The 56,816-nt window shown below is 39.9% G+C and carries 46 protein-coding genes and 1 pseudogene; 23 read left to right on the top strand and 24 right to left on the bottom strand.

Annotated features, from left to right (window positions below; all coding sequences use genetic code 11):
- Positions 1-847: 847 nt before the first annotated feature.
- The 6 genes from BUB91_RS06360 to BUB91_RS06335 are packed head-to-tail and all read right to left on the bottom strand — an operon-like array spanning position 848 to position 5,941.
- Positions 848-2,455, bottom strand: coding sequence for a family 43 glycosylhydrolase (locus BUB91_RS06360; protein ID WP_073098389.1), 1,608 nt, complete (start codon positions 2,453-2,455; stop codon positions 848-850).
- Positions 2,456-2,508: 53 nt separating this feature from the next.
- Positions 2,509-3,342 (bottom strand): sulfurtransferase, encoded by an 834-nt coding sequence (locus tag BUB91_RS06355; RefSeq protein WP_073098386.1) that lies wholly within the window; start codon positions 3,340-3,342, stop codon positions 2,509-2,511.
- Between the two features lie 12 nt (positions 3,343-3,354).
- Positions 3,355-3,801, bottom strand: coding sequence for a hypothetical protein (locus BUB91_RS06350; RefSeq protein WP_128759318.1), 447 nt, complete (start codon positions 3,799-3,801; stop codon positions 3,355-3,357).
- Positions 3,802-3,824: 23 nt separating this feature from the next.
- Positions 3,825-5,222: an alpha/beta hydrolase family protein gene (locus tag BUB91_RS06345; RefSeq protein ID WP_073098382.1), complete on the bottom strand. Its 1,398-nt coding sequence runs from the start codon at positions 5,220-5,222 to the stop codon at positions 3,825-3,827.
- 13 nt (positions 5,223-5,235) lie between these two features.
- On the bottom strand, positions 5,236-5,523 hold the full coding sequence (locus BUB91_RS06340; protein ID WP_073098380.1) for a hypothetical protein: 288 nt from the start codon (positions 5,521-5,523) through the stop codon (positions 5,236-5,238).
- Between the two features lie 40 nt (positions 5,524-5,563).
- Entirely contained in the window at positions 5,564-5,941 is a 378-nt protein-coding gene (locus BUB91_RS06335; RefSeq protein ID WP_073098378.1) for a hypothetical protein, read from the bottom strand.
- 112 nt (positions 5,942-6,053) lie between these two features.
- Between BUB91_RS06335 and BUB91_RS06330 the strand changes: the two genes are divergently transcribed.
- The gene (locus BUB91_RS06330; RefSeq protein ID WP_073098375.1) at positions 6,054-6,848 is read left to right on the top strand and encodes a HipA family kinase; all 795 of its coding nucleotides are present in this window, start codon (positions 6,054-6,056) and stop codon (positions 6,846-6,848) included.
- Positions 6,826-7,209 carry a DUF3037 domain-containing protein gene (locus BUB91_RS06325; RefSeq protein ID WP_073098374.1) on the top strand — a complete coding sequence of 128 codons (384 nt, stop codon included), beginning with the start codon at positions 6,826-6,828 and terminating at the stop codon, positions 7,207-7,209. Before BUB91_RS06330 ends, BUB91_RS06325 begins: the two co-directional genes overlap by 23 nt.
- Positions 7,210-7,882: 673 nt before the next feature.
- On the opposite strand, the gene BUB91_RS06320 is transcribed toward BUB91_RS06325, so the two are convergent.
- Positions 7,883-9,073, bottom strand: a complete 1,191-nt coding sequence (locus BUB91_RS06320; protein ID WP_073098371.1) for an esterase — start codon at positions 9,071-9,073, stop codon at positions 7,883-7,885.
- Positions 9,074-9,759: 686 nt separating this feature from the next.
- Entirely contained in the window at positions 9,760-10,584 is an 825-nt protein-coding gene (gene ygiD, locus BUB91_RS06315; RefSeq protein WP_073098368.1) for a 4,5-DOPA-extradiol-dioxygenase, read from the bottom strand.
- A 139-nt stretch (positions 10,585-10,723) separates the two neighbouring features.
- Here ygiD and BUB91_RS06310 point away from each other — a divergent pair, with 139 nt between their 5' ends.
- Entirely contained in the window at positions 10,724-11,140 is a 417-nt protein-coding gene (locus tag BUB91_RS06310; RefSeq protein ID WP_073098366.1) for a cupin domain-containing protein, read from the top strand.
- A 102-nt stretch (positions 11,141-11,242) separates the two neighbouring features.
- Here BUB91_RS06310 and BUB91_RS06305 read toward each other — a convergent pair whose 3' ends face one another.
- The 11 genes from BUB91_RS06305 to BUB91_RS20950 all read right to left on the bottom strand — a co-directional run bounded on the left by BUB91_RS06305 (position 11,243) and on the right by BUB91_RS20950 (position 24,771).
- Positions 11,243-13,465 (bottom strand): TonB-dependent receptor, encoded by a 2,223-nt coding sequence (locus tag BUB91_RS06305; protein ID WP_073098364.1) that lies wholly within the window; start codon positions 13,463-13,465, stop codon positions 11,243-11,245.
- A 150-nt stretch (positions 13,466-13,615) separates the two neighbouring features.
- Positions 13,616-14,044, bottom strand: coding sequence for a hypothetical protein (locus BUB91_RS06300; RefSeq protein ID WP_073098362.1), 429 nt, complete (start codon positions 14,042-14,044; stop codon positions 13,616-13,618).
- A 62-nt stretch (positions 14,045-14,106) separates the two neighbouring features.
- On the bottom strand, positions 14,107-14,472 hold the full coding sequence (locus tag BUB91_RS06295; protein WP_073098360.1) for a VOC family protein: 366 nt from the start codon (positions 14,470-14,472) through the stop codon (positions 14,107-14,109).
- 26 nt (positions 14,473-14,498) lie between these two features.
- Complete coding sequence (locus BUB91_RS06290; RefSeq protein ID WP_073098358.1) at positions 14,499-15,170, bottom strand: VOC family protein; 672 nt, start codon at positions 15,168-15,170, stop codon at positions 14,499-14,501.
- Between the two features lie 98 nt (positions 15,171-15,268).
- Positions 15,269-16,192 carry a glycerophosphodiester phosphodiesterase family protein gene (locus tag BUB91_RS06285; protein ID WP_083557862.1) on the bottom strand — a complete coding sequence of 308 codons (924 nt, stop codon included), beginning with the start codon at positions 16,190-16,192 and terminating at the stop codon, positions 15,269-15,271.
- A 112-nt stretch (positions 16,193-16,304) separates the two neighbouring features.
- A complete protein-coding gene (locus BUB91_RS06280; RefSeq protein WP_073098356.1) occupies positions 16,305-17,867 on the bottom strand; it encodes a calcineurin-like phosphoesterase C-terminal domain-containing protein in 1,563 nt (520 codons plus the stop codon).
- A gap of 12 nt (positions 17,868-17,879) precedes the next feature.
- Entirely contained in the window at positions 17,880-19,322 is a 1,443-nt protein-coding gene (locus BUB91_RS06275) for a SusD/RagB family nutrient-binding outer membrane lipoprotein (protein WP_073098354.1), read from the bottom strand.
- Positions 19,323-19,331: 9 nt separating this feature from the next.
- Positions 19,332-22,775 (bottom strand): SusC/RagA family TonB-linked outer membrane protein, encoded by a 3,444-nt coding sequence (locus tag BUB91_RS06270; RefSeq protein WP_073098353.1) that lies wholly within the window; start codon positions 22,773-22,775, stop codon positions 19,332-19,334.
- An 87-nt stretch (positions 22,776-22,862) separates the two neighbouring features.
- On the bottom strand, positions 22,863-23,786 hold the full coding sequence (locus BUB91_RS06265) for a FecR family protein (protein WP_073098351.1): 924 nt from the start codon (positions 23,784-23,786) through the stop codon (positions 22,863-22,865).
- A 100-nt stretch (positions 23,787-23,886) separates the two neighbouring features.
- Positions 23,887-24,465 (bottom strand): RNA polymerase sigma-70 factor, encoded by a 579-nt coding sequence (locus BUB91_RS06260; RefSeq protein ID WP_073098590.1) that lies wholly within the window; start codon positions 24,463-24,465, stop codon positions 23,887-23,889.
- 141 nt (positions 24,466-24,606) lie between these two features.
- The gene (locus tag BUB91_RS20950) at positions 24,607-24,771 is read right to left on the bottom strand and encodes a hypothetical protein (protein ID WP_175551002.1); all 165 of its coding nucleotides are present in this window, start codon (positions 24,769-24,771) and stop codon (positions 24,607-24,609) included.
- 420 nt (positions 24,772-25,191) lie between these two features.
- Between BUB91_RS20950 and BUB91_RS06250 the strand changes: the two genes are divergently transcribed.
- The 11 genes from BUB91_RS06250 to BUB91_RS06200 all read left to right on the top strand — a co-directional run bounded on the left by BUB91_RS06250 (position 25,192) and on the right by BUB91_RS06200 (position 43,466).
- On the top strand, positions 25,192-26,412 hold the full coding sequence (locus tag BUB91_RS06250) for an MFS transporter (protein WP_073098349.1): 1,221 nt from the start codon (positions 25,192-25,194) through the stop codon (positions 26,410-26,412).
- A 246-nt stretch (positions 26,413-26,658) separates the two neighbouring features.
- Positions 26,659-29,319: a helix-turn-helix and ligand-binding sensor domain-containing protein gene (locus BUB91_RS06245; protein WP_128759317.1), complete on the top strand. Its 2,661-nt coding sequence runs from the start codon at positions 26,659-26,661 to the stop codon at positions 29,317-29,319.
- 226 nt (positions 29,320-29,545) lie between these two features.
- Positions 29,546-32,653 carry a SusC/RagA family TonB-linked outer membrane protein gene (locus BUB91_RS06240; protein ID WP_073098345.1) on the top strand — a complete coding sequence of 1,036 codons (3,108 nt, stop codon included), beginning with the start codon at positions 29,546-29,548 and terminating at the stop codon, positions 32,651-32,653.
- An 11-nt stretch (positions 32,654-32,664) separates the two neighbouring features.
- On the top strand, positions 32,665-34,089 hold the full coding sequence (locus BUB91_RS06235; protein WP_073098343.1) for a RagB/SusD family nutrient uptake outer membrane protein: 1,425 nt from the start codon (positions 32,665-32,667) through the stop codon (positions 34,087-34,089).
- Positions 34,090-34,130: 41 nt separating this feature from the next.
- Entirely contained in the window at positions 34,131-35,504 is a 1,374-nt protein-coding gene (locus BUB91_RS06230) for a glucoamylase family protein (RefSeq protein ID WP_073098341.1), read from the top strand.
- A 25-nt stretch (positions 35,505-35,529) separates the two neighbouring features.
- Entirely contained in the window at positions 35,530-36,897 is a 1,368-nt protein-coding gene (locus BUB91_RS06225) for a glucoamylase family protein (protein WP_241652577.1), read from the top strand.
- A gap of 6 nt (positions 36,898-36,903) precedes the next feature.
- The gene (locus BUB91_RS06220) at positions 36,904-37,683 is read left to right on the top strand and encodes a carboxylesterase family protein (RefSeq protein ID WP_073098337.1); all 780 of its coding nucleotides are present in this window, start codon (positions 36,904-36,906) and stop codon (positions 37,681-37,683) included.
- Between the two features lie 18 nt (positions 37,684-37,701).
- Positions 37,702-39,978 carry a beta-glucosidase BglX gene (bglX, locus tag BUB91_RS06215; RefSeq protein ID WP_073098335.1) on the top strand — a complete coding sequence of 759 codons (2,277 nt, stop codon included), beginning with the start codon at positions 37,702-37,704 and terminating at the stop codon, positions 39,976-39,978.
- Positions 39,979-39,990: 12 nt separating this feature from the next.
- Positions 39,991-40,896, top strand: a complete 906-nt coding sequence (locus tag BUB91_RS06210) for an alpha/beta hydrolase (RefSeq protein WP_073098333.1) — start codon at positions 39,991-39,993, stop codon at positions 40,894-40,896.
- 4 nt (positions 40,897-40,900) lie between these two features.
- The gene (locus BUB91_RS06205) at positions 40,901-42,547 is read left to right on the top strand and encodes a sulfatase family protein (RefSeq protein WP_073098589.1); all 1,647 of its coding nucleotides are present in this window, start codon (positions 40,901-40,903) and stop codon (positions 42,545-42,547) included.
- Between the two features lie 79 nt (positions 42,548-42,626).
- Positions 42,627-43,466 (top strand): endonuclease/exonuclease/phosphatase family protein, encoded by an 840-nt coding sequence (locus BUB91_RS06200; protein ID WP_073098331.1) that lies wholly within the window; start codon positions 42,627-42,629, stop codon positions 43,464-43,466.
- Positions 43,467-43,810: 344 nt separating this feature from the next.
- On the opposite strand, the gene BUB91_RS06190 is transcribed toward BUB91_RS06200, so the two are convergent.
- Positions 43,811-44,422 (bottom strand): DEAD/DEAH box helicase, encoded by a 612-nt coding sequence (locus tag BUB91_RS06190; RefSeq protein ID WP_073098327.1) that lies wholly within the window; start codon positions 44,420-44,422, stop codon positions 43,811-43,813.
- Positions 44,423-44,586: 164 nt separating this feature from the next.
- Between BUB91_RS06190 and BUB91_RS06185 the strand changes: the two genes are divergently transcribed.
- Positions 44,587-46,959, top strand: a complete 2,373-nt coding sequence (locus BUB91_RS06185) for a S9 family peptidase (RefSeq protein ID WP_073098325.1) — start codon at positions 44,587-44,589, stop codon at positions 46,957-46,959.
- A 36-nt stretch (positions 46,960-46,995) separates the two neighbouring features.
- Here the strand turns inward: BUB91_RS06185 and BUB91_RS06180 are convergent, their stop codons facing one another.
- From BUB91_RS06180 to mgrA, 3 genes are all read right to left on the bottom strand, one after another.
- Positions 46,996-47,757, bottom strand: a complete 762-nt coding sequence (locus BUB91_RS06180) for a DUF1206 domain-containing protein (protein WP_073098323.1) — start codon at positions 47,755-47,757, stop codon at positions 46,996-46,998.
- 223 nt (positions 47,758-47,980) lie between these two features.
- Positions 47,981-48,856, bottom strand: a complete 876-nt coding sequence (locus tag BUB91_RS06175) for a phosphatase PAP2 family protein (RefSeq protein WP_073098321.1) — start codon at positions 48,854-48,856, stop codon at positions 47,981-47,983.
- A 117-nt stretch (positions 48,857-48,973) separates the two neighbouring features.
- Complete coding sequence (gene mgrA / locus BUB91_RS06170; RefSeq protein WP_073098319.1) at positions 48,974-49,975, bottom strand: L-glyceraldehyde 3-phosphate reductase; 1,002 nt, start codon at positions 49,973-49,975, stop codon at positions 48,974-48,976.
- A gap of 265 nt (positions 49,976-50,240) precedes the next feature.
- Here mgrA and BUB91_RS21545 point away from each other — a divergent pair, with 265 nt between their 5' ends.
- The 7 genes and pseudogenes from BUB91_RS21545 (at position 50,241) to BUB91_RS06145 (ending at position 55,557) form a co-directional block, all read left to right on the top strand.
- On the top strand, positions 50,241-50,375 hold the full coding sequence (locus BUB91_RS21545) for a hypothetical protein (RefSeq protein ID WP_317041331.1): 135 nt from the start codon (positions 50,241-50,243) through the stop codon (positions 50,373-50,375).
- 12 nt (positions 50,376-50,387) lie between these two features.
- A pseudogene (locus BUB91_RS21540) lies at positions 50,388-50,549 on the top strand (carboxypeptidase regulatory-like domain-containing protein); the annotation flags it as partial.
- Between the two features lie 78 nt (positions 50,550-50,627).
- Positions 50,628-52,667 (top strand): TonB-dependent siderophore receptor, encoded by a 2,040-nt coding sequence (locus tag BUB91_RS06165; RefSeq protein WP_317041335.1) that lies wholly within the window; start codon positions 50,628-50,630, stop codon positions 52,665-52,667.
- 10 nt (positions 52,668-52,677) lie between these two features.
- Positions 52,678-53,397, top strand: coding sequence for a DUF4198 domain-containing protein (locus BUB91_RS06160; RefSeq protein WP_073098318.1), 720 nt, complete (start codon positions 52,678-52,680; stop codon positions 53,395-53,397).
- Between the two features lie 3 nt (positions 53,398-53,400).
- Positions 53,401-53,682, top strand: coding sequence for a DUF3325 family protein (locus BUB91_RS06155; protein ID WP_073098316.1), 282 nt, complete (start codon positions 53,401-53,403; stop codon positions 53,680-53,682).
- A gap of 3 nt (positions 53,683-53,685) precedes the next feature.
- Positions 53,686-53,988 (top strand): hypothetical protein, encoded by a 303-nt coding sequence (locus tag BUB91_RS06150; RefSeq protein ID WP_073098314.1) that lies wholly within the window; start codon positions 53,686-53,688, stop codon positions 53,986-53,988.
- Positions 53,989-53,991: 3 nt separating this feature from the next.
- Positions 53,992-55,557 carry a PepSY-associated TM helix domain-containing protein gene (locus tag BUB91_RS06145; protein WP_073098312.1) on the top strand — a complete coding sequence of 522 codons (1,566 nt, stop codon included), beginning with the start codon at positions 53,992-53,994 and terminating at the stop codon, positions 55,555-55,557.
- Here the strand turns inward: BUB91_RS06145 and BUB91_RS06140 are convergent.
- On the bottom strand, positions 55,547-56,383 hold the full coding sequence (locus BUB91_RS06140; protein ID WP_073098310.1) for a DUF6252 domain-containing protein: 837 nt from the start codon (positions 56,381-56,383) through the stop codon (positions 55,547-55,549). The two genes, BUB91_RS06145 and BUB91_RS06140, sit on opposite strands and share 11 nt — an antisense overlap.
- 131 nt (positions 56,384-56,514) lie before the next feature.
- Here BUB91_RS06140 and BUB91_RS06135 point away from each other — a divergent pair.
- A partial coding sequence (locus tag BUB91_RS06135) for a DUF4372 domain-containing protein (protein WP_139250531.1) occupies positions 56,515-56,816 on the top strand: 302 nt, incomplete at its 3' end.

Genomic DNA, 56,816 nt, shown 5'->3' with positions numbered 1-56,816 from the left:
CATGTTCTGTTCATTTTTTCCATCGATGAAAAAACGAACCAAAAAAATCTAGGCTTATTTTTACATCTTTGAAAACTACGCAAACGCCTTTGCCTGCGGATAGCAAACCGCTGCGCTTGTGCATTCCTCTCGTTGCACTCGTCGGATGCAAGCTCCACTGCCACCGCTGCGGCTTTTGCTTGTTTTACTACAGATCTAAAAAGTAGGCCGTTTTACCATTATATTGAAAATTCTCGTACCCAAAGGTTCAAATGAAATCGAAATTCCCTCGTTTCAAAATAGCTTCAGGAATTTTTAACGGGATGCTGTCGTTATACTGACCAAAAGGGAACCGAACCCTTTGGGTATGAATATCATTTAAATGCTTATTAATACTTGAATAACGACCTACAAGAAGGTATCGTAGGGCAAGCGCGTTAAAGAATAGTCCTGTGGACTATTCTAGCGAATGAGCCAGCTTGCCGCGTGGGGCTTTTTTAATCAAAAACTATGCAGTGGAGCAAACGAAAAATTTAGATACCGTCTTGTGAGCCTTGATTTTTTTGGTTTCCAGCCGCATCAACTCGCTCAAAGACATGCTTTGCCGTATCAAGGCAAAAAAACAGGAACACAAATAGAAACGATACTTTTTATATCACGTTCTGTTCTTTCATCCCAAAGTCAGTAAACTACTTCAGGGCAAGCCTGTCTACCGACAAAGGCAGGCCCGCAAGGCATTCGTTAAAAACAAACCTAAGGTAGCTATCAGGACGGGGTATTAAAGTCTTTGGCGGTGCCAATAACAACCTCATTTTATGATTTAGAGCTATCCTGCTTGCAAGAAGCCTATTTAGTCTCTGACGACAACTCACTCCCTCACCAAACTAACCTCATCAATCTGAGCACTTGCTCCGCCGGCACCTTTAGCAGTAAAACCTAGGGTGACGCTTCCGCCTTTTATGTTGATTTCTGGAATCTGAATAGACCTCCAGGTAGCAGAAGGCTCCGCAAAAGAATGGTCTACTGTGGTTGCTCCGCTTTTGGCAAACAAGGTAAGCTCTTCAAAACCTTCGGTATTTTTCACTTTTGCAGTAAGGGTATAAATTCCGTCCGGTAAAGAGACATAGGGTGTTGAGCTAACTTCCTGCGTAATGTGACGCTCAAAGGCAGTTTTATCACTGATATTCAAACTCTTTTCACCCACTACCTCCTTACGGTCTGCTGTAGTATTGAAATAATTCAATACCGGCGAATCAGGATCTGTAGTGGAGATGGTATTTCCTTTTAGGATTTCGGTATGCCAACCCAATAATTGTTCCTGCACGGGTTTGTTGTTGCTGGGAATGTAACGGCGGTCAGCTTCAAAACTGCCATTCATCACATAATTATTGGTCTCGGCAACGCTCCATTTTCCGGTAGCTTCATCCAGATTCCAGGCGCTTAAGCTATTAAAATAAGGCGTATCGCCATCAAAAGATAGAGGTACCCACTGGTTGTACCCGAGTCCGTTGCCGGCAAACTCTGCCCAGCGGTCTCCACAAAACAACACGGTTTCTTGTTCACTTCCCGGAATGGTATAGAAAAAACCGGTTTGCGATACATGCGCATAATCCTGCTCGCTACCCGGCATAATCTGCATATCATTTACCGGTTTATACGGACCGTAAATAGAATCAGAAACGAGATAATATGCAAACGAACCGTCCCAACCGTAAATGTTAGAGGCAGCCATATAATACTTGTCTTGATACTTGAACATACAGTTTCCCTCGCGGCTGGCCCCTTTAAAGATTTGAACACAATCCAGCAGATCAACCTTACCATCTCGCATCCCTATTTCTGAAAGGTAGATTTTATTACGACCGCGCCCGTAGGAATAGACGAGGTAGCTTTTCCCCGTGTCCGGGTCCGTAAATACCGTTTGATCTCCGGTATTGGGTGTCCCAATACGTTCTGTCATATCAATACGTCTATGGACTTTAAAATCCCCCACCGGTGAGTTTGCTAAGGCAATCATGACATTATTGCCGTGCTGAATAAGCAGCGCATACTGCTTAGTCTCCTCCAGATAAGCGACTCCCATACGCCCCAACCAGGTAGGGCGCTCTTCATAATTCACAGCTTCTTTGGTGAGGACGTGCTTTTCAAATTTCCAGTTGACCAAATCGGTGGAAGTATAACAGGTTACGCCCTCAAAATGATTGCGTTCATACGTGACCGAAGGATCATCCCTATAGTTTTCGGCTTCTTTGTAATGCACCCCGTACCAGTAATATTTTAGCTTTCCGCTTTGCGGATCTTTAAACTGAAAGATACCCCCACCCTGTGAATAGATGGGTTGACCATTGACGGTATTCCAAAAAGAGTCGTTTGTAATTGTGGTGCTTTGAGCATACGCGGACTGCATCAAGCTAAAAAGAAAAATAAGAACCCAGAATGTGGAAAGCTTACAGCGGAAGTATAAATGCTTTTTCATAAGATTGATTATTGCTACAAATTAGGAGATTAGGACAATATGCTTATCCTGCTCTACCCTGCTTTAAGCGTCAGGTTTTGCAGTTCGGCCCATTCGGTCCACGAACCGTCATACACCCGTTTGCTCGATTTACCGGCACGTATTGCAGCTAGCATCACAATACACGCGGTCAAACCCGAACCACAACTGAACACCAAATTCTCGGTATCTGTGGTTTGTTTAAAAAGTTCCTGAAGTACTTCTTTGCTTTTGAATTTTCCATCAACCAAAACCGTTTCATAGGGGATATTGATCGAATTGGGAATACTGCCACTTTTGAGGTGTTTACGAGGTTCGGGAGTGGTTCCGTTAAATCGACCTGCAGAACGGGCATCGACTACCGTAAAGCTTTTGTCTAATGTGTTTGCAAGCACCTCCTCATAAGTCGCTAGCAATTCCGGATTGTACTTTGCTTTAAAATCACCCACTTCCCAATGCTTAATGTGTTCAGAAGCTACTGCAAAACCTTGTTGTTTCCATTCGGGTAAACCTCCATCAAGCACGGCGCTGTTTTGGTGTCCCATACACTGAAAAAGCCACCACACCCGTGGACTCGAATACACACCCATTGCATCAAAAATCACAAGCATAGAATCGGCATCAATACCCAGTTTCCGGACTTCTTCTTCAAATACTGCAGGGACAGGTAACGTATTGGGAAATGCACTTGAAGCATCTGAAAACACCTGCTTCAGGTCAAAATACCGTGCATTGGGTATGGTTTCCGATGAACCAGCTGCGGATTTACCGGTTGCGGTTTGTGCGAGACTGGCGTCTAAAATGATCAGATTTTCATCATCTAAATGTGCGTGAAGCCACGCTGCGGAAACGATCTCTTTTACCTCCATTTCAAACAGATTTTATTGCGCTCTGCTGTAGCTTAAAAAATTACCCCGAGGCAAAAACAGCAGCTTCAAGCTATCTTCGTTAAGAATATCTATCGCATAGGTAAGCGTCTCGTCCCCTTGGGTTAAAATCAGATAGTACGTATCTGGATTTGAAGCTTGGTCGTTGGGTAGTTGGTTTGCAATTGTAATGGTATAGGTATCTGTCCCGGTATCCACGCCTTCATATCCCATAAACAATTGGTCATCGGTTATTTTTAAGTAAGAAGCACTGTCTTCATCGCTATTCCATGTGCCTTGTAATACCGCAAGTTTTGCATCTTCTTCTGATTCAAAAACCGGTTCTTCTAAAACAGCAGGAGTGGTATTTACCTCTTGCTCTTCTGTATCAGCATTTGCTGCTTTTTCCCTGGAGGGCTTACAGGAAATGATTAAAAGCATCAGTAAAAGTAGGTGTCTCATAGATTGATTGTTAAAAGTTGGTATTAATTTGTTTTTTGCAAAATCCACTCAGTTACCTCTTTCAAGACCAAAGGCGAAAAGGTTTGTTCGATTTGACCGTATTCCCCGGGATTTCCGGTTTCGCTTTCCTGAAACAGGTGATTGAGATTGGGAAATTCTTTAACCGTAACATCAGTATTGCCCCCGGCTTCTAGTGCTTGTTGAATAGCCGGAAGGTTTTGTTGAGGTGCTACCTGTAGATCTTTTGCGCCGTTGAGGGCTAAAACGGGGCAGGTAACCTGCTTTAAACTAGTAACCGGATCGTATTTGATAAAATATTCCATCCACGGGTTTACAATCTGATCAACTTGTTTGTTTACATAGGCCTCTGTGGTCATCCCCTGCGGAATTTGTGCAGCTTCTCCCTCTTTTTTAACGACTTCTAGAGCGTATGCTTTTATATCTTGTCGAAGTTGAGTTGTACTTGAAGACTTCACCACCAGATCAAACAATTTTGAATTAACCGCTTGAGAGTTTGCTATTTCTTCCTCTGAAACACCCGATGCTTGTGCAATTAATTTTTGCTGAAGCAACAGCAATTTATCACCACGCACTCCGGTTCCTGCGAGCAGTACAATAAAAGCAACATCTCTTGAATCTGCCGCAACCATAGGCGCTATGATTCCACCTTCACTATGCCCTATTAAACCTATTTGTTCCGTGTTGATTTCGCTACGGGTTCTTAAATAGGTCATTGCTGCTTCCACATCTGTAGCAAAATCAGCAGAAGTTGCTGTCGCAAAATTTCCTTTAGACTCACCCACTCCCCGATCGTCATAGCGTAATACGGCAATTCCATGGCGGGTCAGGTAATCGGCAATTACCAGAAAAGGCTTGTGCCCCATCAATTCTTCATCCCGATTTTGAGGTCCGCTGCCACTGATTAATATAACCGCCGGGAAATTCCCATCACCCTCAGGTAAGGTGAGCGTTCCTGCCAGATCAATGGCTGCTTTTTCATTATGAAAAGTTACATTTTCTCTAGTATACGGAAACGGCGCTTTAGGCTCTTGCGGACGCTTAAGCGGTTCTTTTTTTAATGCTTCCCGCCCCAAATCAAGTGGAAAACTGTTTCCCATTTGTGTAAACGTTCCGGTGATGTGTTCGTCAGCCAAAACGCCTTTATATGTTGCTCCTAAATTTTTAAGCTCCAGTTTTAAGGTATCGCTAATAAAGTGCGTTGTCGTAACCGGAATCCCAAAAGCTTTTTGATCAGGACTATCCATTGTACCCTTATAACCGGTATCGCTTTCTTTAAAATGAAAAACCAAGGGCAACTCTATGCCCTGGACTTTTAAAGCGCCAAACCAATCACCTGTGATATCCTGAGCAGACAGCATACACGAACTGATACCGATGAATACAACGAGTAGTTTTTTCATGGGGTCGTTTTTATTATTTTATTTGTTTAACTCTGGTTGTTAGCTTAAAGCTAGTATATGTAATAAGGATCGCTACTGTTCCAAATACCCAAAATGCCAGCATAATACCTAAAGCAGGCATTCCGCAATTTATTCCATCCGGTCTTGGCTCTGGAAAAAACAATTGAGGAAAGACATAGAAATGACCTATTAAAAATAATACTGTAATGATAAATCCCGGTATTTTAGTATGACTTTTTGCATTAAAAAAATACAGTGCATATTGCAAGATGGAAACTCCAAAAATGAAAAGTAAAATCATAGGACTATTTTAGCTATCAGTATCAAATTCTGAGCCTTACTCAACCCCACATCTGATTAAAAGCATTTACACGACGGCGTTCTTCTTGATGAAGAATACCATAAACCAATCCCGGCATCACCAGAAGACTGCAGGCGCAATAAGCTAAATAGTGGTTTCGTATGTTTTCTAAGACAAAATATCCCAAGTATAAACTACCCAAAGTTCCCACACAAAAAATAATACCTGCTATCCATTGCGGAGTTTTAGAATATTTTGCTTTTAATTCATTTACATCAAGTTGTTGTTCTCTACCACAACTCTTACAGGTACAGCTTATCAATTTGCCTTTAAGCATAACTAATTCTATACGGGTTTCTGCTTTGGTTTTATACCAAAGTTCTGCTTTACAATGTTTACAGGACGCATAGACTTTCATATTCTTTTATAAATAAGTCGCATTCACTCAAATATACACAGCGTAGCATTACTAGCTTTAAAAGATGTGATAATAAGCGAAAACCTTATTTTTACCACACTTAATACAAGCTATGCAAACACCTCCAGAATTGCGTCACGTAAACGTCACCCGCTATATCACACCCTTGCGGGAAGGCGGTTCGTTACCCGCTGTTGCCGATGCGGACGACGGCTTTAAATATGTTGTGAAATTTAAAGGCGCCGGTCACGGACCTAAAGCATTAATAGCCGAATTGTTGGGTTGTGAGATCGGTCGGATTCTGGGATTTAGAGTGCCTGAAGTGGTGTATGCGCATCTGGATGAGGCCTTTGGTCGTACCGAAGGCGATGAGGAAATTCAGGATCTGTTGAAGTTTTCTCAAGGGCTGAATATTGGCTTGCATTTTTTATCGGGTGCTATCAATTTTGATCCGGTGGTGACTACGGTTGAAGCGCAACTGGCTTCTGAAATCGTTTGGTTTGATGCGTTTATGACCAATATTGACCGCACCTTTCGCAATACCAATATGCTGATGTGGCACCGGGAGTTGTGGCTTATTGATCACGGGGCAACCTTATATTTTCACCACAGTTTTACCAACTGGGAGAAAAGTGCTGCAACCCCTTTTGCGATGATTAAAGATCACGTATTGCTTCCGCAGGCTTCTGAATTGACCGCAGCAAACACCAAACTGAAAGCACTACTCACCGATGAAGTTTTACAAAGCATTGTAAACCTCATCCCTAACGAATGGCTGGACTGGGAAGGCTATGACGAACGTGTAGACGAACTGCGAGAAGTCTATTTTCAGTTTTTAAAAACCCGACTGACCTATTCTGATTTATTCACCAAAACCGCTCAAGATGCACGACAAACACTTGTATGAATACGCGGTAATCCGCATTGTGCCTCAGGTAGAGCGCGAGGAGTTTTTTAATGTAGGTGTGGTGGTCTATTGCAAACGCCCGCGTTTTATTGGGATGCAGTATCAACTAGACCCTAAAAAGTTGGCCGCTTTTTGTCCGGAGTTGGATGTGCAACAGGTACAAAAAAACCTAGACGCCTTTAAAGCGATTTGTGCGGGTGACAAACACGGCGGACCCATAGCAAAACTGGAAGCTGCAGAACGTTTTAGATGGTTAACCGCTACCCGAAGTTCGGTGATACAAACTTCAAAGACCCATCCGGGTTTTAGCGAGGATCTGGAAATGACTTTAGAAAAGTTGTTTGAGGATTTGGTGCTTTGAGGATTCACGATTTAAAATACCTATAGGAAACTGATGACTTTATTACTAAGTACTCTTTTTTCTTCAGTATAGCGACAGCGAGATTAATAAAAGAGACTCCCAACTACTAGCCGTGTTTCTATTCTTTTGCCTTGATGCCAAAGAACCAAAAAATCAAGGCTTATTTTTAGATCCTTGAAAACTACACAAATCCCTTATCCTGCGGATGGCAAACCGCTGCGCCTGTGCATTCCTCTCGTCACACTCGTCGGATGCAAGCTCCACTGCCCAGCGCTGCGGCTTTTGCTTGTTTTACTACAGATCTAAAAAGTAGGCCGTTTTGAAAATCAGAACTAAGAATAGTATTCTTTAGGCTTCTTTTGCCTCAGTATAGCAATAAGTACCCGTTAAAAATTTTCGAAGCCTTGGAGAAAATTTAGGGAACTTGTTGTGGTTTTACCTGATAAGGTAAAAATACCTAAGAAAAAGCGTCGTTTCTTTTGGTTCGTTTTCTTTAGACGAGGCAAATCGACGTTAGGAGATTCACGAGCTCCCGTGAAATAGAAATCACGCGAGTAAAGAAAATGAACAAACATGATTTAGAAGTTCAAATTACAAAAATTGACTTTAGGAGATTTGCATTGTTCACCTTTCGACTGCATTCAGTATGGGTTATGACCTAAAAAAAGAATTTCTATTGAAACAAAAGCGGTACAAACTCACTTAAATACACGCGCCAGTTCCTCCAAATGTGTCCGCCATCAGACTCTGTATATTCATAAGGCATCCCTATTTTATCTAATAATTCGCGGTATTCAGTATTGGCTTCGTATAGAAAATCGCTTTCCCCAATAGCGATCCAGTAGAGCTTATAGCCGTTATCTTTCTGAGCTTTTAGCGTTTCTTCAAAATCAGCATACACGCCTTTATCGCTTTTATCTTCTCGAGGCATGATCGCCGCAGAAAAGAGTCCGACATAGTCAAAGGTATCGGGATAAAAACGCGAGATGTGCATACTGTGATACCCACCCATGGAGAGTCCGGCAATGGCGCGATTTTCTTTATTAGCTTTTACGCGATAATTTGTCTCTACAAAATCAACAATATCCATAAACTGGGCTTCGTATTTCCCGTTCATCGTTTCCGGTGTCATAAACTGCGGGGTGTAATATCCGTCACTTCCGGCTCCCGGTGCAGCATCCTGACCTACATTTCCATTAGGCATTACTACGAGCATCGGCGCTGCTTTTTCTTCAGCAATTAAATTATCAAGAATCTGAGCCGCACGCCCCAAAGATAACCAAGCTTCTTCGTCTCCACCCGCTCCGTGCAGCAAGTATAATACAGGATATTCTTTATCAGATTGCTCATAACCCGGTGGGGTATATATGGAAAGCTTTCGGTCAAAACCCAAATCTTGAGCATCATACCAGCGGCTGGCTACCGTACCATGCGGCACATCCTGTACCCGGTATAAATCAGCTTGCTCGCCGGGAACAATAAAAATATTGGTCACCGAAACCACATCCCGTATCAAAAACGGATTGGCAGGATCTGTAGTTTTAAATCCGTCAACGATAAACGCATAAGTGTACAATTCGGGGTTTAATGCTTTTGTCGTAAACGACCAGATTCCGTCTTCATTTTTTATAAGATTTACTTTCCCCGGACCGTCAACTTTGCCCATTGGGGTTTCTACTTTAATCGTTGGCAGAAAATCTCCGGTTACCTGAACGCTGTCGGCTTGGGGCGCTGCCAGACGAAAAGTGACGGTTTTATCGGCATGGACTTGAGGCGAACTTACTTTGCCTCCGCTGAACAAAGCCTCTTGTGCCTGTGTGAGGCTTGTGATGCACAGAAGAGCAAAGACTATATAGTTTTTCATAAACGTTTAAAATGGATTATCTCTCAAATTTAGCCATTCAAAAGTATTCCTCATTGCCTTTTCTTTCAAAACAATGTTAAGAGTACTCCTTTATAGGGATTGTTTTAGGAGCGGAGTTGTTATATTCATAAATCTCTTAGCCTCGTTTGAATAATCATACTTATCATTAATGCTCCTAAATTTTTAACGAAGCCTTCTTGCTATACTGAAGAAAAAGAAATCAAACCCTTCGAATATAAGTACTATTTTTTAAGAACTATAGTCACCTTAATGGTAGGGGGAGGTCACACACGCAAAGCACCTCCCTTCTCTATTGGAAGAAAGGTTGGGAATGAGGGATAGTACATGATAATACTAAAGGATATAATTTCTCCCGATGGTCGAAATAACGTGTTATATAAAATGTCTAATAGAATAGCAGCAATGGCCTATCATAAGGTTCTCGTAAAATTTACAGGGAGCGAAACGTCGCAGGCGGTTCTGTTTGAGGGCGATGGGCCGCCCGAGTTAAGCGCATGCAGTGCAGCGAGCATAATTTAAAGAAGCTTATGTAAGTCTAGATTTTCCTGCTCGGCTGTATAGACGGGTTGGTTCGTTTTTTCATCGATGGAAATCACAGATTCACGAAGTCCCGTAAAATAACTGACTCCTGAGTAAAAAATGAACTGAAAGCTTGATATCCTACACTAAGCAATCTTAAGCGAAGTCATAGAAAGCGAACCACCTACAGGTTCGTCGTTAAACAGCTGTACCTCATCATGATCATCTTGTAATGCCAAAGCATAGAGCAAGGGCAGGTAGTGCTCGGGTGTTGGGATCGAAAGATCAAAAGCGGTGCCTTGTTTTTTAAAGTCAATTAAGGTCTGATGGTCGTGGGTTAAAATCGCAGTGTTCATTTTTTCACGAGCTTCAAGTGCCCAATCGTATGCAAACGGAGCATTCAATTTATCCCAGGCCACACGACGCAGGTTATGGATCATATTACCGCTCCCCACAATCAGTACGCCTTTGTTGCGTAAGGCTGCCAGTTCTTTTGCCAAATCATAATGGTATTGTGCCGGTTTTGTATAATCAATACTCATTTGCACCACAGGCACATTGGCCTCAGGATACATATGCCTGATCACACTCCATGAACCGTGATCCAACCCCCATTTATCGTCCAGATGAACAGCTGTACCGGTTACTAATTTTTGGGTTTCTAAAGCCAGTTCCGGACTACCCGGTGCGGGATATTGCACATCAAACAACGCCTGCGGGAAGCCGCCAAAATCGTGTATGGTTTGTGGATGATTCATCGCGGTAATACAAGTTCCGCTGGTTTCCCAGTGTGCCGAAATACAGAGAATCGCCTGAGGGGTTACCAACTCTTGTCCCAGTCTCCTGAATTCGTTTACAAATTCATTCTCCTCTATCGCATTCATAGGACTCCCGTGCCCTAAGAACAAGACCGGCATTTTGTTTGTGTTGGGAAGGTTTTTATTCCACTTTTCAAGATCTTTTAATTGCATACCTCAGCTTGTGAATTGGATTAGAATACCCATTTTTAGACGCAGTGAAAGCTAAAACCTGTCTAGATAAAGCAGAACTATATCACTTACAGGTAAACTTGAAGATATTTACTAACTTATCTCCCTAAAAATGAAAATCATGCGCTACGTTCTAGTTACTTTTTTGTTGTTAATAACACTGATCACAACAGCACAAACAACACCTGCTGATAAAACCTATTCTTTTGAAGCCTGTGTCACCAGCTTTGACTCGGCAAAAGTAGACAGCACTAAAGTGGGCTACCAGTTCTGGTTTGCCGATAAGAATTTTACAGATGGAAGAACGATCAAGATGAGTGTCGTAGAACCCGGCAAGTCTACGCACGCTCCACACCAACATCCACAAGACGAGTTCTTTTTTGTTTTAGAAGGAACAGCTCAATTTTATCTGGATGGTAAGACTGTAGAAGTTGGCCCGTATACCAGTCTGTATTGTCCTTCAAACAGTATGCACGGTATTAGTAATGCAGGAGACACTCCGTTGAAATATCTGGTTATGCAAAAGTATGAACAGTAAAACTTCAGAAGAACTTAGTATATTCAATCTTAATTATCAACTAAAAAAGGCTGCTTGCAGAACACAAACAGCCTTTTAGATATGCTACTCTTTAAGAAGGAACTAAAATCTATACGTGATCTTTCCTCTCAGGTAAAAAGGTGTCCCCGGGGTAAAATGAATTTCTTCAACCGGCGCCGGTTCGTTGAACAAGCGGGTTTCGGTAGCGAACTGCGTTTCGTTCCATGCGGTGTCAAACAGGTTCTCTACAATCACACCTAGCGTCCAATTCTTTAAGGTATAATTCACATTAAAATCAGTTACCAAATAACCTTCCGCAGTAATTGAATTGTCTTCATTAGCCGCACGGTCTCCCAACCATCTGTAGCTCAACGAACCTGAAAATCCCTTTAAATTCTCTACACTCAAACCACCTGCTGAAGTAAACTTAGGCGCTAGTGGAATATAATCTTCTCCGTCAGCTTCTTCGGTACTTCTGGCATGCGTAAAATTGGCATCTCCGTACAGATATAACCAGTTTAGCAACTGATACCGCGCGCCCACTTCAACACCCATTCTTTTGGTCTTTCCGCTAGGTTCTACAATACCGGCATCACCCACATATACAAATTCCTGATCCAGGAAAAGCGTCCATACCGTTGCATTTAAAGCCAGACGATCTATGGGTTTTACAATAGTTCCCAAATCTACACTATAGGCTGCCGGTAAAATTTCTTCTCCCCCGTTTGCCACCACCACACGCGTATCATTAGAATGAAAACCTATACCGGTTTTCAACGAAAGCTGCCAGTTTTGTGCAGGTGAAAAAATCGTATTGAATTTAGGACTGAAAGCCACTTTAGACTCGCTCTTATTATCGTAAGCCTCCGTAAGCTTGTTGTAATAATCAAACTTGAAGTAATCTAAGCGTACAGCCGGATTGAAGATAAACTTCCCGGTCTTGAATTCAGTATTCAAAAAAGCAAATGCATTGAGTTCGTCTACATCTCCAAGCGCAATACGCTCTAATGTCGTCTGGCGGTTGAGCGTGTGCGACAAGCTCATATCATCTACATTGTCGTATCTAAAACCTACTCCCGCCTGATAATCTAAGCTGCTTGATCCCAATGTTACATGCTTACGCTCATACACACTCTGCAAACCTGCAATAAAACGATCTTCTTGCTGCTTGATCTGATCTCCGTTAACCGGATCGTCTAAGAAAAACGTAAAGTTAGAATACAGTTCAAAATCGTACTTAGACACAAAAGCATTGGTTTTTAAAACCCCATGATTCTCCAGATTCTTCAAGTGATTCAAGTTGATATTCGTACGGCTGGTTTGTCCGCCTTCTGTATCATCTATAGCACCAAATCTACCAATCAATCCTTGATCAACGGCACGCTGTGGAATCTGCCCCGAAGCATCCCACTTGCTCTGAAAATGCGAAGCGGTCCATGTGATCTTATCTTTATTGGGATTGGTATAGGTATATTTTCCTAAAACATTGAAGCGGTTGAAGTTTTGTGGACTGTCAAACGGTCCATCGGTCAGGTACATTTCTGAAGCCAGATAAGCCGTGTGATTTTGCGCATCAACCAAATTGAATAATCCCGTTAAACGCGAGGTATTAAACTGTCCCGCTTCCACCGAAATACTGCTTGCATCCAGATGTTCTTTCAAGCGTAAGTCTACATAACCTGCGGTATTAAAGTTCCCCTTATCTGCATAATAAGCCCCTTTTCCGAAGTCAATATTCTCTATCGTTTCCGGAATTACAAAATGTAGATCAGCATAGCCTTGCCCATGCGCGTGCGATACCATATTCACCGGCATCCCATCAACACTGATGGCAACATCCGTACCGTGATCTACGTCAAAGCCGCGCAAAAAGATTTGTTCTGCTTTACCTCCACCAGCGTGTTGCCCGATAAATAAGCCCGGTACTTTACGCAAGATCTCTTGTGATGATTTAACCGGATTCAGTTTAAGATCTACCGCAACCACCGTACTCAAGGTATTTACTTCAGCAGTAAGTACTACCTGATCTAGTGAGGTGCTTGCTTCTTCTAATTCTACGGTTAAGGTTTTTGCAAGTAAGGCTTGATCAACTACCAAATAATGGGTTTTGAAGCCTAAACGGGAAATCACCAGTGAATCTTGAAGCCGTGGCGCCGGAAGCACAAAAGCTCCGTTAGCATCGGTGTGGGTGTGACTTCCTTTTGATAGGTTGTAAATATTGACATTCTGAAGGGCGTGCTTGTCAATATCTGTAATGGTTCCTGTTAAATCCTGAGCGTTTACAGACGCACAGCACAGCAGTAATAGTATAAAAATGTATTTCATAAAAGTGTATAAGAATATTAAATAAAGGTGCTGCTCATCCCTTGATATTAAAAAGGTTTAACGCTGATAAGCAGATTAAAAAACAGCACGCAACAGGTCACTTTTACCAATAGCAAAAGCGAACTACTAAAAAATTAAATAAAGATATTCTTAAACCTCAGGAGGAGGCACAGGGTCTCTCAGGGCAAATTGCCGGTGGAATTGCATTCTTAAATCATAAGAAGTTTTAGTGGTTATCTGATGCGTAACTATGTCTTCTGAAAAGCGATCAACCTGAAGATGCTTATCCATTTTAAATGGCTTAGGGTGTGGTTTCTCATTTTTGAGATCGTCTTCAAAAGGTTCTAACACCTGCTTGATGTATTCTAACGTACGGTGATCGTGACCGGCTTCAGCTCGTAGTTCTTCTGCAGCTATAAAATGGTGATCGTGTGCTTTTGCGGCGATATGATTCCATTCGTGATCCAATTCATGAGCCCATTGCAATGCGGCTTGTTGCACAGGAGCCATTATGTAAATCAATGCCAAAGCAGCGATAAAACCTGCTACCAGAATTGATTTAATACGGGTGAGCTTCATGAAGGTGTTCTTGTAAGCAACAAAGCTAAGGACAGCTTTTAAAATAGTTTAAGGTTTTTATACTATTTTTTAAAACTGCCTATGTGCCATAAAATCCCCGACGGGTCATGTACAAAAAACTCTGATCCCCAGTCGTTATAAACTAGTTCTGACACCCGAACACCTGCATATTTTTGAGGCAGCTCTAGACTTTTGATATGTGCTAAATGTGTTTCAAGATCCTCTACCTCGAGAAACAACATCGTATTATCTACCCAGTCTTTGACATAGGCATCTTGAAGATAAAAGCCAAAATCTCCCAGTTTAAACAAAGCTATTTTAGGCGGAAGCAAGACTTCTTCAAAACCCATATCCCGATAAAAAGACCTGGACAAGTCAAAGTCTTTTGCCCCAATGAACGGGCGGATGGATTTAAGGTTGTGTTGCATTTATAAATTTAGTTTAGTTGTTGCGGCTATATACGTTCGGCTTTTAAAACTTCATTTTTATATTCAATTCTAAATGTTGCCCTTTCAACCTTTGCGAGTAAGCTAAAATCTGATGAATACGCTTTATCCTGAGTAGGAAACCAATTTTTGAGGTTTTTGTCAATACATATAATCAGGCCATTTTCGGTTCCTATCGCACAAAAGCGTTCAAAATTCCCGTCATAAACCTCCATATTTGTAATCTTATTGAGCAGTTCAAATTCCTTTTTAATATTAGTTGTAGGTAAACCTATTTCTGATAGCTCTAGCAACAAGTTTTGGTCAAATACTTCATCTGCGTCATTCTTCAGATTATTGCGGGCAATAAACTCGACAATATTTTGATCTGCATCGTAAAAATAAATAGCCTTTGCGTTCCAGTTCTTAAACTCCTGAATGCTGTTACTATCATTTTTGAGAATATCAACCCGTTCTTTAAGCCAGCTAAGGGCTTCTTTTTCTTTATTTGCAGGAATAGTAATCGCAAAGTGATACGGTGTGGCTGCATCGCGATATTCGAATTTTAAAACAGATTTTCCTACTTTAAAAGAAACTGCATTGCCGGATTCTGCTATAATTTCTAGCCTCAAAATTTCCGTATAAAAGAGCTTTTGATCGGTAAGATTTGCGGTATGTATTTTCAGTTCTTCCAGCTGCACGGAGAGTTTAATTTAAACGCAAGATGTAAACCTGCCTATTATTTATTGCAAGTTATTTTTTTATAAAATACTCGGCTTTAAAAATGGATTGAACCCGCTTAGTGCTCTAACTTCTCAATCACCCGCTCCGGATAATCGGTGATGATGCCATCAACCTTTAGTTTGATAACCGCCTCTATATCTTCTGGATTATTCACCGTCCACGGAATGATTTGCAGTCCGTCTTTTCTAATTCTGGAAACCTCAGTTGAATCGAGTAATTTATAATACGGACTGTAAATCTCTGGTTTAAATGTGAGGTTCTTTTTATTTTCAGCATAGGTGTTTTCACCTACTAAATACGCCAGTTCAATGTCTGAATACTTCTGATGCATCACCTCTAAAATTGCTGGATCAAAGGACTGCACATTGACATGCTCTTGCATATTCTTGTCTTGTATTATCTGCATCACCAGATCTACAAATGCTTCAGGCTTCGGTTGAAAGATATCGTACTCCTCTTCTACTGACTTGATCTCGATGTTGAATTTCACCGGCTTTAAGACTTCCTTATTTATAGTTGCTGCAACCGTATCAAAAACCTCACTTAATAAAGGTTTATACGTCTTCATCTTCTGTTGCTCCGGAAAGCGTACATTCCCCTTAGAACCTCCGTCAAATTGTTTGATTTCGGCGTAGTTCATTTTGTACAAATTGTACTTCTTTTCTTCTTCGTTAGGAATAGAATCACCTTCAGGAGTCAGCATATACAAAGGCAACATGTAGGGTTCGTGACTTACCACGACTTGCTTATCTTTTGAAATCACCACATCCAGTTCTAACACGTCTACTCCTTTACGCAACGCCCCTAAAAACGCCGGTATCGAATTTTCAGGCAGATTGCCGCGTTCCCCGCGATGCCCTTGGACTTGAATAGTTACTTGTTCTTCTTTAACTGGCATAGGCTCTTTTTCTTCTGTTTTTGATTTGCAAGCATTAAGTGTAAATACTGCTATTGCTAATCCTAAAAGTACGTTTTTCATAAGCTCTAATTTAATGGATAGTCATGTTTTAATGTGAATACTTTATAAAAAAAGGACCCACCCGAGATTATTGATGAAGGTGGGCAGGCCCTCGAAACAAGCATTCTTAATACTATTCTAAACGGTATTTTGTTGAACCGGTATGCGTTTTACCATACTGATCAGTCGCGCGTATTTCTACCGTATGGCTTCCTTTTTTTAATTTAGCAGGAATGCTTCCACGCCATAAATGAGTACTTACAACAGGATTGCTCGAGCGTCTCCCCGGCATTAATTCTTCGGTCGTATCCCACTCATAAACCATAAGTTCGTAAGAAGGATCTTGTTCCTGAACATATTGCATGGGTTTCCACTCCCCATTATCTATTCGATACTCAACCGTATCGCCTTCCCGCCCCATAAAGAAGTTCGCATAAATACCTGCCTTTGTATTTCTGCCCTGAGCCACAACTTTAGGTGCAAAAACCTCCATTTGGAAATCGTTGGGTTTACCCGCTACTTTATAATCTACTTCATAACTATTACCTTTAAAATGAATAAACGCGTAGCCCTTAGGTGTACCGTCACGCATCGTAGAAACCGGAATACCACTTTCATTCAATTTACCGGAATACCAGTCTCCTGATGTTGTACCTACATTATACTCGTGATGGGGCTTGTCGCCTAACCAGCCCTCATCTTTACCGAAAAAGTCCTGACGTTGAATGTGTGTATGCGCAGATAAAGACAGTGTATTTTCAAAAGGCTGAAGTGCTTTAAACAAGCGCTCCCGGTCTGCATCTCTAAAAGGGTCTCCTTCCGGCTCGCTTAACGGAATATGAAAAGCCAAAACAATAAGATGATCCTTGGGAACCAATTTTAAATCGTTTTCTACAAAACGCAACTGATCATCGCGAAAACCGCCCCAATAGCCTTTACCGTCACGCGGATCCGGATACAAAATATCATCTAAAACAATCACATGAACTTTACCGTAATTGAATGCATAATTAGCCGGGCCAAAATGAGCCTCATAGGTTTCATCAGAGAATGCATCGCTCTCGGCATCAAAGTTCATATCGTGATTCCCCATCAGGTTAAACCACGGTAAGCCTACATCAGCTATTGCATCAATATACGGATTAAAAAGGTCTAAATCATTACCCACGAGATCGCCAAGACTCAATCCAAAAGCAACATCTTGAATACCTGCTACCTCAGCTACTACACCTTTAGCAAAAAAATCTACTTCCTCCTGCGTATAGGGTTGCGGATCTCCAAAAATCAAAGCAGTAAATTCTTCAGCTTCTGTTGAAGATAGCAATGCAAAGTCTACAGATTTTGGAAGTTTTCCGGTAGGTGAGATACCTTTAAATTTTGATTCCGGGGATCCTTCAGGTCTGTAACTGTAATAAAATTGTGGTAAGTTTTTATCATTTACCGGAAGCTTATATCCTGAAGGCTTAATAACAGCGAGTGTTTGACCATCAACAAGTGGAAGTTTGTAATTTCCTTTACTATCGGTAAGCACCACATCTTCTCCATTAGTTATGGCGACCTGAGCAATACCTTTTTCATTACGGTCTTTTTTTCCGTTTGCATTCGCATCTTCAAAAACAATCCCTTTCGCCTGCTCTTGAGCACTTAGACTCATCGTAAGCATACAACCCAAAGCAGCTACTTTTAAATTTCTCATCTTAAATTAGGTTTAATTCAATTCGTTATCCCACCAGACTTTGGTGTTGATATTATCTGGGCCTCCCAGTAAATCTAATGCTTGTTTATAATTTGCCTGATTGCTTATTTGAACATCTGACGGATAGAAAAAACGAGAAGGCATACGTGCATCATTAAGCATGGCCTCTGTACGAGGTAATTCTGGTAAACCCGTTCTGCGATACTCAAACCACTGCTGATAGTCTACAAAATAAAGCGCATAATATTTTTGCAATAGAATTTGCGCTAAGCTCCCATCATAGGCAGCCGCAGCGTTTTCAAAATAATCTGGTGTAATCTCTGCTTCAAGCTGCTCTATTGCTGCAGTTACACCTGCTTCATAATGCTGTTTTGCATCACTTATAAAACCGCGCTGGGCCATTTCTGCTTTAATAAATTCTACCTCAGCATACGTAAGTAAAAAAATCTGCATTGGGTTTTCTACCTGCTGGCGGTTTAAAGAGCTTGCATTGTATTCAAACTGAGATTCGGATCCAGTGTACGCACTAGGGATGCCTTTGTAACCAATGGAAACATTGTTTAAATCTTGCGCCATAGTCTGGATTACAGGCCTTCTGGGATCTTCCATTTCGTTTAAATTATCTATAAAGAAAGAAGCCATCTTTGAACCCAATGGAAAATCCTGTGGACGTCCCCATGGAGAAATATTAGGAGTCACCCCAGTCACTTGCAAAATTGCAGACTCCGTCGTACTTTCAAATACAGGATAAGTTTCCGGTGCATTAATCATAGCTGTCAACTTCTGAAACGCATTCGTCTCATTACGGTTGGAAATTCGGAGTAACAAACGCATATGCAGGGAGTTTGTAAACTTTTGCCACAAGGCAGGCTCATTATGAAAAAGGATATCATCTGCATATATCATATCTAAACCAGAGTCATATAGTGTATTTGCACGTTCTAAGTCTGCTAGAATAGTCTCATAAATTACTTGTTGACTATCAAAAGTGGGATAAAAATTACCTGCTTCACCATTCACAGCTTCAGTCATAGGTACGGGGCCGAAAAGATCGGTAAGATTAGAATAGCACCAAGCTTTAAGTGTCAACGCTATCGCTTGATAGTTAGGATCTTCAGCTTCTATTGAAGCCAATTCCATCTCTTTTATATTATTGAGCCATTTGTAATAATTATACCAGGATGAGTTCCCTATATTCTGACTTACGTCATACCGGTGCAAACCTCCTGAAACGCTTGGAAACGGTAATGTAACTTGCATCAAATCAAAAGTAATAGCATGTGCGCGACCCGCATTATGACTAGACAGACCGTAAATTATGGGATTGATTAAAGTACCCGGACTAATTGCTGCAATGCGGTTAGGATCTTCATTAACTTCTTCAAAATTTGCGGTACAAGCAGTTAAAAGTATCAGGAAGCTCAGACCGGTAATGAGTGTTTTTATTTTTTTCATCTTAGTGAATTATAAATTTACTTTTAGATTAAAACCATAGGTTGCAGGAGAAGGCATTTGCCCCATTTCAATACCGGGAAGAATAGTATCTCCATTTAAAGCGGCAGTTTCAGGATCATAAATAGGAAAGTCTGAAACGGTTGCCAGATTTCTTCCAAACACAGATACATTAAGAGCAGTGATACCACTGTTACCCAACAATCTTTTTGGAAAAGCATATTGCAGACTTACCTCTCGAAGCTTTAAGAATGAAGCATCAAAAGAGTTTGATTCTACATTGGCTCTACGATAATAACGATTATACCAGTCTGGAGTTATTGCTTCTGTAGTGTTAGGGCTGTAAGTCCCGTCATCATTCAGTACAACTCCATCACCTACGATAACACCTTCTTCACGCCCCATAAAGGTCGAACGTAATTTTCCCTGCTGCGTTAATTTGTGATGTGATTGCGAATAGATGATTCCACCATATTGACCATCTAACATCACATTTAAAGTCACCGGTCCCAGTTTAAAACTGTTATACAAACCAGCTTTCCAGTCTGGGCTGGCATCACCTATATATTGAATTTCATCGGGGTAGGCCGGTAAGCCGCCATTGTCGTAAACTATTTCACCTTCTGGAGAACGCACAAAACCATAACCGTATATCGCCGTGGTGGTACCTCCTACTTTTGCGAGCAAAGTTGCATTACCTCCTGAACCTATTTCCTGCTGACCGTCAATCCCGTCTGCCAGTTCCATTACTTTATTCCAGTTGCGGGAGAACGTTAAGGTACTACTCCACTTGAACTTTGGAGCCTCAATAATTTTTCCGGTTAGCGTTAATTCCACTCCACGATTGCGTACCTCGCCCGAGTTTAAAACTCCAGAACTAAATCCCGTGGTGATATCTAAAGGCACTGAAATAATCTGATTTTTGGTCAGTGTTTCATAAACGGTTGCATCAAGAATCAATCTGCTTTTTAATAAGCGTGCTTCAATACCAGTCTCATAACTGGTTGTGATTTCCGGCTTAAAGTTCCCATTATAAAGTGTCAACGGAACAGTTGCTGAACTTGGAAAAGCATTCTGACTGTAATATTTACTGGTTTTGTAAGGAGCGGTATCATTACCTACTTCGGCAAACGAAAAACGATATTTTAAATAATCTACCGTTTTAGGAAGCTGAAAAATTTCGGAAAGAATAACGCTGGCATTCGCTGAAGGATAAAAGAATGAGTTATTAACCTTAGGTAAAGTGCTAGACCAGTCGTTTCTACCAGTCAAATCTAAAAACAATTTGTTTTCCAAAGAAAGTGAAACCAGCCCGTATAAACTGTTTACTTTTTTATTACGATCATAAGTAGCTACAATTGGATTATTCACACCATTTGCAAGTTTATAAACCTCTGGCACCACAAGACCATTTACCGAAGCATCTGTTCTTCGGTATTTATAATCCATTGCATTACCTCCTACTGAAGCATTAAGTCCTATTTTACTGTTTAACTGACTTTTATAGTTTAACAAAAAGTCTGTATTTACCTCTTGTTTCCAGATATCCTGAGCTTCATAATACCCCTGTGCGTATCTGTTTATACTATACGGGCGTTTTTGCTCCCGGTCTTGATTGTAGGTATTGAGCGATGCGCGCAACATCAAATCGAGATTAGGAGCCAAGTCTATATTGGTAAATACATTCCCTACGATCTGACTGCTGGCAAGTGGATTTGTTGCTTCATAAGCAATTAAAAAAGGATTATCTATATACGAACTAAAAGGTCTTAATTGATCTATTTGATTCTGACCATCTTTCCAGATAGGGCGCAACCAATCGAGATTAACATTAGGATTTTGAAAAATCATAAAGTAAGCGATAGAACCGTTATTGTAGCCGGTACTCGGCAGGTTATCACTGCTGCGGTTGTTGTAATTTACTACCGAGCCTATTTTGATATGCTCAGAAATCTGATAATTAGAATTTATCGACGCAGTAATACGTTCGTAACCGGTATTTGGCATAATCCATTCATTTTTAGAATGCCCTACCGAGAGACGCATCGATCCCTTATCACTACCTCCTTGCAGTGATAAGTTATTAGTAAATGTCACACCGGTACGCCAAAAATCTTTACGGTTATCTTTGTATGCTCTCCAAGGCTGGCGCTCTAACGATTGTCCTTCTATAGTAGGATCGTATTGAAAGTACTCCTGACCATCAAAACGCGGGCCCCATGCACTACTGGTACTTCCCGTATTATTACCGTCCTCAGATCCTCCATATGAGTAATACGGATCACCATCTTCATTAAAACTTTTTCCGGTACCCTGCCCGTATTCGTATTGCCAATCTGGCCAACGCTGAATAACATCAAGGTTAACACTTGACGTGTAGGTAAGTCCAAGGCCTGTGGTTTTTTTACCAGATTTTGTAGTAATGATTAAAGCTCCATTAGCAGCACGACTTCCATAAAGGGCCGTTGCCCCAGGGCCTTTTAATACGGTAACACTTTCGATATCATCTAGATTGAGATCAGAAATAGAATTCCCGTAGTCTATTGGAGAATCTTCACCAATATAACTTGCTGAAGAACCTGAAGTGGTCATTTCATTATTTACCGGTACGCCGTCAACCACGATAAGTGCATTGTTTCCGTTAGGATTTAAGGAGTTATTTCCGCGCAGCGTAATTTGCTGAGAATTTAACGGGCCAGAACCTGAAGACACAATGTTTAATCCTGCTACTTTTCCTTTTAATCCGGAAGACCAGTTTAATGGCACAGCCTGTGCAAGATTGTCAGATTGAATGGTCGCTTGGGAGAAACCCAAACGCTTCTCTTCGCGCTTAATCCCTAAAGCTGTTACTACCACTTCATTGAGTGCATTTACATTTTCTTGTAAAACAATGGTGATGTTAATTCCCAGATTTGCAGCCACGGTTTGTGTTTCAAAACCTACAAAAGACACTTCTAATGTGGCATTAGTCCCTACAGAAAGGTTAAAAACTCCATCAAAATCGGTGGTAACTCCGTTATTGGAACCCTGCTCCATCACTGTAGCTCCGGGCAATGGCACGCCTTCCTTATCGGTAACGACTCCAGAAACCTGTTGCTGCGCTGCACTTTTAACCACGGTAATGGTATTGTTGATTTGTGTAAAGGAAAGTCCTGTTTGTGCAGTAATCTGTTTTAAAGCCGCACTAAGTCTTGTCTCATTTACTACGAGTGTTACCGATGCTGCATTTTTAAGAAGTGTGCTGTCAAAGACAAAGGTAAAATCGGTTTGTTCTTCAAGGGCAGCAAAAACCTCTTTAAGCGGTGCGTCTTGAAGACGTGTGGTAACAAAAACCTCTTCTGAGGATTGATGCCGTGTTGTAGCGCTTGCAGCGGTACTTATAAAAAGCAGCAAAACCGCTAAAAAGTTTAATTTTCGAAAGTGAAACTTTCTCAAAATTTGTAGTTTAGTTTTCATTTTAATAATGGCTATGATTATGGATTTGTAGTCTTATTTAAATTCGGCCCATTGCTGTTACAGCAGCGATGGGTTTTTTAATGGATTTTAGTGTTTTTTTCGGATAACAAAGTGTTTTTGAGTTAAGGTGTCTATTTTAAGATTATTGATGAGCGCAATACTCTGCAGTACCGTCTCTAGTGGTTCTTCTTTAAATTTTCCGGTGATTCTGAGTCCTTCAATTGACGTGTCTTCAAACTCAATTTTCACATCGTACCAGTTTTCTAATATGCCTGCAGTTTTTATTAAGGTTGTATTATTTAGCGCGATGATATTTTTAGTCCAAGCCATCTGATCTTCACTGTTTACCTCTGCCTGAACAGAAGCATCTAAAGCATTAAAAAGCACTTGCTGATTTTTGGTCAAATAAACCTTTTCATCTGTTTTTGTATGATGTACCGCTACTTTACCGCTGTTTACGCTTACGGTCACTTCATCTGCTTCATAAGAATTGATATTAAAAGTGGTGCCCAGTACCTGAGTTTGTACTAGACCCGTAGTGATGGTAAACGGATGTAGCGTATCGCGGTGTACTTCAAAATACGCTTCCCCTTGTAGCTCTATCCGGCGGTTTTGCGTAAAATCTTCAGAGTATATTACTTTAGAATTCGCATTTAAAATGATGCTAGAACCATCGGCAAGGGCAAGAGTGCGCTTTTCCCCCTTTCCTGTTTGTTCCGTGATTAACTGCGTTCCGAATACATAAGTACTCAACGAAGCGATACTCAAGAGTCCTATAAAAATGGCCGCATACGTTAACAGGCGTTTATAATTCAGCCCGGTTTTTGACTCTGTTTTTATTTTGGCTTCAATACCTTTTAGAATACGCAACCGGTTTTGGTCACTAGGGTTTGCCTTTAGGTCTATTTGCTGAAGTTTGTCAACAAAGGTATGCAGTACGTCTTGTTCTTCTTTTGTAGCAGTGCCCAGACGTTGTTTTTCAGCTAATGCCAGGAGTTCTTCTTGAGTCAAAATATCTTGCTTTTACAAGTAAGTCTCCTTTTGTCTCCTACACACGTAGTATTAAAATCGCATTTAATAATTTGTTTAAATACGTTTTTATCTGTTTACATTATTGAAACATTAAGGTAATAATGAGCGAGAGCTCTCGCACAGGAAGGTTTGATTTTAAATGCTTTAGCGCATCGCTAATATGTTTCTCAACTGTGCGGATGGAAATATTGAGTTTTTCTGCGATTTCTGCATTAGAGACTTCTTCAAATCTGCTGAGCATAAAAACAGTTCTGCACTTGGGCGGAAGTCTATCAATCTCCCGGTGCACCAAAGTTTCAAAATCATTATAATCAAGATTCGTTTCGGCGCGCGAAGGCATTGCGATCTCATCGAGAATATCCTGATGGTCTTGTGTAAATTTTAAATCTCGCAGGTGCGTAAACACTTTATATTTTACCGCTCTAAACAAATAGCCTTCGAGGTTTATGATCGTTGTATTCTCTAGTTTTTCCCAAAGACTTACAAAAACTTCCTGCACGATATCTTCACAAATAGTATCATCTGCATAGATCTGGTAAGCATAGCTAAAAAGGCGTTTCCAGTAGCATTCAAAAACACGGTCAAAACCCTTTTTTGGGTTTTCGCGAAGCAGCTGCTGCAACTCCTGATCACTGTATTGTAAAATTTGCCTTTGCATCTGGTATGTGCTTGTGACAAAAAAAGTAAAAAACGAGAATACATAATAGCCTTGCATTTTATCATTGGGTTAAGAATTGATCTTCCCCAGATGATCTACATATTCTATTATCTGCATAGTTTTTACTAATTATAAGAAGAACTAGTCAAGCTCAACCTCCAGAATATTTGCTGTACCGCCGTGCGCTTCGTTAGAAATAAAGAGGCGCCCATCTGGACTAAAGGTTATTCCTTCAGGCTGCGCAAAATCATCGTCATCAAGTTCATAGACCTTTTTTATAACTCCAGAAACATCTAAAATCATCATTTTTGGATTTACGTCTTCAAGTATATAGATTTCAATGGTTTGTGGATGTATCGCCAGGTCTGAGGGTCTAAACGTGCGCTTGTTTTTTCTTTTTAAAATCTGCGAAATTATATACCGAAAACAAAACGGTAAATACTAGTATACTTAGAATATTTTATAAAATGCATGTCTATCTTTTAATTGATCATTCCAGCTAAAGCAATACTCGAAAAAGCACTGCTGGTACAATGTTCACCTTCTTAATTCTCTTAAAAGGGTGCAAATGTTATAATTAACCCATAATCACCAACCTATTGATTTTCAATACTAAAAATACGTATTTCTTAAAAATTGAAAAGAAGCCACTAGGTAAAGCGTTTAGGCTTAAAGTGTTTCTTAATTTTGCAGCTTCAAACTCAGTTTTAATCTAAACCCAAAACGTTGAAGAGTCTCGTTCAGTTTTTAAGATCTAATTTCAGAACGGTTAGTTTTGGATGGGCGCTCACCTTTCTTTCCAGTTTTGGGCAGACCTTTTTGATCTCGCTTTATGTACCCGAGCTCGTAAAAACCTTTGCTATTTCTGAAGGAACTTTTGGAAGCATTTACGCGTTGGGTACTGTGATCGCTTCAGTTATACTTATTGCAGTTGGGCATACGATAGATCATAAACCGGTTAAAACAGTGGTTCTGCTCAATTTTACAGGCTTGATTCTTTCATGTTTGATCTTGAGTTTTTCACCGTATCACATCGGCTTACTAATTCTGGCGATGATCGGTTTGCGGCTTACCGGTCAGGGTATGATGAGTCACATCAGTCAGACAGTCATGTCACGCTATTATGGTACAAATCGCGGTAAAGCACTCAGCGTTGCTGCTCTGGGATTCCCTATGGGAGAAGCTATTTTCCCCATTTGCATTACAACGATTATCATTGCTTTTGGGTTTGAAATTGCAGCACAGGCCAGTGCAGCCTTCCTGATCGTCTGTCTGATTGTTTTTTCTTTTAGAAATCTCAGCTATTTTGATGAAGAGTCGCAGGTAGCTAAAAAACCGAGTTTTAAAACCCTTGCTAAAGATTTTGGCGGTATTATAAAAGACAAGCGCTTTTCTGTTTTGATGCCTTCTACCTTTATGCTGAGTTTTACTTCTACCGCCGTGTTTTTATACCAATATACTTTTGTTGAAGAAAAGGGTTGGTCTGTGTCGCTTTACGCAGCATTTTTTACAGGCTATGCGGTAACTCGTTTTATTATGTCTGTCATTGGCGGACTTTGGGTTGATAAATTTACCGCAAAAAAACTGTATCGGTTTTTCTTGATTCCACAAGCTTTAGGACTTTTACCTTTTGCTTTTATGGACAGCATTTTAGGCGCTCTTATATTCCTTATTATGACCGGCATAAGCACAGGTGTTGCCGGTACAGTAAAATCTGCAGTCTTAGCTGAAGTGTATGGTACTGCAAAACTAGGAGCGGTAAACAGTTTGTTTTCTATGGGAATGATTTTGAGTACTGCGCTTGCGCCTTTGCTTATAGGTTTTTTAATTGATCAAGGTGTTGCTTTCCCATATTTGATGCTCACGTTATTTGGTCTGCTGCTCATCGCTATTTTAAATTCACAACGCCTGAGTACTATTCCCGCTATTGAAGAAAAAACCGTTTAACGGTATCTATTCTAAGAATTGCTTGTTAGTATGCACTTAAAGTTTAAAAAACTTGTTTAGCTTTTAATACTTTTGCAATACCTAAGCCGCGATTTACTTTACATTACTTTTAGTTAATTACTATTGCAACCGTTGTCGTAAAATACACACAGACACATGTCTTTACATTTTATATTAAGAAGTGCTCTTTGCCTGATCCTATTTTTTGCTACAAGCTCATCCAGTGCGCAAAATTTTTTTCCGCCTGTGACAAATTACAGTAGTAATATGTATAATGCGGCGAGTCAAAACTGGGGGTTGAGTAGTGATGTGGATGGCGTTTTATATGCTGCCAACAATGAGGGCTTATTGCGCTTTGATGGTCAACGTTGGGAAGTTTTCACCTTACCCAATCAAACTATTGTACGCTCAGTTTACTGTCTAGGTAATCGTATATATACCGGCTCTTATGAAGAATTTGGGTATTGGACTAAAACACGACTGGGTGATTTGCGCTACACTTCACTCACACATCTTATTGATACCACCTTTCAAAATGAAGAATTCTGGCAAATAACTTCAGTAGGTAATACCGTGTATTTTAGATCATTTGGTAAGATATACCGTTATGAAGAAAATACTATAAAAGCGTTTCAGCCTGACTTTATAATTACCACAATGGGGCTCTATCAGAATCAGCTATATTTAGGTTCTAATGATGGAAAAGTTTATAGTTTCAATAAAGAAAATTTTAGCGCCGTAACAGATAACACACATAACAACAGTTCAATTATTGAACTGGCATCTACTAACGGCCAACTACTTGCAGGAACCCGAAGAAAAGGAATCTTTAGTTTTGAAGATGGATACTTGAATGCTTGGGGAAGCCCAGCTCTTAATCAGTTTTTAGCGACTAATGAGTTGAATAAAATTCAGCCGATTTCTGAAGATCTTCTAGTAATTGGCACCGTTAAAGGCGGAATACTTTACTACAATCCCAAGACCCAGAACTTTAAAAATCATTTTAGACAAAATGGTTTACAAAACAATACGGTTTTGTCCTTGCATAAAGCCGGAGATAAAATATGGATAGGTCTTGATAATGGCATAGATGCAGTAATACCAGATGCTCCTATTCAATATTTTTTAGATAATAGTGGCCAACTAGGTGCAGTTTATGATATTGTTTTCTTTAACAACAACTACTATGTGGGCAGCAACACCGGTGTACATAGAATCACAGATGACGGACTATTCTTCATTCCCGGCTCTCAAGGGCAGGTGTGGAGTTTTACCACAATAGGAGAAGAATTGTTTGTAAATCACAATCTGGGACTCTTTCAACTCGATAAGGATACGCTCAGTTTAGTTTCCGGAGTATCCGGAAGTTACAACCTCACTCAAATTCCTCAAACAAATACGTATCTAAACAGCACTTACAATGGCCTACGCCAATATGAATTCATCAATAACACCCTTATAAACGAACCATTATTTGAAGCTGGTGGTGCACCTGTAGAACATGTTATTTTTGAAGATAAAAATCATTTGTGGGCAGCTCATCCATATAAAGGATTCTATTTTGCAGATCTTGACCTTTCTGAAACCAAACTTACCAACAAACAGCAGTACGCCAAGCATCCTCAGTTGAATGCATATAAAACAACTATACATCATATTGCCGGTGAAACCGCTTTTTACAATGCAGGAAACTGGTACCGTTACAACCGTATTAGCAAAGACCTGGAAGCTTTTGAAGATTTGAAGGATTATACTTCATACGCCCTTTTAAGCCAACAGGAAGATGCATACTGGTTTAAAAACCGAAATGATAATGGATTAATCTATACTAATTTTAGCAAAGACAGCCTTTTTATTTACGAGCCGGTATTAGAAAGTCGTTCTATTAAAAACTACGAGAACATCATTAAACGAAACGATAGCCTCTATCTCATTACGCTTAATGAAGGTTTTGGACAACTCAACCTAGCACAACTCAATAAAGACAATCACAACGGAAAACTACAACAGCCTCTGTTGAGTAGGCTTAGCACAGCGAGTAAAAGGCTTGATATCTCTGCTTCTATTTATGAGATTTCATTTAAAGAGTCCTCCAAAATTAACTTTGACATCGCTGCCCCTGCATTACACAAACCTAACTTTTACTATATACTTTCTAATGGTTCTGAAGGGCACTTTGACGGAAATTTAAGTTTTCAAAATTTACAGGCAGGAAGCTATAAACTACAGATTTGGCCTTTGATAAATGGAACGAGAGGCAACACCCCTTTAGTATTGCAGTTTATCATCAGCAGACCCTGGTATCTATCAAATCTGATGATTGTAATTTACATTCTGTTGCTTTTTGGCATCATATTTCTGATTGCGTGGATCAATAAGAAAAAACTAAACAAACACCGTAAAGAGCTTGAACAACGCTTAATAAAAGAACAAGAACATAAAAACCAACTTGCTGAGCGCAATAACTTATTAGAAGAGATTAACACAAAGCGTAAAGAGCTCGCTAATACAACCTATATGGCTGCGAAACGTAACAGCAGTTTAATAGATATAAAAAATCAGCTAGATGATGTAAAAGATAAAGGGGGAAATCCTAAAAAGGTAGCCAGCATTCAAAATAAAATCAATCACATCATTGATGCTAAAGATAACTGGAAGGTCTTTGAAACTACATTTAAAGAAATCAACAATGATTTCTTCCAAAAATTATTAGCAAATCATCCTGATTTAAGTTCGAAAGATTTGAAGTTATGTGCCTACTTAAAAATGAATTTAAGCACAAAAGAAATCGCTCCTCTTATGGCAATTTCTGTTCGTGGAGTAGAAATTCATCGGTACCGATTACGCAAAAAATTAGACCTAAGCAGCGGTAAGAATTTATCAAAATACCTCATCAAAAATTATTAAATCCTCATACTTCAACGTCTATTTTAACGCTTTAATACTTTCTCATTACTACATCAAAGGCTTTAACGAAAACGTTATAATATATTTTTAACAAAAGTAAAAGTTTGTTTATCAGTGTTTTAATATTTTTTAACAATCTGATGTATTTTTTATGTACCTCTATTAACTAAATCCTCTGCTATATTGACCCCGAAAATCAACAAAAACAATTCAAATATTAGTGTGTATGAAACTTAAAATAACCTTTCTGTTATTGCTGTCACTTGTTACTTTTGGAGTAACTGCACAGGATACCAAAACAGTTTCGGGTACTGTTACAGATACCCGTGATGTACCGTTACCGGGAGCAGAAGTAAAAGTTGTTGATAAAGACAACTACGCTGTTACCGATTTTGACGGAAACTTTTCTCTAGACGTTTTAGAAGGAGATCAAGTACGTGTTACGTATTTAGGATTCGAAGCTCAAACGTTTTCTATAACTAATGACGCTACTTATAACATTGTGTTGCAAGATCAGTCAAGCGAACTTGACGAAGTGGTTGTTGTAGGGTATGGTAATCAGAAAAAATCTGACATTACTGGTGCTATTGTATCTGTAGATAATGAAGAGATTACAAAACAACCTGCGACCTCAGCATTGACTTCTGTGCAAGGTAAAGTTGCCGGTGTAAACATTATCGCAAACGATGCTCCCGGTTCTACTCCTACCGTTTTAATGCGTGGTTTGGGTACTGCAGAAGGAGGTAGATCTCCTTTGTATATTGTAGACGGTCAGCCGTTAACAGATATTACCAGTATCAACCCTAATGATATTGAATCTATCGATTTCTTGAAAGGGGCTTCTTATGCAAACATTTACGGTATTCGTGCTGCAAACGGGGTTATTCTGATTACTACCAAACGAGGTAAACAGGGTAAAACAGTATTTTCATTTGAATCTTACTACGGTGCAAAAACCATTTTAAATCCACTTAAAATGGCAAACGCGCAGCAGTACACGCAATATTTTAATGAAGAAAGTGCTGCTAACGGAGGTTTTCTTCTTCAAGACAACCAGAGGTATAATACAGACTGGTATGATGAATTGCTACAAACCGGTACGATAAACAACAACAGTTTTTCAGTTTCTGGAGCAGGGGAAAATATAGATTACTTCTTGAGCTACAACCTGTATCAAGAAAAAGGAATTTTAGAAGGTCAAGAATATAACAGAGGTACTATTCGTAGTAACAACACCTATCATTTATTTAATGATCGTGTACGCATTATACAAAACCTAAACGTTGCCTATACCAATGAAAATCCAAAACCTTTTGGATCTTTCAGTACGGCATACCGCCAGTCCCCTTTAGTACCGGTACGTTATGACAATGGCCGTTTTGGACAATCATTTGTGAATCAAAACACCGGAGTTGTAGGTTTTACTACACAACCGGGCGAGACTTTAGGAAGATTGAACTCACACGGGAACCCGGTTGCTCAGGTATATTATGAAGACGAGCAAATCAACACTACCAGTCTTCAGGGACAAATCGCCGCAGAGTTTGATATTAACGAAGATTTAATGTTAACCACCCGTTTTGGAGCAACAAAATTTTACTCTACTAAGAAAACTTATAATGACATTAGAGATCAGTGGTTGAATGCAAATCCTAATCGTACAGAAGCTCAATTTGAAGCAGGAAGAGTCCCTGACGAAGATGGTGTTTCTACAGAATTTGCTAATAACTCATACACAATTAGACGCCTAGAATCGTATAGATGGAATATTGAAAGTTTCTTAACATACAATAAGTCATTTGATGAGCACAACCTTTCTGCTACTTTAGGTATTAGCCGTGAAAACTATGAAGGAGGTGAGTTTACCGAGGCTCAGGCTTATGATGTAAGACCAGAGCGTAACCTGCGTAACTTAAACTTAAGAACGAGTCAGCTCTTTAATGACAATGTTACCGGAGATACCTACCAAAGTACTAATCTACAATCATACTTTGGTCGTGTAGAATACAACTACGATCAGCGTTATTACGTGCGTGCAGTTATCAGACGTGATGGTACCAGTGATTTTGCCACAGGTGAGAACAACTTCTTTGGCTATTTCCCTGCGGTAAGTTTAGGTTGGACGATGACCAACGAAGCCTTTATGGAAGATAACGGCGTTCTGGATAATTTAAAATTCTTCGCCGGTTGGGGTAAATTGGGTAACCAGGCAATTCCTTTTAACGTACAGTCTATTAATGCAGAAGCAGGAAGCAACAATACCAATTATGTTTTTGGACCTTCACAGAGTCTAATTGTAGGAGCAGCTTTAGGTACTCCGGCAATTCCGCTTTCTTGGGAGGTAACTGAAGAATTTGAAGCTGGTTTTGACTTTGCTTTATTCAACCGTAAACTGTCTGGTACTATTGACTATTATAACCGTTTGAATACGAATGCGATTTTAAGCGTACGCCCTTTATTAAATTCTGAGTACAGCAGTAACTTCTTTGATGAAGCAGCTGAAATCTCTAACTCTGGTTTTGAATTTTTGGTAAACTGGAGAGATCAGATAGGATCAGACTTTAGTTATAATATTGGCGTAAACCTTTCAACCAATAAAAACCGCGTTCAAAATGTAAAACCGGCTTATGACGGTGCTATAGGTGGTGATTTAGGTAACGGGCGTATTACCAAACGTCTTGCAGAAGGGCAACCTATTTTTGCCTGGTGGATGTATGAAGCAGACGGTGTATGGCAAACACAAGAAGAGATTGAAAGCAATCCTTCATTAGTAAGTGCTGCTCCCGGACACTTACGCTACAAAGATCAAAACGGAGACGGTTTAATTGATGATCGTGATAAAAAGTATTTCGGATCTTATATCCCTACTTACAACTACGGTATTAACATAGGAGCCAACTACAAAAACTTCGACTTAAGTGTTTCTGGTTTTGGTGTTGGAGGTAACAAAGTTTACAACGGTTTATACAACACCCGTTTAGGTGGTGAAAACATTTCAGAAGAAATCTTCAACAAAAGATGGACCGGACCGGGCTCTACTAATGTGAACCCCGGTGCAGACCGTGATGTAGAAGCATCTTCATACTATCTTGAGGACGGTTCATATTTTAGAATCAACAACATTACAGTAGGATACACCCTTCCTGAAATCTCTTCATTCATAAACAGTGCGCGTGTATATGTAACCCTGCAGAATCCATTTATGTTTACTGACTATTCTGGTTTTACTCCAGAATTAAACCAAGATGGAGATCCTACCACAACTACAGGTGTAGAACTTTCTGCTTATCCTAACACCCGTTCATTTATTGTTGGAGCGAACTTCAAATTATAAAATAAAGCATTATGAAATTTATATATAAAACACTCCTATTTAGCCTTTTTACAGGCCTCGTCTTCATTAGCTGTGATGACTTTGTTGAAGAAGTAGATATTGTAGATCCTGTTGCCGAAGACGGCGAAGATTATCAACCCGTTGATTTTGTAAATGGTGTTTATGGGATGCATACTGAGTTTTCTTATGCATTCTCTTACCTAGGAATCACCGATATGATTTCTGATAACTCAGACAAAGGAAGTTCGCCTACAGACAGCGGTACAGACAAGCGTGCTTTAGATGAATTGAACTTCACCTCATCTTCTGTTTCAGTAACTGCTATGTGGACGATTTGGTACAAAACCATTGGTAGAGCTTCACAAACAATAGAAATAGCTAATACTTTTGAAGGTCAAACAGCAGTGCCTGGCGCTCGTGTTATTGGCGAAGCAAAATTCTTAAGAGCGCTTAACTATTTCTGGTTAGTACGTTCTTTTGGAGCAATTCCTATTCAAGAAATCAGTTTAGTAGAGCGTGCTCCTGTTGAAGAAGTCTATGAGTATATCGAGCAAGATTTGTTAGACGCTATAGACGCACTTCCTCTTAAAAGCGAATATGCGAACACAGAGCTAGGCCGCGCAACTAAGGGTGCTGCACAAGGCTTATTAGCTAAGGTATACTTGTATCAAGAAAAATGGCAAGAGGCTGCTGATATGGCAAACACGGTTATTACTTCTAATCAGTACAGCTTAGATCCTAACTATGCTAATGTATGGAGGGTAACCGGTGAAAATGGTCCGGGTTCTTTATTTGAAATTCAAGCACGTGGAGAAATCCCTCAACACGGTGTGCAACAGTACTCTCAAGTACAAGGAGCTCGTGGTGGCGATAATGGCTGGGGCTGGGGCTTCAATACGCCTTCCCAGAATTTGGAAGATGCTTTCAACGAAGCAGGAGATGATATTCGTCGCGATGCCACGATCATATTTGCCGGTGAAACTTTGTTTGATGGTCGTGTAGTTGACGCTGGTGTAGAGAACCCACGCTATAGTGAAAAAGCCTACTCTTCTGCAAATGCAGGACAAAGCGACGGCGATAAGAACATCAGAGTGCTGCGTTATGCTGAAGTGCTTTTGATACGTGCTGAAGCGCTAAACGAACTTGGGCAAAGCAGTGCTGCGCTTACCCCTCTCAATTTGGTTAGAACTCGCGTTGAATTACCAGCTATTACTGCTACAGATCAAGCTGAAGTGAGACAAGCAATCTGGACGGAGCGTCGTTTAGAATTAGCAATGGAACACGATCGTTGGTTTGATTTAGTGCGTACGGGTCAGGCTGAAGCTGCAATGGCTGCTGATGGCAAAACCTTTATCACCGGTAAACACGAGTTGTTTCCTATACCTAACAATCAGTTAGTGCAAACTCCCGAAATGGTACAAAACCCGGGATACTAATTCTGTAAATTTTAATCTCGATCATCGAGTAAAAACTAATTATGCGATATATTTTAATTGGATTGATTCTTTTATCCCTGCCAGGATGTAAGGGTCGTGACTCTAAAGCGGAAAAACGGGAAGTGCAAAACACTTCCCCGATTTCATCTTCTAATGATGAAGAAAGCCTGCTTGATTCGGTACAAAAACAAACCATTAATTATTTCTGGGATGGTGCCAATAAAGATTCGGGACTTGCTCCAGAGCGTATTCATCTAGATGACATTTATCCATCTGATGATAAAAACACAGTAACTATTGGCGGTACCGGCTTTGGTTTGATGGCAATTGTTGCCGGTGTAGAACGTGGGTTTATAACTAAAGATTCAGCTTTTGCACGCTTTCAGAAAATGGTTGATTTCTTAGATAAAGCAGACCGTTTTCATGGTGCCTGGCCACACTGGCTAGACGGTACGACCGGTAAAGTGAAACCTTTCAGTAAATATGATGACGGTGGAGACTTGGTTGAAACTGCTTTTCTGGTTCAGGGATTGCTTACCGTTGCTGAATATTACAAAGACGGTACTGAGCAAGAACAAGCTCTGGCTACTCAAATTCAAAGAATGTGGGAAGAAGTTGAATGGGACTGGTATACACAAGGCGAAGATGTGCTGTACTGGCACTGGTCGCCTAATGTAGGCTGGAAGATGAACTTCCCGGTAGGTGGTTATAACGAAGCGCTCATTATGTATGTGCTTGCTGCGGCTTCTCCTACACACCCTATCACTAAAGCTGTTTATGAAAAAGGCTGGGCTGTTGACGGTAAAATTGCTCAAGACACTACTGCTTACGGAATGCGTACAGTATTGAATCATTTTAAGCACGACGATGCTCCTGTTGGTCCACTTTTTTGGGCACATTATTCGTATTTGGGCTTAAACCCAAAAGGGCTTTCTGATCAATATGGAGATTACTGGAAGCTCAATGTTAATCATGCTAAAATTCAGTATGAGTATGCTTTGGAGAACCCTAAAGACTTTAAAGGTTATAGTGCTGATCTCTGGGGAATGACCTCAAGTTATTCTATCAATGGCTATGCCGGGCACCGTCCGGGTAATGACCTTGGTGTGATCTCACCTACTGCTGCCCTATCGTCTATGCCTTACACCCCTAAGGAAAGCAAAGCTTTTTTAAAGCATTTATATACAGATCTGGATTCTCTTGTTGGGAAGTTTGGTCCGTATGATGCGTTTAGTTTGCAAGATGACTGGTATTTACCACGCTATCTTGCCATTGACCAAGGACCTATCCCGGTGATGATTGAAAATTACCGCAGCGGTTTGTTATGGGATCTGTTTATGAAAAACGAAGAAGTACTCGACGGACTTAGAAAACTAGGTTTTGAGAGTCCGTATTTAAAAAACCAAGAAGATTAAATATTCAATCTACATAGTATTTGTATTGAACCTATTAGGATGTTCAAGTGACAGTAGCGATGCTGTCGCTGACCTCCCCAATGAAACTCCTGACGAAGGAAATGGGGGTGAAAACCCTAGTCCAGAACCAGAGTTGACTGATGCGGAACTTCTGGATCTCACTCAGAAAGAAACTTTTAACTATTTCTGGGATTTTGCAAACTCAGAATCCGGAGCAGCTCGGGAGCGCTACATTCCTGCGAATCCTTCTCAGGATGAAAACATTGTTACCACCGGAGGTACCGGGTTTGGAATGATGGGAATTCTGGTGGGTATTGAGCGCGGATTTATCTCCAGAACAGAAGCCTTCAACCGACTTTCAACTGTACTTGATTTTCTAAAAAATGCAGATCGTTTTCACGGTGCCTGGCCACATTGGTTAGACGGCCGTACGGGAGCGGTGATTCCTTTTTCTGACCTGGATAATGGTGCAGATTTGGTAGAAACAGCTTTTCTGGCTCAGGGTTTGATTACCGTAGGTGAATATTTTAAAACAGGTTCTGCTAACGAACAGAATTTAGCTGATGAAGCTTTTGCTTTAATTGATGGTATAGAATGGAATTGGTTTACGCAAGGCGAAAATGTACTGTACTGGCATTGGAGTCCTGACAACGACTTTGCCATTAACCTAAAATTGCAAGGCTACAATGAGACACTAATTACGTATATAGTAGCTGCCGCCTCTCAACACTTCAGTATTACACCTGAAGTTTATACAGAAGGCTGGGCGTTAAACGGAACTATCAAATCTAGCGCTGTTGCTTACGGCTATCCGCTTGAGGTGAAACATGCAGGAGCTGAGCAAACCGGTGGACCGCTTTTTTGGGCACATTATTCGTATTTGGGATTAAACCCATTTGGCCTTTCGGATGACTATGTGAATTATGAGACTGCAACTATAAACCACGCCCTGAGCAACTATGCGTATTGCGTAGAAAATCCGTTAGGATGGCGCGATTACGGGCAAGATCTTTGGGGACTTACGGCGAGTTACACAATTAATGCTAACGGAAGTTTAGGCTACAAAGCGCATCGGCCGGGTGATGACACCGGGATAATTTCGCCTACGGCAGCATTAAGCTCTTTTCCCTATACACCACAAGAATCAATGGCAGCCTTACGCAGTTTTAATAATCTTGATGATATACTTCTAGGACCTGCAGGTTTTTACGATGCGTTCAGTCCGCAACAAAATTATGCTGTTGCCGAAGCTTATTTAGCAATTGATCAAGGCCCTATTCTGATAATGATCGAAAATTACCGTTCCGGCTTACTCTGGAAATTATTTATGCAGAATGAGCAGGTACAAGCCGGTCTTGATAAACTCAATTTCAACTACACCATTCCACAATAAAGATTTATGAAAATCCAATTTGCGATATTAGTGACGCTTCTCTATTCAGGAATTGTACTGGCGCAAAACAGCTTTAAAAAAGCTGTTTACCAAAGCGCGGGTGACAGTTTGCAATACCGTATTCAATATCCTCTTAACTACGATAAAACCAAGCAGTACCCTCTAATCTTGTTTTTACACGGTGCAGGAGAACGTGGTTCAGATAATCAAAGTCAGTTAACCCACGGCGCTTCCGTTTTTACAAATACTGGTAATCGCAATGCCTTTCCTGCGATTGTGATTTTTCCGCAGTGTCCTAAAGATTCGTATTGGGCAAATGTAGATGTAGATCGTAGCACCTATCCTATTGGCATTACTTTTCATCCGGAAAACAAACCGACTCCGCATTTAAAAATGGCTGCGGAATTGGTCAATTCTTTTATTGAAGATGAAAAAATAGATACGTCACGCGTATACGTTGCCGGTCTTTCTATGGGAGGAATGGGAACCTATGAGATTGTACAGCGTAACCCGGATACCTTTGCTGCTGCCATCGCAATTTGCGGTGCCGGAAGCACAGAATCGGTAAAAGATTACGCACTAAAAACTCCGTTTTGGGTAATTCACGGTGCTGATGATAATGTAGTAAAACCTACATACAGCTTGCAAATGGCAGAAGCTATGCTAGATGCAGGAGCAAAACCTCGCGTGAGCATTTATGAGCACGCCAATCACAACAGTTGGGATTCTGCCTTTGCAGAACCCGATTTTTTACAATGGCTTTTTAGTCATACAAAAGCAAACTAAAAAACGCAACCCTATACTATGAAAAATAAATTTAACAAACTCGTTCTACTCGCAGCTATACTATGCTTCAGCAGTACGTTTGCCCAAAATAGAGCGCCTATACCAGAAGTAGAAGCGCTACTTAAAAAAATGACCCTTGAAGAAAAAATAGGTCAGCTTAATTTATTGACTCCTGGTGGTGGCGTTGCTACCGGTTCTGTGGTGAGTAAAAATGTAGAAGAAAAAATAAAAGCCGGAAATGTAGGTGGTTTATTCGGTGTTACCGGTCCTGATAAAATCAGAAAGGCACAAGAAATCGCCGTTAAAAAAACCCGATTGGGGATTCCTCTTTTGATTGGTTCCGATATCATTCACGGGTATAAAACTACATTTCCGATTCCGTTAGGTTTATCAAGCAGTTGGGATATGGAATTGATAGAAAAAACAGCTCAGATTGCAGCTCAAGAAGCCACGGCAGACGGTATCAACTGGAACTTTTCGCCAATGGTTGATATTGCACGTGATCCACGATGGGGACGTATTTCTGAAGGTGCCGGTGAAGATCCTTATTTAGGTTCGGCTATCGCAAAAGCAATGGTAACCGGTTATCAGCAAAGCGACCTTACCGAAGAAAATACCATGATTGCTACCGTTAAGCATTTTGCATTGTACGGTGCTTCAGAAGGTGGTCGCGATTACAACACGACCGATATGAGTCGCACTAAAATGTTTAATGAATATTTACCGCCTTACAAAGCGGCTATTGATGCCGGTGCTGAGAGCGTGATGAGTTCGTTCAACGACGTAGACGGTGTGCCGGCAAGTGGCAACAAATGGCTGCTAACAGATTTGCTCCGAGAGCGCTGGGGTTTTGACGGTTTTGTAGTTTCAGATTATACTTCTGTAAACGAAATGATCGCTCACGGAATGGGTGATTTACAAGCGGTTTCTACGCTTTCTATCAATGCCGGTCTGGATATGGATATGGTAGGAGAAGGCTTTTTAACCACATTGAAAAAATCTTTAGACGAAGGCAAAGTTTCCGAAGAAACAATTACTACAGCTTGCCGTCGTATTCTGGAAGCTAAATACAAATTGGGACTTTTTGACGATCCGTATAAATATTCAGATAGTAAAAGACCCAAACGCGATATTCTAACAGCTGCCAATAAAAAAGTAGCTCGTGAAGCGGCATGTAAATCTTTTGTGTTATTAAAAAATGAAAACAACATCCTTCCATTAGCAAAAAATGCAAAGATTGCTTTGGTTGGTCCACTAGCTGATAATAAAAATAATATGTTAGGAACTTGGGCTCCTACCGGAGATCCTCAGCTTTCAACACCTATTTTAGAAGGATTGAAAAATGTTGCGCCAAATGCGCAGATCACTTATTCAAAGGGTGCTAATATTTCTAACGATACCGCATACGCGAAAAAAATAAATGTTTTTGGACCGCGTATCGAAATCTCAAAAGAAACCCCCGAAGCTTTACTAGAAGAAGCTTTAACCAATGCTAAAAATGCAGATGTGATCGTTGCCGTTGTAGGCGAGGCTTCAGAAATGAGTGGAGAATCTTCAAGCCGTACCGATATTTCTATTCCAGATAGTCAAAAAAAATTGATAAACAAATTGGTTGAAACCGGTAAGCCGGTCGTTTTAGTGTTAATGAGCGGTCGGCCACTGGTTATCACTGATGAGCTAAATCTTCCTGTAAGTATTTTACAAATATGGCATCCAGGTATTGAAGCCGGTAATGCTGTTGCAGATGTACTTTTTGGTGATTACAATCCGTCAGGTAAATTAACGGCTAGCTGGCCACAAAATGTTGGCCAAATACCGGTTTACCACAGTATGAAAACTACCGGTCGTCCTGCTCCTTCAACAGCGTTTTTAAAGTTTAAATCGCAATATTTAGATGCGCCTAATGCACCTGCATTAGCATTTGGATACGGTTTGAGTTACACCACTTTTGAGTACAAAAACTTGCAATTAAATACTGCCAATATTGAGCAAGGTGATGATCTTACCGTAACAGTAGATGTGACCAATACTGGTGATTATGATGGCGAAGAAGTGGTGCAACTATATCTTCACGATCTCGTGCGCAGTCTTACACCTCCTATGCGTACGCTTAAAGGTTTTCATAAAGTATTTCTAAAGAAAGGCGAGACTAAAAATGTTACACTAACTTTAAAGGCCGATGATTTGAAATTCTATAACGGTTCGCTTGAGTTTATAGCAGAGCCGGGGGAATTTGAAGTTTTCGTTGGTGGAAACAGCAATGCTTCCTTAAAAGAAACCTTTACACTAAACTAAATTATACCCGGTATGAAACGCCAGATCAGCATTCTTTTTTTATTCGTATTTATTAGCCTCGCTACGCAGGCACAAGAAAAATATGTAGGTCAAATTTATGCCGATCTGGTTAAATCAACGCATACGTATACAGATACGCTGAAGCTTGATTTTTACACTGCTAAAGGAAATAAAACTGATGAAACCAGACCGCTAATACTTCTGGTTCACGGTGGCGGATTTAGCGGTGGAAATCGCGACAACGCGATGGAAGTAAAGTTCTCTCAGGCAATGGCTACTAAAGGTTATGCTGTGGCATCTATGAGTTACAACCTTACGCGAAAAGGTAAAGCCACAGGTTTTGGTTGTGCGTGTCCCGCTTCAGAAAAGATGGTGACGTTTAAACAAACAACTGCTGACATCCTTAAAGCAATTGCTTATTTAAAATCGAATTCAGAATTCAGTTTTGATGCTGAAAAAATCATTCTTGCAGGCAGCAGTGCCGGTGCAGAAGGTGTATTAAACACCGCATATATGGCCAATCATCCTGATTTTAAAAATCTGGGTGATTATCCTAAAATTGCGGCTGTAGTTTCACTTGCAGGCGCTGTGGTTGATGCGCGTTACATTACAAAAAATAATGCGGTTCCGGGGTTTTTTATTCATGGAGATGCAGACGATCTCGTACCTTACGCCAGTCAGCCCCATCATTTTTGCGCTTTTGACACCCCGGGATTTCTACCGCTTGACGGCGATGCTCATATCGCAGCAAAGCTTAAAAATCTTGATGCCTCTTATACCTTATTAACCGCGCCTCAAGGCAATCATGATTGGGCAAATCTGGGATATGCTTTTGTTCATGAAATCGCTTTCTTTTTAAATGCTGTAGTCAATCAAAATGAATTGATTCAGCACGAAGAGGACGTTGAAAAAAAATAGTTATATGAAAAAGCTTCTTTTGGTATTTTTTGCTGTTTCAGTATTTATAGCTTGTAAAACCGAAACCAAAGAAAAAGAATCTACTTCTGAAACTGAACAGCAACACCCCAATATTGTGTTTATTATGTCTGATGATCACGCATTTCAGGCCATCAGTGCATATGGGCATCCGGTAAGCCAGTTGGCTCCTACCCCAAATATTGACCGCATTGCCAACAACGGGATGCGAATGGATCGGGCTTATGTAACCAACTCAATTTGCGGACCGAGCCGAGCGGTAATTCTTACCGGTAAACACAGTCATATTAATGGGTTTCGTCAAAACGGGGATCGTTTTGATGGCGATCAACCTACGCTTCCTAAAAAGTTGAAAGAACTGGGATATACCACGGCTATTTTAGGGAAATGGCATTTACACGGATATCCACAAGGTTTTGATTACTGGAATATTATAAAAGATCAGGGCAATTACTATAACCCAGACTTCATTAAAGCCGGTGACACTTCTAGAATAGAAGGTTATGCCACAGATATTATCACCAAAGACGCGATAAACTGGCTAGAAAAACAGCGGGACACTACCAAGCCGTTTTTTATGATGGTGCATCACAAAGCACCACACCGCAACTGGATGCCGGCATTGCGGCACACAAACAAGTACGATTCTATTAATTTTCCGTTATCGGAAAGCTATTTTACAGATCACGATGGTTCGAAAGCTTCAAAAGAGCAATTGCAGACTATTTATAAAGATATGTATGAAGGTCATGACTTAAAAATGACTAAAAATTTAGGTAGCCCGGAGCTGGCACACAACCCGTGGGCCAAAGACTTTGACCGAATGACTCCTGAGCAACGCACTGCCTGGAACAAAGCATATCAGCCTAAAAATGATGCTTTTCATAAAGCTGATTTACATGGTAAAGCTTTAGCAGCGTGGAAAGGTCAGCGTTATTTACGCGATTATATGGCAACCATTGCAGCAGTTGATGAAGGCGTAGGAAACATTTTAGATTATCTCAAGACTCATAATCTGCATGAAAATACGATTGTGGTTTACACTTCAGATCAGGGGTTTTATCTGGGCGAAAAGGGATTTTTTGATAAACGATTTATGTATGAAGAATCTTATCGTACACCGCTTCTGGTACAATACCCCAAAGCCATCAAAGCCGGAAGCCACAGCGAAGCTTTAGTACAAAATCTAGATTTTGCACAAACCTTTTTAGATTATGCACAAGGTGATTCTTTAGCTACCGATATGCAGGGACAGAGCCTGCGGCCAGTATTTGAGCAACAAATTTCTGATGACGATTTCAGAGGGGTTTTGTACTACCACTATTATGATTTTCCTGCATTTCATATGGTAAAAAAGCACTACGGAATCAGTACCAAAAGGTATAAGCTGATGCATTTTTATGATGATATTGACGAGTGGGAGTTTTACGATTTGGAGAGCGATCCTCAAGAATTGGCAAATAAAATTGATGATCCTGCCTATAAAGATATTATTGAAAGTTTGCATAAAAGACTAGATTCTGTACAGGAAGCTTATGGCGTTACTGCCAAAGAATTTGAACAAGCATCCCCTGAGCGTGTTGCTCGTGAATACAAGAATTTTGAACGTTTGCGTGGCACGCCTATGCAGTAGCATTTAATATTCTCATAACTTGTACTTTTCAGTTTAATGAGGACATTTGTTTAATTTCGCTATTAATTCAATTTAAAATATGAAATCACTTTTCTCCCTTTTAAGTCTGCTTTTTTGCCTGAATGTTGTCAATGCACAAGAAGTAGGTTTGATGACCTATAACATTAGAATGTCTACTGAATCTGATGGCGCCGATGCCTGGAGCAAGCGCAAAGAATTTTTAACCAGTCAGGTTTTATTTTACGCACCCGATGTGATGGGTGTTCAAGAAGCTTTACCTGAGCAAATGGATTATTTAGATAAAAACCTTACCGGATATAAGCACGTAGGCGTGGGTAGAGAAGGAAAAAACAAGGGTGAATTCTCGGCGATTTTTTACAATGCTTCAACCCTAAAACAATTAGCGCATGATACCTTCTGGTTATCTGAAACTCCTGAGAAGATTTCAACGGGGTGGGATGCTGCTTTACCGCGTATTTGTACCTATGCCCTCTTTAAGGATAAAAAATCTGGTGAAAAATTCTATGTATTCAACACCCATTTTGATCACGTAGGTATAGAAGCCCGTAAAAATGCTGCAGCACTTATTCTTAAAAAAATAAACGAACTCAACCCCAAAAACTATCCGTCATTTGTAATGGGGGATTTGAACCTGGAACCCGAAAGTGATCCTATCGCTGTTCTAAAAACTGAATTGGACGACACCTATGAACTGGCGCCTAAGGGTTCTTTTGGACCAAAAGGTACATTTAACGGATTCAAATTTAATGAGCCTGTTAGCCGAAGAATAGATTACATTTTTCAAAAGAAAACCAATTCTTCTAAAGTCCTGAAGCACGCTACACTGAGTGATTCTAAAGATTTGCATTATGCATCAGACCATTTACCGGTTTACGCTTTGATAGACTTGAAGCCTTAAATTTTTGAATTATATAATCAAAATCAAAAAACTAATGTTATTTTTGTTGAATCATTAAGAAATAACAGCAGCTTCGCGCTGCATCTTTATAAAGAAGTTGTGTTGTTTCCGAAGTGATTCGGAAACTGGTTTTGTAGTGAAACCTTTGAGAAGCTTTACCTTTATTGGTGAGGCTTTTTTGTTTTTAACGGTTTTTACTCGATAATCGAGATTTTTAAACCTGCTTACCGCAAGCAGGTGCTCTAAGGCTTGCCTTAGAGTCAAAAGCTGTTTCATTTTAATGCATTGCAGGCCTGCCTTTGTCGGCAGACAAGCTTAACCCAAGGTAGATTACATCAGAAATTCTATGATTTTATGATCTCTGCATTAAACATAAAACTGTCTAACCAGCGCTCAAAACGCTTATCAAATTTTTCAGCAAAAATAAGGTACTGGCATTTACCTATACTTTCTGGTGTGCGGGTAACTTCGGCTAGATTACTATCTCTAAAAATAAATCCGGCATCTTCTATAATGCACATTTGCAACTTATTCAGATTGATTCCGTTTAGATAAAAAATCTTATTCAGACGCTTTGGAGTTGCAATAACGATATCAGTTCCGTCATAAATCTCATCCCGCTGATCGTCTATATTTTTCTCATCGTACGCACAATAAACGCGTAAATCAGTAGCTTGTGTATACCCGTTAAATTCTGATTCAAGATCTAAGGCTGCTTGTTTATCTTTAACAAAAATGAGCACGCGTGGCGCATCTTCAAAAGCTTTTCCTTTTAATTTCTGAATCGTGCTTATAACAATAGTTGTGGTTTTACCAGAACCTTCCGGAGCTATCGCAAACATGCTAATCCCTCCTTTGATTTTTGATAAGATTTTTTTCTGAAAAGGTAAAGGGACTGTAAAACCTTTGCGTTGCACAGCATCTTTTAAAGGTTCTATTAATTTTTTAAACGACATAGCTTGTAATTCCTGAATTACCGCAAATATAGTTGAAATAAAAAGGGTGCTTACTCATTAGTAAGTTTATAAATTATGAGCCCTATTTTTAAATTATCGTGATCAATAGATTCTGTAACATTTCTGTAACTTACCGATGATTTTTAAATTTCAATGACATCTTTATGAATAGATCTTTACGCGTAGTACTCTTCACACTCGTAGCCCTGAGTAATTATGCTCTTTTTGCCCAGACCAGCTCACTATCTGTAGAAAAAATAATGAAAGACCCCAAGTGGATGGGAACTTTTCCGGAGCGTATAAACTGGGATACAAAAAGTAAAACCATTTACTTCAATTACAATCCTGAAGAAAATCCTTCTGACAGTTTGTATAAAATAAGTCTGAGCAATCTGGATAAGATTGAAAAGGTAAGCCTTGCTGAACGTAAAAATATTACCAGCCCTTACGGTTCCTGGAATGTTGATGAAACTAAAAAATTATATACTGAAAACGGAGCGCTTTATGTATATGATCTGAAAAAAGACCAATCGCAACTGCTGATTGATCTAGGCGGTCGCTTAGGTAATCCTTCTTTTCTAGCTGATGAAGATCAAATCGCATTTGAGTTTAACAACAACGCATATGTTTTTGATACCGAAGCCGGAAAGCTTGAAAAACTAACCCAAATCAAAGAGGAAAAAACACCGGAAGAACGCGAGAAAAAACATTCTGAAAAAGACAAATGGTTGCAAAATGAAAATCTGAGTCTGTTGCAAATCGTGCGGGAACGTGAGAAACAAGACTCGCTTTCTAAAGCGTATCGCGAGATGACTGCAGATTCTGAATCGTACACTTTTTATGCAGGAGACTGGTCTGTAAGTGGTTTACAAATTGCTCCAAAAGCAGATTTTGTAACGCTGATGCTGATGAAGCGCGATCGCGGTGAAAGTACCAATGTACCTAACTATGTTGATGCTAGTGGATATACTGAAGAGTTGCGTGCGCGTAGTAAAGTAGGCGATGATAAAACCGAAGTGACCCTGGCGGTTTACAACATCAAAAAAGACACGGTTTATTATGTAAATACATCAAAATTACCGGGAATTAAAGATTTACCGGATTATACAAAAGATTACCCCGATAAAGAATGGGAAGAAAAAGAGCGTGAGGTTATTGTTTCTCAAGCCACATTTTCTGATGACGGAAGCAAAGCTATTGTTAACATCAGATCTAAAGACAACAAAGACCGCTGGATTGCCCTTTTAAATTTAGAAGACGGAAGTCTTAAAACCTTAGACCGTCAACGTGATGAGGCCTGGATTGCCGGTCCCGGAATTGGTTGGTCTTTTGGCGGCGGAACCTTGGGCTGGTTACCCGATAACAAACATATTTATTTTCAGTCTGAGGCAAGTGGGTACTCGCATTTGTATGTTTTAGATGTAACCACAGGCGCGAAAAAAGCATTGACTGAAGGTGAGTATGAAGTCTTTGATCCGTTTTTGTCTAAGGATAAAAAATCTTGGTTTTTAACGACTTCAGAAGTTGGTCCCGGCGAACGTCACTTTTACAAAATGCCGGTAATGGGCGGCAGCATGAAAAAGCTAACCAACTTCCCCGGAAACAACGAAGTAAGCCTGTCTCCTGACGAAAAGTATATGGCGATTCGTAATTCTTTCAGCAATAAACCTTGGGAATTGTATTTAAAAAAGACCGGTTCAAAGATTGATGCGCAGCAACTTACTTCAGGGCAATCTGAGGAGTTTAAAGCCTATGACTGGCGTGTGCCACAAAACATCACTTTTAAAGCTGATGATGGCGCAATGGTGCCTGCAAGATTGTATGTGCCAGAAGCCTCAGCAAAAAATAATGCCGCTGTGGTTTTTGTTCACGGTGCGGGTTATTTACAAAATGCGCATAAGTGGTGGTCAACCTATTTTAGAGAATACATGTTCAACAACATGTTGACCGATCTGGGGTATACCGTTATTGATATTGATTATCGGGCAAGCTCAGGTTATGGCCGGGATTGGCGAACAGGTATTTATCGCCATATGGGCGGAAAAGATCTTTCTGATCAGATTGACGGAGTAGAATATTTAATCGAAAACTACGATATAAACCCAGAAAAAGTAGGGATTTACGGCGGAAGCTACGGCGGTTTTATCACGCTTATGGCTTTGTTTAATGAACCCGAAACCTTTAAAGCCGGTGCGGCATTACGTTCGGTGACAGACTGGGCACATTACAACCACGGCTATACGGCTAACATTCTTAACGAACCCTCTCAGGATCCTATCGCTTACAAACGCTCTTCGCCTATTTATTTTGCCGAAGGCTTAGAAGGTGATTTATTAATTGAGCACGGTATGGTAGATACCAATGTACATTTTCAAGATGTGGTGCGCCTTACACAGCGCTTAATTGAATTGGAAAAAGATAATTGGGAACTTGCCGTATATCCGGTAGAAAGCCACGGATTTATAGAACCCAGCAGCTGGACCGATGAATACAAACGTATTTTAAAATTGTTTAATGAGAGTCTTTTGAATAAGTAAGTTTATGGTAAGTTATAATAAACCCGATGGTGAACACTATGGGGTTTTATTTTGTGCCATATCAATACGCCGGTAACGTACTTCGATAAACACATAAATGGAATAGATGATAAATCCTATCGCGATCATTCCCAAAATAAAACTACCAAATGCATACTGCATAAAAGAAAATGCAGCTTCTTTATTAGCGCTTGAAATATCTTGATTGGTATATGCCGTATTCATAAGCAATAATGCAGCGATCCCCACCGTAATTCCTCTGGAAGTGTATCCTATTCTACCACAAGCAACTACCCATTTCTGGTAGTTCGCAGGAATTTTATCATAATCAATGGTTTTTTTAAATATCCCGGAAATTGCGATGTAAAACTCATTTAGTGTAGCTCCAAGCATTCCTAAACCCACTCCTACTACAGCAATCTGAGCCGGCTTTGTATGCAACAAATCTTGAAATTTAGAATTTGTAATCCAGTCTATTCCATCTGAGAAAAAAGCAACTTGTATCGCTTTAAAAGCTAAAAAGCCATAGACAAGACCGCCAAAACAAAAACCGATGCGCTGACCAATCCCTGCTATACTTTTTCCGTAGCCTTCATTATCAGCAAAAGTTTCGTAAACCCTCCAAAATAAATACCCTAAAAGACCAGCTGCCCAAAGAATAAGAATGGCTTTACCAAACTCGTGTTTAGCCAAAACATTCATCAACGTAAAACTTCCGGCTTTAAAACCACCCAGACCAAAAGCCTCCATAGCCGTCACGATCCCTATCGCCAAAAAAAGTAAGGCTTTGGCAAACAATCCCGAACGGGCGTATATATTTCGTTTTGAGCTCAAGTTGGTGGGAAAGATTAAAACTGATTCGATTTAAAAGTACTAAAGACTAACTGAGCTGTGTGCTAAAAAGCTGTTATTTAATTAAGTAAATTACCTCGGGATAAGCCCACAAGGCATTCATTAAAAACAAACTTTCTATTTCAAAGCAAGCTTCGGGGTATTAAACCCTTTGGCGGTGCCAATAAATTTAGAATTGAAAGACCACACCAAGCTGGTTTCCGCCAAAAGTGAGATTCCATTCAAAATCTGATCTTGCAGCCGCCATACCTTTATCTTCATTGTATTTCTTGTCGTACTTTTTGTCCAGATATCTATCAATAGCTTCAACGATAAAAGCACTCATCGCCCAACTTAAAGCAACATCACTAGCCCAATGTGCTTCTTCGTAAATTCGGCTAAGACCGGGGATCAATCCGACAGCGATAATTCCGCCTTTTACCCATTTGTTATCAAACTGTTTTGAGATGGTATATGCAGTAGTAAACGTCAAAACCGCGTGACCCGAAGGAAATGAGCGATATGCCGCAGAACCTCCGTTTGGCTTAAAATGATGATTTCCAAAACCTGCACCGGGACGTGCACGACCGACAAGTGTTTTACTCACTTGTTGTATAAAACCTGCAGCTGTAGCTGCAGAAATCATCAAAACTCCCGTACGGCGTAATTTTTCATTTTTGGTGATTAGACCGGTAAGGTAAACCGCTCCTGTAATTCCGTAATTGTTTTGGGGAGCTCCAGCATACCGCCCATAATCCAATAGAATATCTGGCACATCATCCTTATGACTTAAAAAACGATGACGTATTTCATCATCTAATAAAAAGAGTCCGGTGGTTCCCGCAGCAACACCTCCCAATCTTAAGAAATCGTCGCCTTGCCAATGCAATGGTCTGGAGTACGCATAGCCTACACCTCCAAAAACATTTCCCATATCATAGGTGAAATAGTTCCAGATATTTTTCTCTGAAGGAGCTTCGGGTTTCTCAAACAAGTCATCTTGTGCGTTTGCAGTAAAAACACTTAAAATGCTTATAAAGCAAATTGAAAAGATAATTCTAAGCATAAGTCAATGCATTGATGTATTAAAAAATAAACTGAACTTTTTATGAAGTAACAGGCAAACTAAAAGTCGGTAAAAGTAAGATAGTATTACAAAAGTGCCTTGCATAAGATTTAAATATCAACTTTGCAGAATTGTTTCAATAGTAGTCAATTCTTCTTCAGAAAAATCAAGATTGTTCAATGCGTCAATATTATCTTGTAATTGAGATAGCCGGCTTACTCCAACCAATACAGAGGTTACCCTTTTATCTTTAAGAAGCCAGGCGATAGCCATTTGAGCTAAACTTTGCTTACGTTCTTCAGCCAAAGCATTAAGCTTTTTAACCTTATTTAAAATTTCAGGAGTAATTCGATCTTCAGATAGATAAATAGAATTAGCAGCACGAGAATCTTGAGGAATACCCTTAAGATATTTATTAGTCAGTAAACCTTGCTGTAAAGGTGAAAAAACCACACTCCCGATACCGGTATCTTCTAGAGCATTAAGCAAACCACCTTCTACCCAACGATCAAACATATTGTACCGGGGCTGATGCACAAGAAATGGAGTTCCTAGATCTTTTAAAATGGCAGCAGATTCGCGGGTACGTTGCGCATCATAGTTAGAAATACCAACATATAAAGCTTTACCGGAACGCACTAAATGATCAAGTGCTCCCATAGTTTCTTCGAGCGGTGTTTCCAAGTCTGGACGGTGATGATAAAAAACATCGACATAATCTAATCCCATACGTTTAAGTGACTGGTCACAGCTCGCAATTAGATATTTTCTAGAGCCAAAATTACCGTAAGGTCCTAGCCACATATCATAACCTGCTTTTGAAGAAATAAAAAGTTCGTCTCGGTACGGTTTAAAATCTTCTTTAAAAATACGTCCAAAGTTGGTTTCTGCTGAACCGTAAGGAGGTCCGTAATTATTAGCAAGATCAAAATGCGTTATCCCTTTATCAAATGCTTTTCTTAAAATGGATCTTCCGTTAGTTAAATCTGCTGCGTCCCCAAAGTTGTGCCATAAGCCTAAAGCAATCATGGGTAATTTTACACCGCTATTTCCACAACGCCGATAGTGCATCGTATCATAACGATTAGGATCAGCACTAAATTTTTCTTGAATATTCATAACCTATAATTAGTAATCTTTAAATATACTATTAATGTAATTGTTCTTAATTCTCCACTGAGCTATTCTAAAACTAAAAATCCCATTGAGTTACCTCAATTACAACATGAATTACCTTAAAAAAAGTGTTAAAGTATATTTTTAAAAAACTAATAATCAACACATTTGAATCTATTATGCAAATTAAGTCTAAATAACCTTTGTGAATTTAAACGCCCCATGTACATTTGCAAAAAATATCTATTTTAATTTAATCTAAATAACGATGCGTACCCTAGTAAGCGTGTTAATTGTACTTGGCTATTCACTAAGCCTATCAGCTCAAAATATAAAAGTGACCGGTTCTGTAACAGACTATTACAACCAACCATTATCTGGAGCCACTATAGAACTTTCCTAGACCACTTTAGGCACTACTACAGATGATGCAGGTAAATTTACATTGAGCCGTATTCCTGCCGGAAGTTATAAACTAATCATTTCTTATGTTGGTTTTATAAAGAGAACTGTTGATATAACTGTATCTGAAAACACAACTCAGAATCTTGGCAACTTCAAACTTCAGGAAAATCAGGAGCAACTGGGCATTGTAAGCATCAACGGTAAAAGACATAATAAGTTTACCAGAGAAAGCAGCGTAAGTGTTTCTAAAATGCCACTTGCTGACATAGAAAATCCACAGGTTTATAATACCATTACTTCTAGTTTACTCGAAGAGCAGATTGTTACGAATTTTGACGATGCACTTAAAAATGCACCAGGTATAGATAAATTATGGGAATCTACCGGTAGAGGAAGTGATGGAGCAGGCTATTTTGCTTTACGCGGTTTTGCGGTACAACCTACTTTAGTTAACGGACTTCCTGCACTTACTAACGGTAGTCCTGACCCTGCAAACATGGAAAGTATTGAAGTCATAAAAGGCCCTTCTGGAACACTTTACGGAAGCAGTCTGGTTTCTTACGGAGGCTTAATCAATATCACTACAAAAAAACCGTATTATGGTTTTGGAGGCTCTGTATCGTATACTTCTGGTAGCTACGGCCTAAACCGCGTTACTGCAGATGTAAACACCATGCTAAGCTCTGAAAAGAATATCGCATTGCGTGTAAACACTGCATACCACACGCAAAATAGTTACCAAGATGCAGGTTTTAGAAAATCTTTTTTCTTTGCACCTTCTCTAGCCTATGAGGTAAATGACCGCTTGTCATTCAATATAAACACCGAGTTTTATACAGGAAAAAGCACTAACCAAATGATGCTTTTTCTAGATCGGGGTACACAACTGCGTGTTAATAATCTTGATGAACTGGGTTATGACATCAATCGCTCATATACCAGTAATGATCTTTACATAGAAACTCCTACTTATAGTTTTCAAGGGCAAATGAATTATAAGCTAAGTGACAATTGGACATCACAAACTGCATTCTCGCGCTCTAATTCAAAATCTGATGGATATTACTCCTATTTATATGAAGGTACACAATTTACTACTCTAGATGAAGGCATACTTTTAGCGCGCTACATTAGCAAACAAAACTCTGAAACTATTGCTACAGATTTACAACAGAATTTTATAGGTGACTTTAAAATAGGTTCGCTTAGAAACCGAATGGTTATAGGTCTTGATTACCTGCGCACCAATGTGATTAACAACAGTTCACCTTACATCACAAATGGTAACGTCTATATTGGTAATAACCTACAGGAGTTTAATGAGGAAGTTTTAGGGATTACAGACGCTGCTAACTATACCGATGATTCCGGAGTTTTAACTCAAGCTGGCACAGATGCCTTACTCGCAAACAGCACCATCAATCCATCAAAAACCGAACAGGAAATATTTAGCGCTTACGCTTCAGATGTCATCAATCTGTTGCCAGAACTTTCTGCAATGGCAAGCTTGCGTATAGACCGCTTTAGTAACGCAGACCATGCACAGACTGCGCTTTCGCCTAAATTCGGCTTAGTGTATCAGCCTATATTGAATAAAGTTTCGGTATTTGCTAATTATATGAATGGCTTTAGCAATGTTGCTCCCGTTGATGAATTAACTGATGGGGTTATTACCAACAGAGCCCTTGATCCTGAGCATGCCAATCAATTTGAAGCAGGTACAAAATTCAATCTTCTAAAAGGCAGACTTAGCGCGACTTTAAGTTATTATGACATCAAGGTTAAAGACCGTGCTTTACGTATAGATGTAGATGCTAATAATTATTTCTATACACAAGACGGAACTCAGGAAAGTAAAGGATTTGAAGCCAGTTTTATCGCAAACCCCGTAGATGGCTTTAACATTGTAGCAGGTTATAGCTATAATGATAGCGAGTTGACTGAAGGAGCTGCAGACTTTGTAGGCTTACGCCCAGAAAGTGCAGGGCCTCAAAACTTGGCTAACTTATGGGCAAGCTATCAATTAACCTCCGGAAAATTTGAAGGATTTGGTGTTGGTTTTGGAGGTAACTACGCCAGTGAAAATAAAATTTTCAACCGTAATCTGGGTGGAACCTTTACCCTACCGGAATATACTATCGTTAATGCTTCTGTTTTTTACGGCACACCAGATTTCCGCATCAGCCTAAAGCTAGACAACATCGCAAACAAAGAATACTTTAAAGGCTGGTCAACCATCAATCCACAAAATAAGCGCTCTTTATTAGCCAACTTCACTTATAACTTCTAAAAAACTCATTATGAAAAAAATAAAATATCTAGGCCTGTTCTTATTGCTATTTGTATCTAAGTCTACATTCGCACATTATTTATGGATAGAAACGAACCCGACCGGAGCACAAAATCAAAAACAAGAAGTTAAGGTCTATTTTGGCGAGTACACTTACGGACTTATTGAGGAAGTAGCAGGTGAAGCTTTTGCTGGTGTTGATGACTTTACACTTTGGCTGGTTGCTCCTTCTGGAGAAAAGACAGCTTTAAAAACAACAGCTCACGAAAATCATTATGCAGCTGATTTCACACCAAAAGAAAAAGGAGGCTACCTTGTATTTCTTGAAAATCGAGACATTGACGTTTTAGATTATACAGAATATGATTTTGGGATCTTTAAGCCAGAATACCAGGCTTTTCAGCAAATTCTTGTAGATACTGAAGTTCCTGTTGCAGTAGAAAAACACAGTGAAGGTCTTATCATTAAAGAGGTTTCTAATACCGCTGAAGCTGTAAAACTTCAAGTATTTTACAAAGGAGCGCCTTTAGCAGAAGGAGAAGCAACACTGTCTATGAAAGATCTATGGACTAAAAAACTAACTACAGATAAAGACGGTTATTTGAGTTTCAATAAGCCGTTCGACACAAAATATATTCTTGAGATAACACACAACGAAGAGGTTCCCGGTAAATTCAAGGATACAGATTATGAGTTTATCTGGCATTGTGCAACCTTCTGCAGTCTGTAACTTATGGTGCTATTTGCTATCCTTCTTGTTTTTGTAGGTTTTTATGCGCTGTATTCTACATCAGATAAAATGCGAATCAGAAAGAAAAACTTCATTGATAAAGGTTTGTTTAAACATAACAATCAACTGGTCAAAATCTGTGGGGTCGTCCTGCTGATTTTGGCATTTTCAGTATTTGTTATTGCGCTAGGCTGGGCTGTAGGTATATTTTCAGGATTGGTTTGTTTGATGACTTTAGCTAGTCTTCTGGTTTTATTAATACCGCTAAATCTTTTAAAAAAATAGTTTATGCCCGCAAATTCTAAATACCTCACACAATCTAAATGGCAGCGTTTCGGCAAAATTACAGCGGGTATTCTGGGCGGATATTTAGTTGCCCAAACTTTGCATCTCGCTGTGGCAGCTTACACCAATCACGTTGTGGTTCTTATCACCTCAACATTTAGTCTTTTTATAATTTGGGCTGCTTTGTTAACCTTTGCGTTTTTAGCAAAAAAAGCCTGGAAAATTTGGGGTATTTATTTAGGTATCTGTCTTATTCTTTCAGTTTTGATTTATTTTGCTCCACCTCTTCATCCCTTACCGGCATAAACTATGGGAAAACGCATTTATAATATTCTGTTTAATCTGCATACCGTTAGCGGCATCGTCATTAGTGTCGCTCTTTATGTGATATTTTTCACAGGTTCGTTTTCTTTTTTTAGAGATGACATTGTTGCCTGGGAACGCAGTGAGCAAGCCATTAAAAAAGATTATCTACCTCCTAACATCAATGCTGTTTTAGAACATATTGATGAATCTTATGGTTTAGCAGGACGAGACATTAACCTGAAAACGTATTATGCAGAACGTGCGATTGCTGTAAATCTAACTCCTTCAAAAGACAGTCTGGCTTCAGAAAAAGCAAAGCAAGGCGGCTTTTTCTATTTAGATCCTGTGAGCTTTGAAGAGCAATCATATGCTGAATCGTATTCATTAGGTGAATTTTTATACCGTCTTCATTTCTTTGCACAGATTTATTACCCCGTTGGCTATTATCTTTCAGGCTTTGTGGCGTTCTTTTTTCTATTTGCCATCATCACCGGGGTGTTGGTTCACTGGAAAAAGATTGTGCCCAATTTCTACACCTTTCGTCCTTGGGCAAAACTCAAAACCATCTGGACCGACGCGCACACGGCTTTAGGTATTTTAGGGCTTCCTTTTCAATTTATTCTTGCAGTTACGGGTGCCTTTTTTATGCTGAAAGCGCTTTTGATAGCCCCCAGCGTTATGACACTTTATAATGGTGATCAGAATCAACTGTATACCGATTTAGAATTTAATAAACCTACTTATGAATTTTCACAAAAGAAGCTCAGCAAGCTTCCTAATATTGAAGCTTATGCCTCAAAAATATTGGCCAAGTGGAATCATTTTAATCTGAATGAAATTTCAATAAGTAATTATGGAGATGCCAATATGCAGGTGACCTTAAATGGCCTTTTAGATTATACCGAAAAGTTCAACGCCTCCGGAAGCATCAATTTTAAACCGGAAAGCGGTGAAACAACTATATTAAAAGACCCGTATAAACCTGCTTCGTATTTAGACAGCGTGAAGAATGTGATGTTCAGGTTGCATTTTGGAGATTATGGTGGTTACTTTTTACGCATCGTTTCGTTTATTCTGGGTATACTCTCGTGTGTTGTAATAATTTCAGGAGTCCTTATCTGGCTCGTAGCACGCGATCGGAAAAACCTCCCGGAAAAAAAACGCCTGTTTTACACTAGAGTAGCACGCATTTACATGGCTATTTGCCTAAGTATGTATCCTGTAACAGCACTTACTTTTATAGCCGTAAAAGTTATTCAGCCTGCAGGACAATCCTTTTTATACTGGGTATATTTCGGTTCGTGGTTAATCTTAAGCAGTTACTTAATCCTTAGAAAGGACTTAAAGTACATGAGTAATTTCTGTTTACTTTCCGGAAGCATTCTAGGTTTTTTAATCCCCTTAGCAAACGGTATTTTCAGCAATTCGTGGTTTTGGGAACAATTTGCACTAGGTCGTATACAAATCGCTTTTATAGATATATTCTGGTTGGTTCTTGCTTTGCTGAGTCTTTTTGCATTCACAAAATCAAAGTCTTCAACAAAAAAGACTAAAACTACTAATAGTTAAATCCGAAAGTTCCGCTAGTCACTTGAATGGTTGAAGCCCCCTGAGCGGTAAAAGAGAAAGTACCTCCTACAGAACCGGTTGTGAAATTGTGAGAAGTGATGGTTAATGTACCTGATACAATAGTTGTTTGAAAACCGCTAAAGTAATCTGCCTGATAGTCGCTATCATCAAAACCGGTAAGTTCATAAGTACCTGGCTCTATATTTTTAGGAAAACGCAAGCGTATATTTGCAGTACTATTAGAACCCGTACCGGTTATGAAATTAGAGCCTGCAGAAGCATTAATGCTAGGTGGCGTAAACGGATTGCCATTAATTCTACAGAAAAAAGAAGTTGCAACCTCATCATCTTCAACAACCGGGATTTCAGCAGTAAAAAAAGGCACCTTGTAAAACACGCCTTTTGTAAAATAAACTTCAGAGGTATCTATAGCGCTAACTGCTCTAAATCTAAAAGTACCGGTATACATACTGTCTTCAACACGCTCTACAACAACCTGCCCTTCTCCGTCAAAATCAGTCGAAAATACCTTTCCAGATGCATTGGTGTAAGTAGCAGTTGCTATAGCATTAGGCTCTAAATCAAAGACACCTTCTCCAAATGGGATGTCAAATTGCACAGACTCTTCACCAAGTATCCCTGATAACCGAACGAGCCTTACCGAGTTTACCAGCCCAGAAGAATTTAATAATTCAACCCGCTGTACGTTTGACCTAAACAGCACCGTATCTCTAACACCTTGAAGAGCCGGGGAATTAAAGGTAACATCATCAGAACAAGAAAGCACTGTCAATAGGCATAATAGAACCAAAATGTACTTTCTCATAGCGTTGCTTCAATTAAGAAACCAAATTTATAATTTTATCATTAGTGTCCGATAAAACATTTTAAAAGCGGGATTTCCAGAAAAGGATATCCCGCTTATTTTATATCTTGAAGTTACCACACATTCGAGATATGAATAAAAGTAGAAACTTTAGCGGACACCCCATAATCAAACAGGTTTTAAATTTCATCGAACCCAATGATATTTACCGGACAGCTAAAAAGCATAACAGCGACAGGTACACAAAAAAGTTTACTACCTATGAGCACCTTGTCACTATGATCTTCACGGTTCTCAGTGGTTGCAGCTCGCTTCGGGAGGTATCCAGTATCATGCTGGCCTGCGAGGGCAAGATCAACCATTTGGGCCTTAATGATTTCCCCAAGCGCAGTACCTTGTCCGATGCGAACAAGCGAAGGAGCGCAGCGGTCTT

It is taken from the genome of Leeuwenhoekiella marinoflava DSM 3653, from assembly GCF_900129005.1.
GTDB classification, from domain to species: Bacteria; Bacteroidota; Bacteroidia; order Flavobacteriales; family Flavobacteriaceae; genus Leeuwenhoekiella; species Leeuwenhoekiella marinoflava.
The sequence above is the reverse complement of the archived record's forward strand: the minus strand, read 5'-3'. Positions and strand labels throughout refer to the sequence as shown.

What these genes read in the sequence shown, in the direction of transcription:
- BUB91_RS06155 (WP_073098316.1), top strand. Translation starts at nt 53,401, where the DNA reads ATGGTGCTATTTGCTATCCTTCTTGTTTTTGTAGGTTTTTATGCGCTG.
- BUB91_RS06345 (WP_073098382.1), bottom strand. Translation starts at nt 5,222, where the DNA reads ATGAAAAAACTACTCGTTGTATTCATCGGTATCAGTTCGTGTATGCTG.
- BUB91_RS06280 (WP_073098356.1), bottom strand. Translation starts at nt 17,867, where the DNA reads ATGAGAAATTTAAAAGTAGCTGCTTTGGGTTGTATGCTTACGATGAGT.
- BUB91_RS06325 (WP_073098374.1), top strand. Translation starts at nt 6,826, where the DNA reads ATGCACGACAAACACTTGTATGAATACGCGGTAATCCGCATTGTGCCT.
- BUB91_RS06305 (WP_073098364.1), bottom strand. Translation starts at nt 13,465, where the DNA reads ATGAAATACATTTTTATACTATTACTGCTGTGCTGTGCGTCTGTAAAC.
- BUB91_RS06200 (WP_073098331.1), top strand. Translation starts at nt 42,627, where the DNA reads ATGAAATCACTTTTCTCCCTTTTAAGTCTGCTTTTTTGCCTGAATGTT.
- BUB91_RS06270 (WP_073098353.1), bottom strand. Translation starts at nt 22,775, where the DNA reads ATGAAAACTAAACTACAAATTTTGAGAAAGTTTCACTTTCGAAAATTA.
- BUB91_RS06190 (WP_073098327.1), bottom strand. Translation starts at nt 44,422, where the DNA reads ATGTCGTTTAAAAAATTAATAGAACCTTTAAAAGATGCTGTGCAACGC.
- BUB91_RS06205 (WP_073098589.1), top strand. Translation starts at nt 40,901, where the DNA reads ATGAAAAAGCTTCTTTTGGTATTTTTTGCTGTTTCAGTATTTATAGCT.
- BUB91_RS06340 (WP_073098380.1), bottom strand. Translation starts at nt 5,523, where the DNA reads ATGATTTTACTTTTCATTTTTGGAGTTTCCATCTTGCAATATGCACTG.
- BUB91_RS06230 (WP_073098341.1), top strand. Translation starts at nt 34,131, where the DNA reads ATGCGATATATTTTAATTGGATTGATTCTTTTATCCCTGCCAGGATGT.
- BUB91_RS06320 (WP_073098371.1), bottom strand. Translation starts at nt 9,073, where the DNA reads ATGAAAAACTATATAGTCTTTGCTCTTCTGTGCATCACAAGCCTCACA.
- BUB91_RS06185 (WP_073098325.1), top strand. Translation starts at nt 44,587, where the DNA reads ATGAATAGATCTTTACGCGTAGTACTCTTCACACTCGTAGCCCTGAGT.
- BUB91_RS06360 (WP_073098389.1), bottom strand. Translation starts at nt 2,455, where the DNA reads ATGAAAAAGCATTTATACTTCCGCTGTAAGCTTTCCACATTCTGGGTT.
- BUB91_RS06240 (WP_073098345.1), top strand. Translation starts at nt 29,546, where the DNA reads ATGAAACTTAAAATAACCTTTCTGTTATTGCTGTCACTTGTTACTTTT.
- mgrA (WP_073098319.1), bottom strand. Translation starts at nt 49,975, where the DNA reads ATGAATATTCAAGAAAAATTTAGTGCTGATCCTAATCGTTATGATACG.
- BUB91_RS06140 (WP_073098310.1), bottom strand. Translation starts at nt 56,383, where the DNA reads ATGAGAAAGTACATTTTGGTTCTATTATGCCTATTGACAGTGCTTTCT.
- BUB91_RS06260 (WP_073098590.1), bottom strand. Translation starts at nt 24,465, where the DNA reads ATGCAAAGGCAAATTTTACAATACAGTGATCAGGAGTTGCAGCAGCTG.
- BUB91_RS06350 (WP_128759318.1), bottom strand. Translation starts at nt 3,801, where the DNA reads ATGAGACACCTACTTTTACTGATGCTTTTAATCATTTCCTGTAAGCCC.
- BUB91_RS21545 (WP_317041331.1), top strand. Translation starts at nt 50,241, where the DNA reads ATGCGTACCCTAGTAAGCGTGTTAATTGTACTTGGCTATTCACTAAGC.
- BUB91_RS06355 (WP_073098386.1), bottom strand. Translation starts at nt 3,342, where the DNA reads ATGGAGGTAAAAGAGATCGTTTCCGCAGCGTGGCTTCACGCACATTTA.
- BUB91_RS06275 (WP_073098354.1), bottom strand. Translation starts at nt 19,322, where the DNA reads ATGAAAAAAATAAAAACACTCATTACCGGTCTGAGCTTCCTGATACTT.
- BUB91_RS06160 (WP_073098318.1), top strand. Translation starts at nt 52,678, where the DNA reads ATGAAAAAAATAAAATATCTAGGCCTGTTCTTATTGCTATTTGTATCT.
- ygiD (WP_073098368.1), bottom strand. Translation starts at nt 10,584, where the DNA reads ATGCAATTAAAAGATCTTGAAAAGTGGAATAAAAACCTTCCCAACACA.
- bglX (WP_073098335.1), top strand. Translation starts at nt 37,702, where the DNA reads ATGAAAAATAAATTTAACAAACTCGTTCTACTCGCAGCTATACTATGC.
- BUB91_RS20950 (WP_175551002.1), bottom strand. Translation starts at nt 24,771, where the DNA reads ATGATGATTTTAGATGTTTCTGGAGTTATAAAAAAGGTCTATGAACTT.
- BUB91_RS06330 (WP_073098375.1), top strand. Translation starts at nt 6,054, where the DNA reads ATGCAAACACCTCCAGAATTGCGTCACGTAAACGTCACCCGCTATATC.
- BUB91_RS06150 (WP_073098314.1), top strand. Translation starts at nt 53,686, where the DNA reads ATGCCCGCAAATTCTAAATACCTCACACAATCTAAATGGCAGCGTTTC.
- BUB91_RS06335 (WP_073098378.1), bottom strand. Translation starts at nt 5,941, where the DNA reads ATGAAAGTCTATGCGTCCTGTAAACATTGTAAAGCAGAACTTTGGTAT.
- BUB91_RS06210 (WP_073098333.1), top strand. Translation starts at nt 39,991, where the DNA reads ATGAAACGCCAGATCAGCATTCTTTTTTTATTCGTATTTATTAGCCTC.
- BUB91_RS06145 (WP_073098312.1), top strand. Translation starts at nt 53,992, where the DNA reads ATGGGAAAACGCATTTATAATATTCTGTTTAATCTGCATACCGTTAGC.
- BUB91_RS06175 (WP_073098321.1), bottom strand. Translation starts at nt 48,856, where the DNA reads ATGCTTAGAATTATCTTTTCAATTTGCTTTATAAGCATTTTAAGTGTT.
- BUB91_RS06310 (WP_073098366.1), top strand. Translation starts at nt 10,724, where the DNA reads ATGCGCTACGTTCTAGTTACTTTTTTGTTGTTAATAACACTGATCACA.
- BUB91_RS06235 (WP_073098343.1), top strand. Translation starts at nt 32,665, where the DNA reads ATGAAATTTATATATAAAACACTCCTATTTAGCCTTTTTACAGGCCTC.
- BUB91_RS06295 (WP_073098360.1), bottom strand. Translation starts at nt 14,472, where the DNA reads ATGCAACACAACCTTAAATCCATCCGCCCGTTCATTGGGGCAAAAGAC.
- BUB91_RS06165 (WP_317041335.1), top strand. Translation starts at nt 50,628, where the DNA reads ATGCCACTTGCTGACATAGAAAATCCACAGGTTTATAATACCATTACT.
- BUB91_RS06285 (WP_083557862.1), bottom strand. Translation starts at nt 16,192, where the DNA reads ATGAAAAACGTACTTTTAGGATTAGCAATAGCAGTATTTACACTTAAT.
- BUB91_RS06220 (WP_073098337.1), top strand. Translation starts at nt 36,904, where the DNA reads ATGAAAATCCAATTTGCGATATTAGTGACGCTTCTCTATTCAGGAATT.
- BUB91_RS06300 (WP_073098362.1), bottom strand. Translation starts at nt 14,044, where the DNA reads ATGAAGCTCACCCGTATTAAATCAATTCTGGTAGCAGGTTTTATCGCT.